Source organism: Rhizobium acaciae, from assembly GCF_025941625.1.
Classification (GTDB): domain Bacteria; phylum Pseudomonadota; class Alphaproteobacteria; order Rhizobiales; family Rhizobiaceae; genus Rhizobium; species Rhizobium acaciae.
This window is the reverse complement of sequence record NZ_JAPCZO010000008.1, coordinates 55651-110987: the sequence shown is the minus strand read 5'-3', so window position 1 is coordinate 110987 and position 55337 is coordinate 55651. Positions and strand designations below refer to the sequence as shown.

Sequence of the window (55337 nt, the reverse complement as noted above, 5' to 3'; positions counted from 1 at the left end):
CGGCGGCAAGCTTTCCGATCGCCGGCCCTTCCGCACCCCGCATCATTCCGCCACCATGGCAGCCCTTGTCGGCGGCGGCTTGCGCGCCCGTCCGGGCGAAGCCTCGCTGGCCCATCACGGCGTGCTCTTTCTCGATGAATTTCCCGAATTCACGCCGCAAGCGCTCGATGCGCTGCGCCAGCCGCTCGAAGGCGGCGAATGCGTCATTGCGCGTGCCAATCACCGCGTCTCCTATCCGGCCAAATTCCAGCTGATCGCGGCGATGAACCCCTGCCGCTGCGGCATGGCCGGCGAGCCGGGCCATACCTGCGCCCGCGGGCCACGCTGCATGAGCGATTACCAGGCCCGCATCTCCGGCCCGCTGATGGACCGCATCGATATCCGCATCGATGTGCCGGCCGTCTCCGCTGCCGATCTGATCCGGCCGATGGCGGCCGAATCCAGCGCAGACGTCGCCCGCCGCGTCGCCCGCGCCCGCGAGATCCAGCAGGAGCGCTTCGAAAGCACCGGCGCAAAGGGCATCGGCACCAATGCCCGCTGCTCCACCGCAATGATCGAGAAACTGGCCGAGCCCGATGCCAGCGGCCTGCAGCTGCTGCGCGACGCCGCCGAAAAGATGAAATTCTCCGCCCGCGGTTACCACCGCGTGCTGAAGGTCGCCCGCACCCTTGCCGATCTCGACGGCAAGCCGACAGTCGGCCGCATCCACCTCGCCGAAGCGATCTCCTACAGGATCGCTGGGGAGAGATTGACGGCCGCGGCGTGAGAAGAAGGAGTAATCATCGGCCGGCTTGGCAGGCAGGCAGGGAAAGCGGTGGGCGTATGCAAGCGTAACCTCTGATTGCTTGCCTCTCCCGGCGCATTGCCATCACACATAGTAATAAGCAGTTGAGAAACTGCACGTCATCTGTAATCTCTGCTTGCATTGGCGAGGCTGCAACTTGGCGACATTTATCAGCGACTACTTCGGTATAGATCAGGCTGTGTTCGAGGATTACGGCGCGGTGAACATATCGGTAGTCAATGACCTCCCGTTGTTCATTGATCCATTCCTGCTCTTCCATAGCCAAAAGCCCGAGTACGTGACTCTTCACGAGAGTATCATTGAATATCTCGTATTCCTGCGAGACCGTGCCGCTGCGGGGCGTGTGGACGACGGGCAATTGCGAAACTGGTACTGCTTTCCTGAAGTAAAGCAGAATTGGTTGGGCTTCTCGGAGACGGGCAATAACGGTGCTGGTCTCGGCATCGATTTCGCAAGAAACCTGCATGCCAACCTGCACATCATCTTTTCCGATTTTGGAGCGGAAAGGATCACAGAAAGCAGTCACCTCGAAAAGGTCTGCCTAGTGTCAGACGGAGTGGGTCGAGACAATATCAGCGACTTCACGACAAATCTGATCAAAGATTTCCTATGCCAATATACTGAGAAGTTTGCCGCTGACCATCTTTCGGTCGGAGCGGTGCGCGAGGTGTCGGTTGATCGCGCGAAATTTAACTACAAGACGCAGAGTTGGTCTCGGGGCCGCTACAAGTTGCCTTGGGTCAACGGTGACTACGTGATCCTGACACCGAAGGACATGCTAACCCGTGACGAAAACTGGATCAATCGTGCTGACCTGATTAGCGGCTTCGAAGAAATTCCCGAGGCGATACCCGACGCCCAGCTCAGGGCCTCCGTTTTCAACTACTTTGAGCTGGAATTGCATCGTAGGACAAAAGCCGAATCTCCCAATCTGGAAAAGAGGAAGCGGCAGAGGCGGGAAAAAGAGAGCAAACCTACTCAGAAGGAGCGCTCGGCCGCTGTTGTCGCGACCATGCAGAGATTTCCCCAGATCATTGACTACTACATCCGCTTAAAGGAAATGCGCGGCGACGAGGCGAAAGATGTCAGCGAGGAAAAGGTCCTCGCGATCGAATATCTGTTTATCGAGCAGTTGCAGGCGCTACAATCGGTTCTGCTGGCGGAAACAGATTTTTATAAGATCGGTAAGACTACCTATGAAGAGGCGCACGCCCGCCTTGCGTACCTAAAGGATGTCATCGAAAATAAAGGCGGCCACCGGTTTTTCTACGATGACAAGGGCGAGCCGATCGAGCGTGAAAAGGATTTACACGTTCTCTATCGCTTGGTGTGGTTTGGTACGCCTTCCGACGCCGGCGCTGAGGCTAATGATGGACGGGGACCAGTCGACTTCAAGATCAGCCGGGGTCGGGATAAGACCTTAGTTGAAATGAAACTCGCGAAAAATACCAAGCTTGAGCAGAACCTCGCTAAGCAGGCCGAGATTTACCAAGCGGCGAGCGATGCGAAGTATGCAATCAAGGCTATCATCTACTTCACCGCGCCCGAGCTGGTGAGGGTGAAGGGCATCCTCAACAGGCTTGGTTTGGAGGATAATAAGGATGTGGTTTTGATCGATGCACGGCGTGACAACAAGCCATCCGCCTCCAAGGCCGCATGACGAAGGCGATCTCCTACCGCATCGCAGGCGAGAGACTGACAGCTGCGGCGTAGCAAATAGGGGCGCCGAAGCGCCCCGAAATCTCCGAAGATGACAGCCGGGAAAGCCCCGGTCAAAGACAGCCTCAGCTGCCAAGCCCCTCAAACAGCGCCGTCGAAAGATAGCGTTCGGCGAAGGAGGGGATGATGATGACGATGTTCTTGCCGGCATTCTCGGGACGGATGCCGACCTTGATTGCGGCGGTCAGCGCAGCACCCGAGGAAATGCCGACCGGCACGCCTTCGAGCCGGGCGACCAGGCGCGCCTGTTCGAAGGCCTCGTCATTGGTCACGGTGACGACCTCGTCATAGATGCCGGTATCGAGGATCTTCGGCGCGAAGCCGGCGCCGATGCCCTGGATCTTGTGCGGGCCGGGATTGCCACCGGACAGGATCGGCGAATCGGCCGGTTCGACGGCGATGATCTTGATCTCGGGCTTGCGGCTTTTCAGCACCTGTCCGACACCGGTAATCGTGCCGCCGGTGCCTATGCCGGAGACGACGATATCGACCGTGCCGTCGGTATCGTTCCAGATTTCCTCGGCCGTCGTCTTGCGGTGGATCTCGGGATTATCAGGGTTTTCGAACTGCTGCGGAATGACGGCATCGGGAAGGGAGGACGCCAGTTCCTCGGCCTTGGCGATGGCGCCCTTCATGCCCTTTGGTCCCTCAGTCAGGACCAGCTCGGCGCCGAGCAGCGCCAGCATCTTGCGGCGCTCGACCGACATCGTCTCCGGCATGGTGAGGATCAGCCGATAGCCCTTGGCGGCGGCGGCAAAGGCGAGCGCGATGCCCGTGTTGCCGGAGGTCGGCTCGATCAGCACCGTCTTGCCGGGGGTGATCTTGCCCTGGGCTTCAAGGCCCTCGATCATCGCGACGCCGATGCGATCCTTCACGGAGGCGATCGGGTTGAAGAATTCGAGCTTGCCGATCAGGTTCGCCACGACGCCTTTTTCCCGTGCCAGCTTGTCGAAGCGCACGAGCGGCGTGTCGCCGATGGTCTCGGTGATCGAGGAATAGATGCGGCCGCGGCCGGGCTTGTGCGACATGGGTGCTCTCCCTTTGAAATCCTGCTCCTGAAATCGAGAAGGAGAATAGGGTCAAAGGCCGGTCTAGGCCAGACCGCGTTCATCCTGGGGAGGCGGTCCTTGGAGAAAATAACCTTTGAAAACCGGTTCTTGCCGAATGTTTATTTCAGGCGGCCCGCGTGGCGATGAACGCCGCCGTGCCCGCGAGGATGCCGGCGGCAATCCGGTTCAGCGCCTGCAAGGCCCGCGGCTCTCTCAGCATCGTGCGGGCCCGCGAGGCAAGCAGCATATAGGGCACCAGCACGACGATCAGCACCACGAAGGTGACGGCAAGCAGCATTGCATAGTCTGGCAAGCCGATATTGCCGATATCGATCAGCGTCGGCACCAGGGCGACATAGAACAGCATCGTCTTCGGATTGCCGAGCGTCACCAGCAGGCCTCAGAGGAAGGATAGGCCGATATTGGTGGATTTCCGTGCTGCGATATCCTGCGGCAGCAGCCCCGCCGTCCAGAGTTTCCAGGCGATGTAGCCGAGATAGAGGACGCCGGCGATCTTGATTGTTATGAACACCTCGGTGAAGGTTTGCGCCACGAAGGCAAGGCCGAGAATGACCGCAGTGAGATAGGTCATGTCGCCGAGCACCAGGCCGAGACCCATGAAGAAGGTCTCGCGGAAATTCGAGCCGAGCGCACGCGCAACGATCGCGGTAATCCCCGGTCCCGGAATGGCCGCGGCGATGAACAGCGCTCCGGCATAGGTGATCAGGACGGTGAGGCTCATCTTCTTAACCCTCAGGGCTTCCACCGCCCATCTATAGGCAAGCGCCGCTTCCTCATCAATGCTTTGGCGCTGATCGGTCCATAACCATAAGGAATAGGTCTGCTGGACCATGATCCACTTGGAAAGCGACCCGGCCTTGCTATTTCTCTCTCTGCAAATGCGCGATCAGCGCGGCCCGCCGCGTTTTCCCGGCCGGTGGCGCTAGAGATTTTCATCACCAAGGAGAGATTAAATGTCCCATACGCCAGCCGAAACCCGCAGGCTTTCGCCACTCAAGACGCCGTCCAGCCTGTCGACCAACGCCATTACCGATATTTCGGCGGCGCTGACCGCGCTGCTCGCCGATGTCCTTACGCTTTATGTGAAGACCAAGAATTTCCATTGGCACATGTCCGGCCCGCATTTTCGCGACTATCATCTGCTGCTCGACGAACAGGCGGAACAGATCTTCGCGATGACCGACGACATTGCCGAGCGTGCCCGCAAGATCGGCGGCACGACGCTGCGCTCCATCGGCCAGATCGCTCGTCAGCAGCGCCTTTTGGACAATGACGCGGATTTCGTCACGCCCGAGGACATGTTGTCGGAACTGCGCGAGGATAACGTTCAGCTCGTTTCGCTGCTGCGCGAGGTGCATGGCCTCTGCGACGAGCATAATGATGTCGCGACCGCCAGCCTGATCGAGAACTGGATCGACGAGGGCGAGCGCCGCACCTGGTTCCTGTTCGAAACGACGCGCCCGCAGAGGTAATGTCGGCAACCGGGCGTCTCAGCATCCCGATCGGGACGCCCGGTTCTCAGCCCTCCAGCGCCCGCGGCCGCAGCCAGCGCGGCGTCCAGCCGAGATTCATGCCGGCGGCGGCAAGCAGGATGATCGCCGCGCCTGCGATCTGCATCGGCTGCAGTGCGTGGCCGAAGGCCAGCCGGTCGACGAGGATCGCCGCGATCGGATAGATGAACGACAGGGCGCCGGTGAGATGCGTCGGCAGCCTCTGGATCGCGCCGTAGAGCAGCACATACATCAGCCCGGTATGGACGACGCCGACGGTCACCAGGATCGCCCAGGACCTGACATCGCCGGGCGGATGGGAAAAATCCGTCATCGGTGCCAGCGTCAGCATGCCGGTTGCGACCTGGATGAGCGCGATCAGATGCGGCGGCGTGCCTTTCAGCCATTTCGCGGCAAGGGCGGCGAGCGCATAGAAAAAGGCCGCACCGAGCGCCATCAGGATACCGAGGCCGTAACCGTCAGATGTCGCCCCGCCAGTCTCCGGTTTTGCCTCGACGATGGCAATCATGCCGGCGAAGGCGAGCGCCAGCCAGAACAGCTTGGTCGCGGTGATCTTCTCGCCGAGAAAGAGCGCGCCGAGCACGAGCAGCATGAAAGGCTGGGTGTTATAGACGGTCGTCGCGATCGAGATCGTCGCATGCGAGTAGGAGGCAAACAGCAGCAGCCAGTTCAAGACGATGGCGATGCCGCCGAAAATGGCGATGCCGAAGGCGCGCAGCGTGATGATGCCGGGCCGCAGCAGCCCGAGAGCGCCGCAGATGACGAGCAAAGTCAGCGCGCCGAACAGGCAGCGCCAGAAGACCACGCCGCTGACGGGTTGACCCGACATGACGACGAACCAGCCGATCGTCCCCGAGATCAGCATCGCTGCCGTCATTTCCACCGTGCCTCTTTTGATGTCGCTGCCCATGATTGCCTCCATTTCGGTGGCATAAGAATATTGCGGCGAGAGGCATTTTTATATAAGGATAAGAAGGAAAATGATCGGTATCACCTAATCATGTGAGGGGAATATCTCGCCGTGGCTAATGATGTGCAGTCGCTCGACGAAGTCGATCAGGCCATTCTGGAGGCGCTGACCGGCAATGCGCGGATCTCGCTGAAAGAGCTGGCCCAGCAGGCCGGCCTGTCTTCGCCGAGTGCCGCCGAGCGTCTGCGCCGGCTGGAGGAACGCGGCGTCATCAAGGCCTTCACCATCGATCTCGATCCCGCCGCCGTCGGTTATCCCCTGCAGGCGATCGTGCGCGTGCGTCCGCTGCCAGGACAGCTGCACATCGTCGAGCGCATCATCCAGGAAATTCCCGAAATCATCGAATGCGATAAGGTGACGGGTGATGACTGTTTTATCGCCCGCCTGGTCATCCGCTCCATGGCGGATCTCGACGGCATTCTCGACCGGGTTGCCGAAAGGGCGGAGACCAACACCGCGATGATCAAAGCCTCGCCCGTCAAGCGCCGCCTGCCGCCGCTTTCACGGAAAAAGTAGGTATTGCCCTAAGCAGGAGCCCTAGAAATTTGCCATCGACGGCGTCTCGCGCGGGGACTCGAGGCGGCATCGGCCAATTCGCGGTCCTTAGTTCCCTTCCTTGAGAACGCCTCTCAGGCATTTCTCAAGCTGATCTTCTTTATTGACGACAGATCGGCACTCACGAATGGCATATGCTGCCGCCATTTCAGCGTTGATCCTGAAGCCGGGAATTCTCCCGGGACTGAAAGTCGCGGCGGCTCGGCCAAAAGCATCCGTAAGTCCGATTGATTGTAGTAGAACCCCATAAACGCAGCCTACCGGATTGATGTCGCGGTCGACGATAACATTGATAACCGGGTTTCCTATTTGGCTCTCGTGATAGCATGTCGAGGTGTCTGGCTTGCCTCGAAGCGTGTCTATGTCGTGAACTGCTATTTGGCCCAACTTTGCCAATTTAAGCGCATCACGATCGATGAACACGTCGAGAGTCTGGGTGTTTGGCGGCTGGTTCTGATCGCCGAAAGGTGCATACGGCGCTGCAGGCGAGTAATCGATGGATCGGCTAGCATCGAAATTGATACTGATTTCTGCGTAAGCCCCGATCGCAGAAAACACGCGCAAAAGCTCGATCTGCAAAGATTGAATATCGCGCTTCTCCATGCCCTTCACGTTGAGGACGATGTTCATTTCGATTGTTTTGTCGATATCGAGAATGGGCGCTGTCGATTTGGAAACCGCAAACGCAACTATTTCTTCCAAAGACAAAGATGAGCGAATCGACTGAAGTTTTGCTGACTCGATCGCGAGCGTCGGTGTCGCGATCAGCGCTGTGGCTAGTCCCGCAATCAAACGCCATGGCGCTTTCCTAAATGACATAAGCGCCTCCAACAAACACCGCTCCCGCCGTTCATCAACCGAACTGCTCTAGAATTCCGCCATCGGTGACAACATCGCCGGAAAATCCGGGGTGGCATCGCCGAGCCCGCGCAGCATCAGCCTCGTGCCGCTTTCCAACGATTGTGGAACACCCTCCCAGCCGAGTTTGTCGGGACGGAAAAGCACCTCGACGGAGGCGGGCACGATCTCCAGTCCGCCAAGGATCGCGGCAAGCGAGGGCATCTCCGCGGCCACCACGTCGAGGAGGCTGAAGCGGCCCGCCTCGTCGATCTTCCAGGCGATGGCCGCCTGCCGCTCTGCCAGAAAGCTGATGCGGACATCGGGATCGAGCTGGGTGTTGATCAGAAACATCGCCGCATTGACCGTGACCGCCAGCGACGTCGAAACCGGGCTTCGGCCTTTCAGCAGCGATTGCAGCAGGACAAGATCATCCGCTTTGGTCGGCGAAAGCGACCGGGCGGGTGCGGCAGAAGCAGAAGGTGCGGGTGCCGCTCCCTCGTATCGGTGCAGCGGTATCGGGTGAAACCCATAGGGTTCGTAGAGCGACGGCTTGTCGGTATAGAGGATGACGGCTTCAAAGCCCTGCTTCTCGCACCAGTCGAGCGCTTTTACCGTCACGTCGCGATAGAGCCCGCGGCCGCGCCATGCTGGCCGCACGGCGCCGGATTGCAGCCCGGCGGCATGGACGATCCTGTCGTTGAGGACGAAGGGCAGCGCAAAGGCCGAGATATTGGCCGCAAGCCCACCGTCGGCATCAAACCAGCCGAAGGGCATGCTCGTCGGATCGGGTCCGCCGAGCTGCTGCAGCGGTCCGATATCGATGCCGAAAATATCCCTGAGCAGGCAGACCAGCGCCGCCCAGCCGGCAGGGTCGCCGAAATAGTCCTGCCGGAAGGTCAGGCCAGCGCTGTCGAGGCGTTGTGCCATCAGACGCCGGTGGAGCCGAAGCCGCCTGCGCCGCGCATCGTTTCGCTTGCCTCGGTAATCTCCGCCACCCGCGCCTGGGTTACCGGCGCGATCACCATCTGGGCGATACGCATGCCGCGCGAGATGACAAAGGCTTCCTCGCCGAGATTGGCGAGCAGTACCTTCACTTCGCCGCGATAGTCGCTGTCGACGGTGCCCGGCGAATTCAGGCAGGTGATACCGTTTTTGAAGGCCAGGCCGGAACGCGGCCGAACCTGTCCCTCGAAACCTTCGGGGATCTCGAAGATGAAGCCGGTCGGCACCAGCGCCCGCTTGCCGGGCAGAAGCGTCAGTGGTGCTGCCTCGTCGACGGCAGCGCGCAGGTCCATGCCGGCCGCTCCCTTGCTTTCATAGGCGGGCAGGTCGAGGCCTTCGCCATTGGCTAAGCGGATCAGGTTCAGCGTCGGGCGCGTATCGTGATGAATGGTCATGGCCCATTACTTTGCGCCCGAGGGCCTCAGGTCAATTGCATTGCCGGGCTTTAATCGCTAGATACGCGGCAATTCCACAGGATTCACAAGTATGGCCGAAAGTCTCGCCGAGGCGGTCTCCCGCCGCCGCACATTCGCTATTATCGCCCACCCGGACGCGGGTAAGACGACGCTCACCGAAAAGCTGCTGCTGTTCGGCGGCGCCATTCAGCTTGCCGGCGAAGTCAAGGCGAAGAAGGATCGCATGCAGACGCGCTCCGACTGGATGAAGATCGAGCGCGAGCGCGGCATCTCCGTCGTCACCTCGGTGATGACCTTCGAATATAACGACAATGTCTTCAACATCCTCGACACGCCGGGTCACGAAGACTTCGCCGACGACACCTATCGCACGCTGACCGCCGTCGACGCCGCCGTCATGGTCATCGATGCCGCCAAGGGCATCGAGCCGCGCACGCTGAAGCTTTTCGAAGTCTGCCGCATGCGCGATATCCCGATCATCACCTTCATCAACAAGATGGACCGCGAAAGCCGCGATCCCTTCGAGATTCTCGACGAGGTGGAAGAGAAGCTGGCGCTCGATACGGCGCCGATCACCTGGCCGATCGGCCGCTCCAAGACCTTCTGCGGCTCGTATAATATCGCCGCCAACACGGTGCGCGGTTCGGATACCGAAATCGAGGGAACGCCGGTCAACGGCCCGCAAAGCGTGGCCGGCAGGCTGCCGGAAAACGAGCGCCAGGTCTTCGTCGAGGAGACCGAGCTGGCGATCGAGGCCTGCCGTCCGTTCGACCGCCAGGCCTTCCTGGAAGGCCATATGACGCCGGTCTTTTTCGGCTCGGCGCTGCGCAACTACGGCGTTCGCGACCTCATCAACGCGCTCGGCGATTTTGCGCCGCCGCCGCGTGACCAGGTTGCCGATACCAGGACCGTGCACGCGACCGACGACAAGATGACGGCCTTCGTCTTCAAGATCCAGGCGAACATGGACCCCAACCACCGCGACCGCATCGCCTTTGCCCGCATCTGCTCCGGCAAGCTCGAACGCGGCATGAAGGCAAGGCTTGCCCGCACCGGCAAACAGCTCGGCCTGACGGCGCCGCAATTCTTCTTCGCCTCGCAGCGCCAGCTCGCCGACACCGCCTATGCCGGCGACGTCGTCGGTATTCCCAACCACGGCACGCTCCGGATCGGCGACACGCTGACCGAGGGTGAATCGCTGGTCTTCCAGGGTGTGCCGAACTTCTCGCCGGAGATCCTGCGCCGCGTGCGTCTGGAAGATGCGATGAAGGCGAAGAAGCTGAAGGAAGCCCTGCAGCAGATGGCCGAAGAAGGCGTCGTCCAGCTGTTTTCGCCGGAAGACGGCTCGCCGGCGATCGTCGGCGTCGTCGGCGCCCTGCAGCTCGACGTCTTGAAGGAGCGGCTGATGGCCGAATACGGCCTGCCGGTCTCCTTCGAAATGTCGCGTTTCTCCGTCTGCCGCTGGATCTCGGCCGAGCAGCCGGCGGATCTGGAGAAATTCCTCACTGTCAAACGCGGCGATATCGCCCGCGATCTCGACGGTGATCCGGTCTTCCTCGCCCAGGACGGTTTTTCGCTGCGTTACGAATCCGAGCGCCATCCGGCGATCAAGATGGTCGCCATCAAGGAATATCACGCCGCCAAGGCGGCGTGATCGCTAAACTCCAGGAAGTACGAAGCGGCTCTCACCGGCAAGCCGTTCCGCCAGGAAATCGACGACGGCGCGCACCGCCGGCAGCTGGCCACGCCGATGCGGCATGAGGATGGTCGTCTCGATGCTGCCGGCCGTCCATTCCGGCAACACCCGCACCAGCCGCCCGTCTGCCAGCGCCTTGCGGCAGACGGATGTCGGCAGGCAGGTGATGCCGAGCCCCGCCATGGCCATTTCCATCAAGACATAGGGCTCATCCGCGGCCATGACGGAATGCAGCGTGACGAGAACCTCGTCGCCGCCCGAATAAAGCCGCCACTGGTCCTCCGTCAGGCTGGTCATGATCGTCGCATGCTGTGCCAGCTCCTCCGGCCGGCGCGGTTGGCCATGGGCACTCACATAGTCCGGCGAGGCGAGGATGAAGAAGGGGTGACTGGCGAGCTTCCTCTGCACGAGCGCCGAATCCGGCAGTGGCCCGCGGTGGCTGCGCAGCGCGATATCGAAGCCTTCCTGGACGATATCGACGAAGCGGTCCGTCACGTGCACGCAGAGCCGGAGCTTCGGATAGCGCACCGCCAGCGCCGGCAGATGCTCCGTCAAGGTAAACTGCGCCGTCGGTACCGAGGCGGTGAGGCGAACGCTGCCGGCGGGTTCGGCCAGATGCCGCCGCACGATGCCTTCGGCCATCTCCGCCTCGATGATCGAGGCCTGGGCATGCTGAAAGAATCCCCGGCCGAGCTCGGTCAGCGCGAAGCTTCGCGACGTGCGCTGGATCAGCCGCACGCCAAGCCGTGCCTCCAGCTCCGCAACCCGCTTGCTCACCGTCGATTTCGGAATGCCGAGATGCCTTGCGGCGGCGGTAAAGCTGCCGCTGTCGACGGCCTGCACGAAAAGATGGAGGTCGTTGAGGTTAAAAAGCGCCATCGTCAGCTTCCAGATTTGTGGACATTGCGATGCATTTATAGCCTCTACCGCAAGATCGTCCACATCCTCACATTGATCGTGTCCAAACGGGTTCAATTCTGAAAGGAACGATTGATGTCACCCATATTGTTTTACGGCGTGCCGGAAGGCTGCTCCTTCGGCTCGATCGTCGCGCTGGAATGGTCCGGCCTGCCTTATCGGCTCTGCCGCGTCGAGATGCCGGAAATAGTCTCCAGTGAAGAATACAAGCGGATCAACATGGTCGGCGAAACGCCGTCATTGCTGCTCGAAGATGGCAGGGCGATCAGCGAAAGCATGGCGATCCTGCACCATATCGGCGCCAGCTCGATCGGCAACGGTCTTGGTTTTACGCAGGGCTCGGCGGATTTCGATCGGCTGAACCAGATGCTCGCCTTTCTCAACACCACCTTCTTCCAGGCCTTCGGCCCGCTCTGGTATGCGATCGAGCATCCGCTGGAGCCGCAGCAGAAGCAGGCCCTCACGGCCTATGGCATCACCGCGGTCGAAAAGGCGCATCAGACGCTGGAGCGCCTGCTCGAAGGCCGCGAATGGCTTCTCGGCAATGGGCCAAGCCTGGCGGACGCCTATTTCGTCGGCATCGCCCGCTGGAACGATTTTCACAAGGTCGTCGACCGCCGGCAGTTTCCCGGCCTGCATCGCCTCTATGAACGCATGCAGCAGGAGCCGGCCGTGCGTTTTGCCCATGCGATCGAGCATCGGCAGGAGGCAAAAAGCAGCGGCGGTTTCCGCGGCGAGGTCGATCTGGCCGAGGCACTCGGCCTATTGAGACAGGCGGCCTGATCGTCCCAGCCGTCGCACCTTTGCGGTGCGACGGCCGATCTGCCGTCAGCCAGCGGCGATGATCTCGATCTCGACGAGCCAGTCGTCGCGCAGCGTTTCGACGATGATCGCCGTGGTCGGCACGGCGCGGCCGCCAAGCGCCTGAAGACGGGCATTCTGGTTCGCCTCCACAAAGGCGCCGTCGCGGAGATAGCTCGTCAGCCGCACGATATTGTCCACCGTCATATCAGCGGACGTGAGGATGGCGCGCAGATTGGACCAGATGAGCTCCAACTGGCCGTCCAGATCGGCCGCCGCCATTCCCTGTTGATCGAGACCCATCGTACCGCTGACGAAGAGCAGCCGGGACGTCTGCCTGACCTCCAGCGCATGGATGTAATCAGGGCTCGCTGCATAGATCCCGTTTGCTGGATTGCGCGCGATCATCTCCATGAATTTCCTCCTCTTCCGAATATTCTGTTGAAGAATGCCAGTATCGGCGATTATTCTTCGGCAGAAAGGGGAGTTTGCGGAATGGCGAAAAATACAGACGATCTTCGGCAAAGACGCCCACAGCAGCCGGTCATCGATGCATTCGACCGAAGAATATTAGCCGCGCTCGCCGCCGACAGCAGCCAGAGCTATGCCAGGCTTGGCGAAGCGGTGGGCCTGTCGGCGCCGGCCGTGCATGAGCGTGTGCGCCGCCTGAGACAATCCGGCGCCATCAAGGGCGTGCATGCCGCACTGGATGGCGCAGCGCTTGGCAAACCGCTGCTTGCCTTCGTGCATGTGGAGGCGGCCGGCTGGGGCAAGAGCGAGCGGCTGATGCAGGTCCTGCAGTTTCCCGAGGTCGAGGAGATGCATTCGGTCGCGGGCGACGCCAGCGTTCTCTTCAAGGTCCGCACCGCCAGCCCGCAGGCCTTGGAAGCTTTTCTCGCCCAGATCCATGCCGTCCCCGGCGTCACCGGCACCCGCAGCTATATTGCGCTTTCCACCTATCTGGAGCGTCCGGTACAGGCCGGCGTCACCGATCGCTGGCCGGAGATGCCTCTGCCGGAATAAGGCTGCAAGCACCACGGACGAGATATTTCAGGGGGCACAAGGCCATGGCGCGGCCGAGACAAACCGCTGATGTGTGGACGACGTTGCCGCTAGCCGATGCCATGCTTTCTGAGAAGCGCCTGTTCATCGCCTGACACCCAGCCGAAAACTTTCGCCTCGCCGTTCAGCTTCTGCACGAGGTAGTGAACATCGAAATCTATGACCGTGTCCGGCCGATCCTCTCGGGCATAGGTCGCCGTCCAGGCGACATGCGTCAAACAATGATGGTCATCTATCGGGGAGATGCGGACATCGCGTATGCGCATCTCCTTGGTCCCTATTGCCCGATAGCGGGCGTATCCTTGCTTCATGACTTGCTTGAGTTGATCGTCGTTTTTCCCGGTCATAACGCCGGCCGGCGAGGCCGCGATGAAATCCGAGGCATACAGCGATGCAACCTCATCCATATCCCCGTCATCACCGAGGGATCTGTTGAAAAAACCTTCGTATCGCTCGAATAGCGTCCTTACGGCATTCTCCATCAGCCGCTCTCCCGTTGCATTTTGGTGGGATCGATATGATTGCGCCGGGCCGCAGCCAACGGTTTGTGGCTCTAACCGTCACGCTGCCCCGAATTTAATAGGTCCTCATCCTAATCCTCGCCATCGAAGCGCGGCAGCGGTTCGATATTCTCCACCCAGGGCAGGGCAGAGCCACACCATATCTGCTTGCTCGGCTGCAACACTTGCCGTTGGTCGATGCTGCCGACGCGGATGCCGATCGCGCCGCCTTCGCCGTCCGTGCGGTAGAGCGGCGATCCGCAATTCGGGCAGAAGAATTGCCGGCTGAGACCACCGCTGTCGCCATATTTTGCGTAGCCTCTCGGCTCGCCTGAAGTGAGCGTGAGACTTTCCGGCTGCGCCGGTGCGGTGATGCGATAGGCCGAGCCCGTCAACCGCTGGCAATCGGTGCAATGGCAGATCGAGACCCGCTCCGGGTCGATCTCCGCCTGATAGCGGATCGCGCCGCAGTGGCATCCTCCGGTAATATGCATCGGCAAATCCCCAAAGCATGTCGCGCAAAACTGTACGGCGGTTTAGCGACAAAGACATCGCCACGCTTTAGTCCGCCGGCTGAGCGGCCGGATGTGTGGCGTAGAAGGCCTTTGCATCCGCCGTGAAGGCGGCCCGCTGATCAGCTCTTGTATAGAACATATGGCCGCCGCGATAAAGCTTCAGTCCGACGCGGCCACTGGCGAGCGAGGGCGGCAGATGGTCGACCACGTAGCGGCTGACGCCATAAGGCGTCACCAGATCGCTGTAGCCATGTGCGATCAGCAGATGGAAGGCCGGGTTCGCGGCGAGCAGCTGCCTGATGTCGTCGGTGGCGCTGGCCTGGAAGCGCGATCCGCCGCCGCGCCCCCCGCCCCATTCCCAGCGCCGGCTGATATCGCCGTCGAGCAGCGAATAGGTCATCTCGGTCTTAAAGCCGAGTTCGTTGCGGGCATAGTCGGCGAAAGCCCCGCCATAGGCGCGGGTGAAACCGTCGAGGATGGCGTCGCCGCCGCGATCGTAATCCGATTCCGGATAGGGATCGGGTGCTGCAAAGGAGGCGTCGTAAGAGCTCATCACCTCGCCGCTGCCGGCGCCGGAGTGTTTGACGAAGGAACTGCCGAGGAAGCCGTGGTTGCGGGTGACGATATCCTCGGGAATGCCCGTCAGGCGAGCGATCCTGCCATAGAAGGCGGCGGCATCGGCACCCGTCGGCGGCGGCCCGGCCAGCGTCGTCAGATAGTCCCCGAGCGCGAAGGTCTCGGCTGCCTTCTGCTTCTCTTCGTCAAAGGCTTTATGCCGGTCGAGTTCGGCGGCCGCCAACGACGGCAGTTCGAGGGCCGCGCCGAGCGCGAACTGATCGGCATTGAACATCAGCTGGCCCTCGAGCAAGGGAGAAAGCATCACCGCACCGGCGACGATGATGCCCTGGCTTTCCTGAAGCGCCGAGGCGACCTTGGCGGCGCGAAAGCCGCCATAACTTTCGCCGAGAAGATATTTCGGCGAGTTGGAACGGTTGTTGTGCGCGACATAGAGCGCGATCGCCTTGGCGATGCTCTGGGCGTCGGCACTGACGTTGTAATAGTTGGAGGCGTCGTCCGCCTTTGCCGTCCGGCTCCAGCCGGTGCCGATCGGATCGATCAGCACGAGGTCGGTGAAATCGAGCCAGCTTTGCGGGTTGTCGACGAGTTTCGCATTGGCGCCGTCGCGTCCGTCCGGCCCGAAATCGAGCACCTTCGGCCCGACGAGCCCGAGATGCAGGAAGGCGGAAGCCGCACCCGGCCCGCCGTTGAAGGCAAAGGTCAGAGGCCGGTTCGCCCCGCTATCCCCTGCGACATAGGCGGTGTAGAAGATCGCGCCGGTCTGGGCCCCGTCCTGGCCGAAGAGATCCAGCGTGCCGGCAGTGGCGGTATAGGCAAACTTCCGGCCGCCGATCGTCAGCGCGTGCTCGGTGACGGAATCGGCCGGCAGCAATTTCAGCACGCCCTCGCGCGCGCCGCTCTGGGCGGTTGCCTTCGGTGTACCGCTTTCCTGTGCATGGGAAAGGGCAGGTGCCAGCGACGCCATAAACACGGCAAGCAGAAACAGTGTTCGTATGCGCAAGATGTTTCCTCCGGCGTTCGGGATGAGAGGCTGAGATAGCGTAGCATCCGCGGCCGACGACCGGCATCAAGAGATGGTGATGGACAGGTGAGCGAGCGGCTCAGCCGTCCTTTTCAATAGCATGGACATTGATCTCCACCGCCCGCCCGGCCTTCCAGCCGTTGATCGCGGCGCCCAGTCCGAGCGCAACGAAGAGGGCCGCGCACCAGGAAAAGCTGCCGGTCCAGCCGCGGATGAGGCCGACGATGAGCGGGCCGATGGCGGCCAGCAGATAACCGACGCATTGCGCCATGCCGGAAAGATGGGCGGCGACATCGGGATCGCGCGAGCGCAGCACGATCGTCGTCATGGCTGCCGCGATCAGCCCGCCCTGGCCGATGCCCTGCAGCACCGCCCACAGCCAGACTGTCGAAAGCGGCGCGAAGACCAGGCCGAGCAGGGCAATGACGGCGATGCCGCAAAGGCTCGCATTGATCAGCCGCTGGTCCCGGCCGCGCACCGCGATATGCGGCACGATCAGGCAGGAGGCCGCCTGCACCATCACCGACAGCGAGACGATTGCCCCGGCGGTGACGCCGTCGAGCCCGCGTTCGCGCAGGATCGGTACCAGCCAGCCGAAGACGCAATAGGCAAGCGCCGATTGCAGCCCCATGAACAGCGTCACCTGCCAGGCGAGCCGGTCGCGCCAGAGGCCTTTGACGTGGAAGCCGTTCCGTCTTGCCTGCCTGCCGCTGCGAAGAACCTCAGGCAGCCAGAGCAGGCTGACGATGAGGGCGGGCAGCGCCCAGACGGCGAGGGCGCCCTCGAGAGAGCCGCCGAGTGCGTGCTCGATCGGCAGCGTCAGCCCGGCGGCACTTGCCGCCCCGGCGCAGAGCGCCATCGTGTAGAAACCGGTCATCAGCGCGGCGCCCCCGGCAAAATCCCGCTTCACCAGCCCCGGCAGCAGCACGTTGCCGACGGCGATGCAGGCGCCGGCAAGGGCCGTGCCGATGAAGAGCAGCGGTATGGAGGAAAGCCCGCGCAATGCGGTGCCGAGCGCCAGAAGCAGGAGAACGTCGAGCAGCGTGCGTTCCGTTCCGAAGCGCTGGGCAAGACGGGGCGCAAGCGGCGAGAAGGCGCCGAGGCAGACCACCGGCAGCGTCGTCAGCAGGCTGGCGCCCAGCGCGCTGAGGCCGAGCTCCGAGCGGATTTCCGGCAGCAGCGCCGAGGCGCTGGAGAAGACCGGGCGCAGGTTGAAGGCGATCAGCACCAGGCTTGCGCCCAGCAGAAAACGACCCGCAGCTCCCCGCACCGGCGTGGCCTGCGGCGGCGGAAGGCTGCCGGCCTCGGCATCGATCAGCAATTCGTCGGCGGCGTCGAGCGCGCTGGCGGCATGGTTGGCAGGCGTGTTCATGACAGGATCATCCGCTCGAGCGCGGCAAGAACCGGCGCGATGAAGCGGCGCACCGCCGCATCCGCCTTGTCGGGATCGCCGGTTTCGATGGCGTCGACGATCTCGGCATGCGCCTGCATATCGGGTTCCGGAATATCCTTGCCGAGCGTCGCCGCGATGGTGTCGGCGATCGAGGCCGAAAAGAAATCGTAGATCTCGATCATCGCGCGGTTGCCCGAAGCGGCGATGACGGCCTTGTGGAAGGCGAGGTCGCGTCCGATGAAGGCGGCCTGGTTGCCGCCGTCGTAATTGCCGCGTTCGGCAAGCAGCCTGCGAAGCCCGGTAACAATCTCCGGCGTCTTGCGGATCGCTGTCAGCCGGGCGGCCTCGACGTCGAGCGCCAGGCGCGCCTCGAACTGGTCACGCAGGCTGGCGCGCCGCGCCATCGTCAGCGGTCGGCCGGCATCGCTGGTGGCGCGGACATAGGTGCCCGAACCCTGCCTTGTCTCGAGATAACCCTGGGAGACGAGAACGCGCACCGCCTCGCGCACCGTGCCGCGGCTGACGGACAGCATGGCCGACAGGGAGGCCTCATTCGGCAATTTCTCGCCGACCGCCCAGCGTTTGCCGAGAATGTCGCCGCGGATCGCCTCGATCGCCTCATCGGCGAGATTGGTCTTGCTGAGCGCTCTCATCCCACTACTCATAAAGTCATCTGATGACTTTATGAGTAGTGGGATTTCGATCTTTCGTCAACGCCCGGCATCGAGACAATAAAGGCATCAAGACAATAAAAAGGGCCGCCTCAGCGACCCTTTCCATGAGTTTGGCCTCAAACTGGCCTGGACTGTCTATGCAGCCCCAGGAAGGCGGGGATTAGAGCGAGGGCTGCCTCGCCTTCGTCACCTCTTCCATGCCCGTTACGAGGTCCGAAATCTCATTAGACATTGGATCACCTTCCTTTCGTTCTGTTGCTGATGACTTAAAAGTAGGCCGATTCTTCGCAGATGCAAGAGAGAAATGCGTTCAGTGCGCAGCTTTGATGAAGGTGCCGTTCTGCAGTTCGCGCATTGCCTGCATGATTTCCTCGCGCGAATTCATCACGATCGGGCCGTGCCAGGCAACCGGCTCCTCGATCGGCTTGCCGGAGACAAGCAGGAAACGGATGCCCTGGTCGCCTGCCTGCACCGTCACTTCGTCGCCGCTGTCGAAGACCACGAGCGTGCGGTTGCCGGACATGTCGCGGATATTCAATTCCTCTCCGTCGACTTCCTTCTCGACGCGCACGCCGAAGGGTTTCGATGCATCGCGGAAGGTGCCGGAGCCGGCGAAGATATAGGCGAAGGCATTGCGGTAGGTATCGACCGGCAGGCGCTTCTTCCGGCCGGGCGGCACCGAAACGTCGAGATAGATCGGCTCGGCGGCGACGCCATCGACCGGACCGGCCTTGCCCCAGAAATCGCCGCAGATCACCCGCACCGCCGTGCCGTCATCATCAACAACGACAGGAATATCGGTGGATTTGACGTCCTGGTAGCGCGGCGCCGTCATCTTCAGCGAGGAGGGCAAGTTCGCCCAGAGCTGGAAGCCGTGCATACGGCCGGCAAAATCGCCCTTCGGCATTTCCTGGTGCATGATGCCGCTGCCGGCCGTCATCCACTGGATGTCGCCGGCGCCGAGCAGGCCGCTATTGCCCAAGCTGTCGCCGTGCTCGACGGTGCCGGCGAGCACATAGGTGATCGTCTCGATGCCGCGATGCGGATGCCAGGGAAAACCGCGGATATATTCCGCCGGATTGTCGTTGCGGAAATCATCCATCATCAGGAAGGGATCGGTCATCGCGGGATCGCCGAAGCCGAAGACGCGGTGCAGCTTGACGCCGGCGCCTTCCATGGTCGGTGTGGCAATACTTTCATGCTTGACGGGGCGGATCGACATGGCGTCCTCCTAGGGGTTCAACTTGGCGGCGACTATAGCCGCCCGGCTGCCGGGCGCGAAGTCTGCGGGACAGACAACGCAGTGTTCACAAAAGAACACAGCGTTTCGCCGAATTTGAAGAGGTCAGGCGTCAAGAAATCGTCATGTTTCACTTGCAAACCGGCAGGGCGTTAAGCTGTTATTAGCGACGACATTCGACAATTCAGTTGTCGTTTCAGCATTTCCCGCCGATGCGGCGGGTTCCGGAGCAAAGAGCCATGTGTCGCTGGGCAGCCTATCGCGGAGACCCCCTCTATCTCGAGGAGTTGGTATCCTCGCCCGCCCATTCCCTGATCGAGCAGTCGCATTGCGCCACCCGCGCCAAGACCGCGACGAACGGCGATGGCTTCGGCATTGCCTGGTATGGCGATAGACCCGAGCCCGGCCGCTACCGCGATACCCTGCCCGCCTGGTCGGATTGCAATCTGAAGAGCCTGGCGCGGCAGATCCGTTCGCCGCTCTTCCTCGCCCATGTCCGCGCTGCCACAGGCGGCGGCACGCGCCGCGACAACTGCCACCCCTTCACCCATGGCACCTGGTCCTTCATGCACAACGGCCAGATCGCAGGCTTCGAGCGCCTGCGCCGGCCGATGGAGGCGATGCTCGACGACGAGTTGTTCAATGCCCGCGGTGGCACCACCGATTCCGAATTGATGTTCCTGCTGGCGCTGCAGTTCGGCCTGCGCGAAGCGCCGATCGCCGCGATGGCGGAAATGATCGGCTTCATCGAGGATCTGGCGGAAAACACCATCGGCTCGGTGCTGCTGCGCTTTACCGCTGCCTTCTCCGACGGCAAGGCGCTTTATGCCATCCGCTATGCGACCGATCGCAAGGCGCCGACTCTTTATGCCTCGCCGGTCGGCAAGGGCTATTGCCTCGTCTCGGAGCCGCTGAACGACGATGGCGATGCCTGGGCCGAGATCCCGAACGGCAGCGCCGTCACGGTCGGCGAAGGAGGAATCGACGTCGCGGATTTTCGACCGGGCAAACGGGCGGCCGTCAAATCGCAGTGCGTCGTCGTTCCAGCCTGATCCCCCGGCGTTAACTGAACTGCTTGGCGATCAGTGCCGCGAGTCGTTCGGCGACCTCTTCCTTCGCCAGGTCAGGCCATTGCTCGACGCCGTCGCGGCGAACGAGTTTGACGCGGTTGCGGCTGCCGCCCATGATGCCGGTCGCCGGAGAAACGTCATTGGCGACGATTATGTCGGCGCCCTTCCTCTCGAGTTTCGCCTTCGCATTGATTTCGACGTCCTGCGTCTCGGCGGCAAAGCCGATCACCAGCTTCGGCCGCATCGTATGATGGCCGACGGTTTTCAGGATGTCCGGGTTCTCGGTCAGCGCCAGCGTCGGGATGGATTCACCGGGATGTTTCTTCAGCTTCTGGTCGGCGGCCGAGGCCACGCGCCAGTCCGCCACGGCTGCGACCATCACCGCGATGTCGGCCGGCAGCGCCGCAAGCACGGCATCACGCATTTCCTCCGCCCGCTCGACATGCACGACGTTGACGCCGACGGGATCGGCGATCGTCACCGGCCCCGATACGAGCGTCACCTCCGCCCCGAGCTTAGCCAGGGCGGCGGCGATCGCATGTCCCTGCCGGCCGGAGGAGCGGTTGGCGATGTAGCGCACCGGATCGATCGGTTCGTGGGTCGGTCCTGAGGTGACAATTGCCTTGCGCCCCTTGAGCGGCTTTTCTCCGTCGTCGAGCATGGTTTCGGCAGCCGCGACGATCTCCAGCGGCTCCGCCATCCGGCCGAGCCCGGCCTCCCGGCTTTCCGCCATCTCGCCGGCCATCGGCCCGACGAAGCGGATGCCGTCGGCTCTGAGCATCGCCGCATTCCGCCGCGTCGCCGGATGCGCCCACATGGCGGGGTTCATCGCCGGTGCGGCCAGCACCGGCCTGTTGGTCGCCAGAAGCACGGTCGAGGCGAGATCGTCGGCAAGCCCGTTCGCCATCTTCGCCATCAGATCGGCCGTGGCAGGGGCGATCAGCACGAGGTCGCAGTCGCGCGCCAGGCGGATATGGCCGATATCCTGTTCGTCCTGCCGCGAAAACAGATCGAGGAAGACATGGTCCGCCGCCAGTGCACCGACGGCAAGCGGCGTGACGAATTCCTGCGCGCCCTTGGTCATGACAGGGCGCACGCTCGCGCCGCGCTCGCGCAGCCGGCGGATCAGATCCAGGCTCTTATAGGCCGCGATGCCGCCGGAGATGATGAGGAGGATGCGTTTGCCGCTGAGAGCCATGGCCTTCTACCCGTTGCCTTTTCTGACCGTCCTCGACCCTAAGCCTTTGGCGGAGAACATGCAATCGCCCGTGCGACACGCATAGGATCTGCTCGGGCAGCCTTAGCATGACGATCGCGATCGCCATGCTAAGGCGGCAAGCTGCGGCAGCTGGTCTCCGCCGCGCTTGTGAGTCAGAGGTTGCTCATCCCGCCGTCGATGATGAGTTCGCTGCCGACGATATAGGCCGCCTCATCGGAGGCGAGGAAGACGATCGTCTTGGCGACTTCGCCGGGGGTTCCGAAGCGGCCGACGGGGATCTGAGCCTGGATCTGCGCGGTCATCGCCTTGGAATCCGCTTCCGACGCCCCGAGCTTGCTGTAGAGCGGCGTGGCGATCGGGCCGGGGCTGACGGCGTTGACGCGAATGCCGCGGCCGATCAGTTCGCCCGACAATGTCTTGGCAAGCGTCAGCAGCGCGCCCTTCGTCAGCGAATAGACGCTGGAGTTCGGCATGCCGATATGGGCGTTGATCGAGGTGTTGAGCACGATCGCGGCCTGCTTCGAAAAAATCGGCAGCAGTGACTGAATCAGGAAGAACGGTCCTTTGACGTTGATATCAACCGACTTGTCGAAGGCGGCTTCGCTCCACTGTTCCAGCGGCCCGAATTCGGCGACCCCGGCGTTGACGAAGAGGATGTCGAGCGTGCCGAAAGCCTCTCTCACGCTATCGGCGACGGCCTTCTGGCCGACCGCATTGCCGGCATCGGCCTGGATGACGGTGGCTTTGCCGCCAAGTTCGGCGCGGGCCGCCTGGACGCTTGCCGCGCTGCTGCCGGTAACGACGACGCGGGCGCCCTCGGCGATGAATTGGCGGGCGGTCTCGAGACCGATGCCGCTGGTGCCGCCGGTGATGAGGGCTGTCTTGTTCTGGAGGCGTGACATGATGACGTTCCTTTGATCGAATTTTGGGCCGCGGCCCGTTGTTGTTGGATGGGAGAATGCTCTGAAAAAAGCGGCGCGATAAGCCGGCGTGTTGAAGGATCACCAACCCGCAGCGGATAATCGCGCCCTGCCGTCTCAGCTGCGGGTGATCGAGGCGCCGCCGTCGACCAGCGATGCCGTGCCGGTGACGAAGCTCGCATCGTCGGAGGCGAGATAGAGAACCGAGCGGGCGAGTTCTTCGGGTGTCGCGACACGCTTCAGCGCATGCAGATTGGTGACGAAGGCCTGCTTCTCAGGCGTGTCGTTCATGTCCCGATACATGTCGGTATCAACAGCACCCGGCAGGATGGCATTGACGCGCACGCTCTGCTGGCCGAATTCGGCGGCAAGCGCCTGTGTCAGGCCGATCAGGCCGGATTTGCTGGCGGCATAGGCGGCAACGCCCGGAAAGGCGAAGCTGTAGCCGACGAAGGTCGAGGTGAAGATCACCGAGCCGCCGCCATTTTCCACCATTGCGCCGATCTGGTGCTTGGCGGCGAGGAAGGAGGCCGTCAGATTGATCGCCAGCGCCTCGCTGAAGCCTGCTTCCGAAACACCGGTGCTCGCACCGGCTTCGCCGAGCGTGCCGGCATTGTTGAAGGCGATGTCGAGCTTGCCGTATTTCGTCACGGCGGCGGCGACCAGCGCCTTGTGATAGTCTTCCGAGCGCACGTCGCCGGCAATGGCCATGGCGTCGCCGCCCTCTGCCTTGATCTCGGCGACGAGACTGTCGAGTTCGCCCTGGCGGCGGGCGCCGACGACGACCTTGGCGCCTTCGGCGGCGAAGAGCTTTGCCGTGGCGCGGCCGATGCCGGAGCTTGCGCCGGTGACGATCGCGACCTTGTTGTTCAAGCGGTTCATGGTTCCATCTCCTGGGTTTAAGGTGAGGCGGCCCCTGCCGTCCCTTTCGATGAAGGGAAGATGGCATTTTCCTTTCGTTCGGATTAGTCTTCAGATTGGGGAATTCGAATTCGGAAAAGCCGAACGATGATCAGGATCGAAGGTATTGCGGCTTTCGTCGCCGTGGTTGAGGCGGGCTCGGTCAGCGAGGCGGCCCGGCGCCTGCGGCTATCCAAATCCGTCGTCAGCGAAAGGCTGGCGGAACTGGAGAAATCGCTGGGCGGCATCCTGCTGCACCGAACGACGCGCAAGCTCACCTTGACGGAGGATGGCACGGTCTTCCTTGGGCGCGCCGCGCGCATCGTGCGCGAGATCGAGGAAGCCGCGGCAGATATGGCGGAGCGGCGCGGAACGCTGTCCGGCCCGATCCGTATCGCCGCCCCCGTCACCTTCGGCCGCATGCATCTCGGCCCGGCGCTCTATCCTTTTCTTGCCGAACATCCCGAGATCGAATTGACCCTCGATATCGATGACCGGCGCGTCGATGCCGCCTCGGACGGTTATGATGCCATCATCCGCAACGGCCCGATCGCCGATAGCCGGCTGGTCGCCTGGAAGCTCGCTCATAGCCGCCGCCTTCTCTGCGCCTCACCGGATTATCTCGCCCGCCAGGGAATTCCGTCGTCGCTGGCTGATCTCAACAGCCATCGCGGCATCTTCTACACCAATCGCGGCGTTGCCGACTGGCGGTTCCAGACGTTCGACGGTGCGATCGTCGTGCGCGCGAAATTGGCGCTCGGCATCAACAATGGCGATATGCTCCGCGACGCCGCGATTGCCGGGCTCGGCATCGCGCTGCTGCCAGCCTTCATCGCCGGCCCGGCCATCCGCGAGGGCCGGCTTGCCGAAATCGATGTCGGCCATAGGCCGGAGGCCGAATTCATCTACATGGCCCATCCCGAAGGCCGAAATCCCTCCGCCAAGCTTCGCGCCATCGCCGACCACCTGAAGAAGAGCTTCGGCGATCCGCCCTATTGGGATCCGGTGGGTTAACTCATGTACTCAGCAGGCTGATCAGGTTCTCGGTGACCGGCGAACGATGTGTTTTCAGGATTGCCAGCGCCAGGCGCGCCACGGCCGGCGGCCCCTCGATCGGCCGGTAGGCCACACCTTCGAGCTTGATCTGCGAAATCGAGGCCGGCACGATCGAGACGCCGAGATCGGCCGCCACCAGATTGACGACCGATGAAATCTGCGGCGCCTCCTGTGCCACGGTCAGCTCGAATCCCGCCTTGCGGCAGGCAAGCACGACATCGTCGTAGAGGCTCAAGCCCACGAGCCGCGGAAAGAGGATGAAGGGTTCGTCCGCCAGCGCCGCAAGCGGTAGCTCGCTGCGCCGTGCCATGGGATGGCTGGCGGGCAGGGCGATCACCATCGGCTCATCCGGCAGCCGCCGCAGCCGGATACCGGCGGGATCGTCGAGGCTGGGGCGCATGAAGGTGGCGTCCAGCTCGCCGCGTTCCAGCTTCTGCATCAGCGCCAGCGTATTCATTTCCGTCAGCGATAGCTGCACCTCCGGCCAGCACGCGCGAAAGCGGCGGATCGTCGTGCTGACCACGGGATTGAAGGCGGAGGAGGCGGTGAAACCGAGCGATAGTCGGCCGGTCTCGCCGCGATTGGCGCTTTGCGCCGCAAGCTTCGCCTTTTCCGCGGCCGCGAGCGACGCCTTTGCCTCGCCGAGGAAGGCCGTACCCGCTGCCGTCAATTCGGCGCCGTGCGGCACGCGGTGAAACAGCGCCGCACCCACTTCCCTCTCCAGATCGCGGATCTGCTGGCTGAGCGGCGGCTGCCCGATGCCGAGCTTGCCGGCGGCACGGGTGAAATTGCCTTCTTCTGCCACTGCCAGGAAATATCTCAGGTGCCGCAACTCCATCGCCATCTCCAAAACCTATCGAAATCGCCGGTTTCATATATTGGACAAATGGAGTGGCGTTGGCTAGATCGGAGGGCGGAAGGATGAAGATATGCCGACGTCAGTGCATGCCGTGAAGACCGCCGAGACAGCCGCAATCCCAGGGCAGAAGCAATACCTGACCCGTGGCACCGGCGCCTATCACCGCGCCAGCCTGGCGCTCTTCCTTTCCGGCTTCTCCACCTTCTCGCTGCTCTATTGCGTCCAGCCGCTGCTGCCGATCTTCTCGCAGCAATTCTCCGTCAGCCCGGCCGAAAGCTCGCTGTCGCTCTCGCTCTCCACCGGTTCCCTCGCAGTCGCGATCGTCTGTGCCGCCGCCGTCTCGGAAGGCCTTGGCCGCCGCAGCCTGATGTCGATATCGCTGGTCGGCGCGGCATTGCTGACCATCGCCACGGCCTTTGCCCCGAATTGGCACCTGCTGCTCGTCATCCGCGCCCTGCAAGGCCTCGTTCTCGGCGGCGTGCCGGCCGTCGCCATGGCCTATCTCGCCGAGGAAATCGATCCGCGCGGTCTTGGCGCCACCATGGGCCTCTATGTCGGCGGCACGGCCTTCGGCGGCATGTCCGGCCGCGTATTGACAGGCATCTTCGCCGAATATCTCACCTGGCGTCCGGCGCTTTTCATCATCGGCGCCATCGGCCTTGCCGCCGCGATCGGTTTCATCGCCCTCCTGCCGCCGTCACGCAATTTTGTCCGCCGGCCGGGCTTCGATCCGCGCTTTCATGCAAAAGCCTGGCTCGGCCATCTCAGCAATCCGGCGCTGCCCTTCATCTTCGCCATCGCCTTCCTGGCGATGGGTTCCTTCGTGACCATCTACAATTATGCCGGTTTCCGCCTGGTGGCGCCGCCCTACGGCCTCAACCAGACCGAACTCGGCCTGATCTTCACCGTCTATCTCTTCGGCATCGGCGCCTCCTCGATCGGCGGCCTGCTCGGGGACAGGATCGGGCACTTTTCCGTGCTTCTCTTCGGTCTGGCACTCACCGCCGCCGGCAGCGCGCTGACGCTCTTTGCCTCTCTCCCGACCATCATCCTCGGCATCATCGTGCTGACGACCGGCTTCTTCATGAGCCATTCCATCGCCAGTGGCCTTGTCGGCAAGCTGGCACATGGCACCAAGGGCCACGCTTCTTCGCTCTATATGCTCGCCTATTATGTCGGCTCCAGCCTCATGGGTTCGGCGGGCGGCTGGTTCTTCGCGGTTGAAGGCTGGACCGCCGTCGTTATCTTCACGCTTGCCATGCTGGCGCTGGCCTTTGTCTCCGCCTGTCTTGCCCAGCAATTCGCAAGGAGAAAAGCATGATCCGCATAGACCGCCTCGACCATCTCGTGCTGACTGTCGCCGATATCGCTATCACCTGCGATTTCTATTCCCGCATCCTCGGCATGTCGGTCGACACCTTTGCAGAGGGCCGCAAGGCGCTGAAATTCGGCGGGCAGAAGATCAACCTGCACCAGGCCGGCCACGAATTCGATCCCAAGGCGAGACACCCCACACCCGGCTCCGGCGACCTCTGCTTCATCGCCGAGACACCGCTTGCCGATGTCATTGCTGATCTACAGGCCGCGGGCGTTCTGATCGAAGAGGGCCCGGTCGAACGCACCGGTGCGACCGGACGTCTGCGCTCGGTCTATTTCAGGGACCCCGACGGCAATCTCATCGAAGTCTCCAATCTGATCGCCTGACGCGCTGCCCGGCTCCAGCCGATCCGTCGAAGACTTGCGGGTGTTTGCCCAGTTTTGCGACGAGACGATCATTGCTCTTCATCGTTGGAAATGACGGCACTCACGTCAACCAGCTACTTCATTTTGAAGAAGTCGAGTTCGGATCACTCCTGCCCAGCAGGCTGTTCTTCCACCGCTGTTGCAAAATCGGCATCGACCGGACCGGCCACGTCTGCAAGCCAGTCCCAATCATCGGAAATCGGCTCGATAATGATCGCACGCCCCTGCCGCCGAATGGCGACGCTGTCGCCGTCGAAACGGAATTCCTTGGGCAGCAGGACGGCTTGAGAGCGCCCCGACCAGAAGATCTTTGCTGTCTCCATGTCATGGCTCCCGATGAGATGTGACAACGATATACAGCAATTTTTGATCAACCAAGCCGGATATAGGGCACGTCCTTCTTCGCCACCTCATCCAGCGCCTCCTCGTAACCCGCATCGGCGTAACGCATGACGCCAAGCGCCGTATCGTTGGTCAGCGCATGGTTGAGCCGTTCATCGGCGGCATCCGTGCCGTCGGCGACGACGGTGACGCCGCAGCTCGTCATGTAGCCGGCATAGCCGCCGCCGCCGGAATGGATGACGACCAGATCGGCCATCGATGAGCAGAGCATCATCGCATCGATCAGCGGCCAGTCGGCGATCGCGTCGGACCCGTCCTTCATCCGCTCGGTCATGATATTTGGATGCGCCATGGCGCCGGCGTCGAGATGGTCGCGGGAGAAGGCGACCGGGCCCTCCAGTTCGCCGCTTGCCACCAGCGCATTGACGCGCCTTGCGAGTGCCGTGCGTTCGCCATGGCCGAGCCAGGCGATGCGGGCCGGAAGTCCTTCAAAGGGCACATACTCGCGCGCCAGCCGGATCCAGTTGGTGATGATCTTGTTATCAGGGAACATTTCCAGCAGCAGATCGTCGATCCGGGCGATGTCGCTCTCCTCGCCTGACAGAGCCATCCAGCGAAACGGGCCGATCGCCCGGGCAAACAGCGGCCTCAGATAGGCTTCGGTGAAAATCGGAATGTCGAAGGCATTGGCAACGCCGCCCTCTTTGGCCTGCGTGCGGATCAGATTGCCATTGTCGAAGACTTCCGAGCCCTTTTTCTGGAACTCCAGCATTGCCGTCACATGCTCGACGATCGAGGCGCGGCTTGCCGCCATCAACTGGCCCTGCCCATCGTCGCGCAGACCCTTGACCTGCTCGAGGTTCATACCCTTCGGCACATAGCCGTAGACGAGGTCATGCGCCGAGGTCTGATCGGTGACGATATCAGGCACGATGCCGCGGCGGGCGATTTCCGGATAGACCTCCGCCGCATTGCCGACGAGGCCGACGGACAGCGCCCGCTTGTCCTTTACCGCCGCATCGATCATCTGAATCGCGGTATCGAGATCGGGTGCGATTTCCTGGAGATAACCGATCTGCTGACGCTTGCGGGCGCGCTCCGGATCGATGTCGATACAGAGGATCGCAGCGCCTGCCATGCGGCCGGCGAGCGGCTGCGCTCCGCCCATGCCGCCGAGGCCGGCCGTCAGCACGAACCGGCCGAGAAGGTCTCCGCCGAAGCGCCGCTCGGCGATACGCATGAAGATTTCGTAGGTACCCTGGATGACGCCCTGGCTGCCGATATATTGCCAGGCACCGGCCGTCAGCCCGCCCCAGCAGATCAGCCCCTTGCGCTGCAGCTCGTAGAACACTTCGGCCTTTGCCCATTGCCCGACGATATTGCAGTTCGCCATGATGACGAGCGGCGCCTTGGCATGCGTTCGAACGAGGCCGATCGGCTTGCCGGACTGGATGAGTAGCGTCTGGTCCTCCTCCATCTCGGTCAGCGCGTTGACGATGCCCCTGTGCGCCGCCCAGTTGCGGGCCGCCTTGCCGAGCGCGGCATAGACGATCAGGTTATCGGGATCCTCGCCGACGGAGAGCACGTTTTCGAGCAGCCGCAGCAGCGCCTCCTGCCGCCAGCCCTTGGCGCGCAGCTCCGGCCCGCCGGGAATCGGAAATTTCGGATGACGTGGATTGGCCTTCGGCATCGTGGGTTCCTCGTTTTGCTCTCTGCTTTTCCCTTCTCCCCGCTGGGGAGAAGGGGGAATGGCATCGTTCGTTATTTGCTGGGCAGCGATCCCACATAGGCGAGCGCCGCATCAAGCAAACGCCGTCTCAGGGCATCGTCGCCGTAAACCTCGGCACCACCTCGCACCCAGCCATGCATCACCCGCTCGCCCGACAGCATCTGGATCACGCCCGGCAGCGCCAGCGCCCAGCCGTCATTGCCCTTGCCGAGACGGATCAGCATGCCGTCATGGCGCGCGCAGCAGAGAAGATTGCCGTTCAGCATGAAGGCCCAGCCGCCGAACATGGACTTTTCGGCAAGGCCCGGCTGACCGCCGAGCTCCTCGCGCATCAGTTCTTCGAGACCGGGATCGCGCGCCATGGCTCAGGCCTTCGTCGCCAATGCATAACGTGCGATCTCGATCCCCATCGCCTTTTCGACGACGGGATAGACGGTCGGATCGAGCACGCTTGCCGACAGCGGAATGATATCCATCGGCACATGCAGGATGAACACCCGCATGCCCTCCTTGAGCTGGCCGACGCTGAGCGGCTCGCCCTCCGGTGAAAGCGTGGTGATGACGGCGGGAAAGGTCGCAAGCCGTCCGCCATCCGCATCATCCACCGCCATATATTCGTTCATCACATGCAGCGTTACCGATGTTCCGCCCGAGCCGACAGTGATCGTGCCGATGTCGAAGGCTTCCTTGGTGTAGACGACGTCCTTGCGGGTGATGACGCCTTCGGCAAGGATATGTCCGCCCGTCGTCTTGCAGATCGCATCGATGACATCAGATCCGCCGCGCTTCTCCGCCGCGATGATTGCCTCGCCGAGCGCAAGCGCCATCGAGATGCCGCCGAGCGCCGCATGGGTGCGGACATAGGAGGCCCGGAGCGGATTGCGGCAGCTGGCGATGAAGCCGCCGGATTGGTCGGCGGCGGCCCGCAGCACCGGCGAGATCTTCGCCGTCGCGCCCTTCACGACGAGTTCGATATAACGGTTCTCGGCGCGATTGCCGCCGACGGCGGTCTGAATCATCGGCTCGGGCGATCCGGCCATGCCGATGGAGCCCATGTCGCCCGTCGGATGCGCGCGGATATCGCCGACCGCGTCGACCACCTTGGTGCCGAGGATTGCTGAGGGCAGCCAGCCGTTCAGCGTCGAGGATTTGCCGTTCTGGCCGATGATCAGCCCGGAAAGCTTTTCGCCGAGCGCCTCCTGCAGCAGCTGCACGGCCTTCACATAATCGATGCCCTGCATTTCCCAGGGGGTGGTGGAGGCCGGCGCGCCGATCGCAGCCGCAGTCGCAATCCAGTCCTCGTCCTTCAGCTCGTCGATCGAGACCAGCTCCGGCTTGCCGACATTGACGGCGGCATAACCGAGCACCCGTCCGTGATCGGCCCAGCCGCCGCCGCCGGCGGCATAGACGGAGCCGCCCTTGACGGCAGCTTCCACGTCCTTCTCAACGAGTATGCGTCCCATTCGCCTTCTCCTGATTCAAGCGCGTGTCCATCTCGCGCACCGCCTCGAAAAGCACGGCGGCGCCGAGCGCGATATCGTCATTCTCAGCCCATTCATCGGCCGAATGGCTGCGGCCTTCCCGGCAAGGCACGAAGATCATCGCCGCCGGCGCCACCTTGGCGATCCAGGCCGTATCGTGCCCTGCTCCGGAGGCCATGCGCCGGTGTTTCGCGCCGACGCGCTCGCAGGCAGCCTCCAAGGTCGACAGCAGCCCGGCATCGCCAGGCGTCGGCTGATTGTCGGAAACCCGGTTCGGCGTCTTGATCGTCACGGCATAGGCGCCCGCCAGCTTTTCGACATGGCCCTCGAGCCAGCGGCAGAAAGCCTCCATGTCGGCACGGATTTCGGCACGGCCATCGATCAGCAGCACCACCTTCGACGGCACGACATTGGCGGCATTCGGCTCGATCCGGAATTCGCCGACCGTCGCCGCGAAATGCCCCGGCGACTTGGCAAGTTCGGCGGCGGCATTGCGGATGTCGAGCACCAGCTGTGATGCCGCCACCAGCGCATCTGCCCGCCGGTCCATCGGCGTCGTGCCGGCATGGTCGGCCCGCCCTTCGACGGTGATCTCGATCCGGGTGATGCCCGAGATCGCGGTGACGATGCCGACATCCTCCTTTTCGGCTTCGAGCACCGGGCCTTGCTCGATATGAAGTTCCAGAAAGCCGGATATATCGGCCCTGTTCTGCTGCATCAGCACATCGGGTCTGCCGCCGACCTCGGCGATCCCCCCGGCCAGGTCGCGCCCGTCGCTGACGCGCGAAAGCCAGGCCTCCGGCAGTTGGCCGGTCATGCCGCGGCTGCCGACGCAGGACACACCGAAGATGCTGACCTCCTCGGCAAGAAAATCGACGATTTCCAGATCGTGATCGAGTTCGATATTCTGATCGCGCAACGCCCGCGCCACCTCCAGCGCCGAGATCACGCCGGCGATGCCGTCGAAGCGGCCGCCGTCCGGCACCGTGTCGGAATGCGAGCCGATCATGATCGTGCCGAGCCATGGTTTCCGGCCTGTCCGCCGGCCGATCAGATTGCCGGCGGCATCGATCCGCGTTTCCAGTCCCGCCGCCTTCATCCGTGCTTCGATATAGGCCCGGCCATCGAAGAAGAGCGGCGAGAAGGCTCGCCGCGTCCAGGGATGCCCCGGCTCGGTAATCCCGGCCAGCGCCTCGATATCTTCAGCGATCCGGCCGGCATTGACGGGTAGATTGCGGCTCATGCTTCAGCTCCCGCAATGACCTGGCGCGGCAGCGGCCGCACGAACCGGCCGGTGCCGGGCTCGGCCAGCACCTTCGCGCCCTCGGCGATCTTTTCACCGCGCAGATAGGTGGCCGAGACGGTCCAGGGCAGGCGGATGCCGTTATAGGGGCTCCAGCCGACGACATTGTTGCCGCTCGCGGCGGCGTCATAGACGCTGTCGCGCGGCTCCAGCACGACGATATCGGCATCCTTGCCAGGCGTCAGCGCACCCTTGATATGGTCGAGCCGGAAATGCTTCGCCGGGTTCTCCGCCATCAGCCTGGCGGCCCATGTCAGCGGAATGCCGCGTTCGATGGCACCTTTGACGAAAAGCGGCACCATCACCTCGAGACCGGGAACGCCGGAGGCATTGGCGAGCATGTCGGGATTGGTCTTGCGGTTTTCCGACCAGCTGACGTGATCGGTCGAGACCAGCCAGACATCGCCCTCGGCCACCTTCCGCCAGAGCCTCTCCACCTCGGCGCGCGGCCGCACGGGCGGATTGATCTTCGCCTTGCCGCCGAGGCGCTTCACGTCGTTTTCCTCGTCGAGCGTCAGGTAGTGGATGCAGCATTCGACTGTTGCCGCAAAGCCGTCGCGGCGATAGGCGCGCGCGATATCGTAGCCGCGCCCGAGCGAGCAGTGCACCACATGCGCCGGGCAGCCGGTATTGGCACCGGTCTCGAAGATCGTGTGCATCGCCAGCAGTTCGGTGATCGGCGGCCGCGACAGGCCGTGCGCCCGCCAATCGGTGATGCCGCTTGCCTTCACTTGCTCCATGTAAGTGCGCACCGCCTCGTCGTCTTCATTGTGCACGCCCGCCGTCAGCCCCGTCGGCGCGATTGCCGCAAAGCAGGCGTCGAGCAGGGCCGGCGGAATGCGCGGAAAGCGCTTGGGATCGGTGCCGAAGGTCGAGAATTTGAAAGCCGCGACGCCTGCCTCCACCATTTCGCGGATCCGCGCCGGCCCTTCTTCGGGATCGACGGTGCCGTAAAGCGCGAAATCGACGCGCGCCTGCGGACCGGCATGGTCGATCTTCCGCTTCACCGCCGCCGCCGAGCAGACGAGATTGCCTTCGTCATAGGGCATGTCGACAATGACAGTCACGCCGCCGGCCGCCGCCGAGCGTGTCGACCAGAGGAAATCCTCCTGGTCTTTCTGGGAAAGCGAATGCACTTGCGCGTCGATCGCCCCGGGTAGGATCAGCGATTTTCCGAGCAGATGCCGTTCGCGGCCCGCCGGCGGCACGCCGAGGCCGACCTCGGCGATTTTGCCGTCGCGCACGGCGACATAGCCCTCGTCGAGAATGCGGTCCGGCAGCACCACCGTGCCCTGCAGAACGAGATCGAAATCCATGGCGCTTCCTTCCTAAGCTGAAATCAGACTGCTGCCGGCTCGTGATGGGTTAGCCGTTCCTCGATGCGCTCCAGCGAGCCGAGGGCGAAGAAATCGTCGAAGGAGGCGATCGGAACCTGCTCGGTTAGCTTGGTCACGAATTCGTCCGAACCAAGTTCCTCCTCGATCGCCTCCACTTCAGCCGAAAGCGGCCGGTCGACCGTATAGAAATCCGCATGTTTGCGCACGACCTCGTAGAGCATGGCGGCGACACCCTTCGGTTCATCGCCGAGAATGTCGATCGCCTGGGCAGACAGCAGCGCCTCGAGGGCTGCGAGACGCTTCAGCGCCCGCATCTGCCGGTCGAAGCGCTCGATGACCAGCGGCAGGAAGGCCGCCTCGTCCTCCAGCCCGGCCGCAACCACCAGCGACTGCGCCGACACGGGATTGGACATCGACAGCACGCGTGAGAAGATCTCGCCGGCAAGTTTGATGATCGGCCCGAAACCGGTGGCGATCCGCCCCGGCGGCACGAGATTGACCGGCAGGTCGCGCCGCTGGCCGTTGCCGAGAATGACGCAGCGGTTGAAGGCGTTGCGCGCCGCATGCGCCATGCAGAGTGCTGCCGATTCGAGCAGGATCGTCACATCGAGGGGAAGCGAACCGCCCGACGTCATCACCCGGCCCTCGACCACGACGGGATTGTCGTCCGAGCGCCCGGTGGCGGCAAGGATCTTATGGCCGGTCGATAAGAGGTTCTCGATCACCGCGCCGAACACCTGCGCGATCATCCGCAGGCTGAGCGGATCCTGCACATGCGTTGCCACGGGCCAGTTCCATTCGTCGGAGGCATTGCAGAGCCAGGCGCCGATCAGCGCTTCGCGCGCCGTTCCGACATGCCGGACCGCCTTCCAGGGATCGCGGGAGGCGCCAAGCGCGCCGGCCGCCATCATCGCCGTCGCCAGCAGGACGCGGATCGAGGCCGCGGCGTTGCGCGTCGTTTCCGCTGCCGAGGCAAAGCTCACCGCATTGATGCTGAGTGAAGCGAGGCTGTCGCGCGGCGCCATCCGCATCGGTTCCAGCCCGGCCGCCTGGAAAGCCTCGGCCGCCTGCATCCGGTTGCCGCGATAGATTGCTTCCCCGACGCCGGTCAGCACCGCGCCGATCTGTCCCATCAACCCGATATCCGCACAGCCGATCGAGCCGGTACGGCGCACGACCGGGATGAGATCGGCCTCGAGCATCCTGATATAGGCTTGGATCAACTCCGGCGTGCACCCGACCTGGCCGGTCAGCGCCGTGTTGATTCGGATCGCCATGGCATTGCGCACGATATTGCAGGAAAAGGGGGTGCCGGTGCCGAAATGATGGGCGCGCACCAGGCCGAGATTGAAGGTGTCGAGTTCGTCGGCCGACCACTCCACATCCTTCATGGCGCCGACGCCTGTCGTCGAGCCGTAGACGGGCATGCCGGAGGCAATCGCATCCTCGACGACCTCGCGGGCGATCGCGATGCGGGCCATGCCTGTCGCCGAAGCCGAAACCGCCGCCTTGCCCGCCCCGATCGTCACCATCTCGGCAAAACCGAGCGGTCGTCCGGAAAGTTCGATGCCAGGGCGTTCGTGCTTCATGTGCCATATCTCCCTAGAATGGGATGATTTTAGGCCGATCGGCCCAAAATCTGAATCCCGTTCTAAATTAAAGAGTCAGAGCATGATGTCGCTCACACTTTCGGCATCATGCTTTGAAGACGAGACTAAGCGAGCCCTCCGTCACATGGGATATCCCAAATGCCGAACACAGCATGTTTTTGGCAGGCGGATCAGCTCAGCATCCAGGCAATATAGACAAGCGTCAATGCGATGATCCACAGGGCAATCTTGGCCGAACGGTTGTGCCGCGCTTCGGCCTTGCCGATCGCCTCCGCCGTCTCAGCGTCGAAACGTAAGCCGTGCTCGCTCATATGCAGCAGCTGATGGTGGAATTTTTCGGTCTTCGCTGCGATTTCCGGCACGGCTTCGGCGAGCTTGACCGCCGCCTTCAACCCGTCCTTGAGATCGGTGGCGATCCGTTTCGGTCCGAGATTGGTACGGATCCAGTCACCGACGACGGGCTCGGAGGCCTTCCACATGTTGAAGCGCGGATTGAGCATGCGCGATACGCCTTCGACCACGACCATGGTCTTCTGCAGCATCACCAGCTCCGGCCGCGTCTCCATGTCGAAGAGCTCGGTCACTTCGAAAAGCAGCGTCAGCAGCTTGCCCATCGAGATCGTCTCGGCCGGTTGCCCGTGGATCGGCTCGCCGATTGCCCGGATCGCCTGGGCGAAGCTTTCGACATTGTGGTGGCCGGGCACATAGCCGGCCTCGAAATGCACCTCGGCGACGCGGATATAGTCGCGGGTGATGAAGCCGTAGAGGATTTCGGCGAGGAACCGCCGTTCCTTCTTGCCCAGCCGCCCGACGATGCCCATGTCGACGGCGACGATCATGCCATCAGCATCGACGAAGAGATTGCCCGGATGCATGTCGGCATGGAAGAAGCCGTCGCGCAGCGTGTGGCGCAGGAACGACTGGATCAGCGTATCGGCAAGCAGGTTGAGGTCGTGGCCCGCCGCGCGCAGGCCCTCGACATCGGACATTCTCGTGCCGTCGATCCACTCCATGGTGATGACGTCGCGCCCGGTGCGCTCCCAGTCGACCTTCGGCACGCGGAAACCCGGGTCTTTTTCGGTATTTTCGGCGATCTCGGAAAGAGCCGCCGCCTCCAGGCGAAGATCCATCTCCACCTTGGTCGTCTGCTCCAGCGTCTTCGTCACCTCGACTGGCCGCAGCCGCCGGCTGGACGGCAGGAAACGCTCCTGCATATGGGCAACGAGATACATCGCCTCGATGTCATGGGCAAAGCGCTGGCGCACGCCGGGCCGCACGATCTTGACGGCGACCTTCTTCCGGCCTTCGGCGCTCTCGACCTCGGCCGGATGCACCTGCGCGATCGAGGCGGCGGCGATCGGATCGCCGAAGCTCGCATAGAGCTCGCCGATCGGCCGCCCGAGCGAGCCTTCGATATTGGCCTTGGCGGCCGCCGAGGGAAAGAAGGCCATCCGGTCCTGAAGCTGCGACAGGTCGTTGGCGAATTCGACGCCGACGACATCCGGCCGCGTTGCCAGGAACTGCCCGATCTTCACATAGGAGGGACCGAGCCGCTCGACAGCCTGGGCCAACCGGTCGCTGCGCTTCTGATGCCGCGCCTTGCTTCGCTCGAAAATCGTGACGAAGGATTTGGCGAGCGCGACCGGAGGCGGCAGCCCCTCGGAAGGAAGGGCGGACACGACACCCTCACGCACGAGCACCCAGCCGACGCGCCAAAGGCGGAAATATGCGCCGAATGTACTCATGTTCTGTTTGATTCTCGCGCGACGCTATTCGAAAACCGCTCTACACTTTTCGGCGTCATGCGTCAGAGCTTCCAGCCGGAATGGAGTGCGGCGATGCCGCCGGTATAATTGGTGAAGGTGACGCGCGAAAAGCCGGCCTGGCGGATCATTGCCGCGAAATTCTCCTGGTTCGGGAACTTGCGGATCGATTCCACCAGATATTGGTAGGGTTCGGCGTCGCCGGTGATCGCCTTGCCGAATTGCGGAATGGCGTTGAACGACCAGGCGTCGTAGATCTTGTCGAGAAGCGGCATATCGACTTCGGAAAATTCCAGCACCAGCAGCCGTCCGCCGCGCTTCAAGACGCGATAGGCCTCAGACAGCGCCGCATCGATCCTCGGCACGTTGCGGATGCCGAAGGCGATCGTATAGGCGTCGAAGCTGCCTGCCTCGAAAGGCAGTTCCTCGGCATTTGCCTCGACGAAGGTGAGATTGCCGGAAAGCTTCTTCTTTTCCGCCCGCTCGGCGCCGACGCCGAGCATCGAACCGTTGATGTCGAGCACGGTGGCATGCGCCTGTCTGCCCGACGCCTCGACGATGCGGAAGGCGATATCACCAGTGCCGCCGGCAACGTCGAGTACCTTGTAGCCCGGCTCCTTGCGCGGGTTCAGCGCCGAGATCATCGCATCCTTCCAGGCGCGGTGCATGCCCATCGACATGACGTCGTTCATGATGTCGTAGCGCTTGGCGACCTTGTGGAACACCTGGTTGACCAGGCCCTGCTTCTCGCCGTCAGCTACTTGGCGGAAGCCGTAGGAGGTCTCCATGCCGCCATCGGCGGAAGTGCGGCTTTCTGACATCAGACTGCTCCGTTCCTGAAGATTCGGGCGCGACGGCCATAGCGAAAGACCGCGCGCGACGTTATCTATGGGCCGCGTTTTCCGCGGCACACTGGCGCTATAGCGCACATCGTCGTCGGTTGAAACACGTTAGAGATAGATGGGTTAAGATGCCGGAATTGCCAGAAGTCGAAACGGTGAAACGCGGCCTGACGCCGGCGATGGAGGGCACGCGCGTCACCAGGCTGGAGCTGCGCCGCGGCGATCTGCGCTTCCCCTTTCCCGACGCTTTCGCAGACAGGGTTTCCGGCCGCACCATCGTCAGCCTTGGCCGCCGCGCCAAATATCTGCTGGTCGATCTCGACGACGGCAACACGCTGATCTCGCATCTCGGCATGTCCGGTTCGTTTCGCATCGAGGAGGGTGCGACCTCCGCCGCGCCGGGCGAATTCCACTATGCCCGCTCGAAGGACGAGAAGCACGATCACGTCGTCTTCCATCTGCAAGCGGCAAGCGGCCCCCGCCGTGTCGTCTATAACGATCCTCGCCGTTTCGGCTTCATGGATATGGTGGGACGCGCCGATCTCGCCGCCCACCCCTTCTTCCGCGATCTCGGCCCGGAGCCGACGGGAAACGAGCTCAGCGCCGCCTATCTGGCCGAACGCTTTCGGGACAAGGCGCAGCCGCTGAAGCGTGCGCTGCTTGACCAGAAGAACATTGCCGGTCTCGGCAATATATATGTCTGCGAAGCATTGTGGCGCTCGCATCTTTCGCCGATCCGCGCCGCCGGCACGCTGGTGACGGCGACCGGCCGGCCGAAGGCACGGCTCGACCTGCTCGTCGCCTCGATCCGCGACGTCATCGCCGACGCGATCGCCGCCGGCGGATCATCGCTGCGCGACCACATCCAGACCGACGGATCGCTCGGCTATTTCCAGCATTCCTTCTCCGTCTATGATCGCGAAAGTCAGGCTTGCCGCACGCCCGGCTGCGGCGGTACGGTCGCCCGCATCGTCCAGGCGGGTCGCTCCACCTTCTATTGCGCCACCTGCCAGAAGTAAGCCTGCCAGAAGTAAGAGCGAGAAACCGGGAGAACAGCATGGCCTATGAGACCCTGATCGTCGAAACCCGAGGCAATGTCGGCCTCGTCACGCTGAACCGCCCGCAGGCGCTGAACGCGCTGAATTCCACCGTCCTGAAGGAGCTGAAAGAGGCCTATGCCGCCTTCCACGCCGACGAGACGGTCGGGGCGATCGTGCTGACCGGTTCCGAGCGCGCCTTTGCCGCCGGCGCAGATATCAAGGAGATGCAGCCGCTTGAGTTTGCCGATATCTATAAGAGTGATTTCATCAGCGGCTGGGATGAGGTCGCCAAGGCGCGCAAGCCGGTGATCGCCGCCGTCAGCGGTTTTGCGCTCGGCGGCGGCTGCGAGCTCGCCATGATGTGCGATTTCATCATCGCCTCGGAGACGGCGAAGTTCGGCCAGCCGGAAATCACCCTCGGCGTCATTCCCGGCATGGGCGGCTCGCAGCGGCTGACGCGCGCCGTCGGCAAGGCGAAGGCGATGGACCTTGTCCTGACCGGACGCATGATGGATGCGGCGGAAGCCGAACGATCGGGACTCGTTTCGCGTGTGGTCGCGCCCGAACGTCTGCTCGACGAGGCTTTTGCCGCAGCCGAAAAGATCGCTTCGCTGTCGCGCCCCTCGGTGATGATGGCCAAGGAGGCGGTCAACCGCGCATTCGAGACCACGCTGGAGGAGGGCTTGCGTTTCGAGCGCCGGCTGTTTCACAGTCTCTTTGCCACGGACGACCAGAAAGAAGGCATGGCCGCCTTCGTCGAGAAGCGCAAACCTGCTTTTACGCACCGTTGAATGCTTTTAGGCGCTTGCCGGTGGTAAAGCTTGAAAATCCGCGTTGACGTGGGCCGGCTTTAGAGTTATATGCCCGCCCACGGTTCGGAAAGCCGGTTTGGTTTTCCGCGATTGGTCCCGCATTGCTGGATTTTGTGGCCGCAGGGCCCGCGGTAATGGCGGAGTTTGTTCGAATTCTTGAGAGAGGCATCCATGGCCAATACAACTTCGGCGAAAAAAGCGACCCGCAAGATCGCCCGCCGTACCGACGTCAATAAGGCTCGTCGCTCGCGCGTTCGTACTTTCGTTCGCCAGGTCGAAGAGGCCATCGCATCCGGTGACGCCGCCAAGGCGAAGGAAGCTTTCCTGGCTGCTCAGCCCGAGCTTGCCCGCGCCGCCAGCAAGGGCGTGCTGCATTCCAACACGGCATCGCGCAAGGTCTCGCGTCTGGCTGCTCGTGTGAAGGCTCTTTCGGTCACCACGACCGCGTAATCTTCCGTTAAGGACTTCTTCTTTATGATTAGCCCGGTAATTTTACCGGGCTTTTTCGATTCCGCCGATCAGACCCTGCATGGTTAATCTCACGACTGTTTCGTGTCAGCGCCATGACAGGAAAAATTGTTCAAAAACAATGACTTGCGCAAGGATGCTTTTGCACTGCGCGACTCCGCCCCAAGCTTCCGGGACCACAGGCGAGTCAAGAGGATTTTATTTTTTTTCTTTCAATGCGTGTCAAAATAGCCCGAACGGGGGAATCTCTTTGATTCAACTGCGATTCTTTTTTGACGCTGGTGTGACGCCCGAAAACGGCAGGCGGAGTCAATGGCCGCTTGTTAATTTTGCGTAAAATTCATCGTTGATATTGCCGTTTGATCCTGCCTAAATGGCTTCCAACAGAGGGCGCGGACATCACCTGCAGAGGCTCGGTTTTAACTGCCACGTCGGCAGGGCGATGAGTTTGTGCCTTTTGTTACGGAGCCTTGCGCTTTCGTTTTTTCAAGCACTCGACGGATTTGGGCCGTAACGTGGCTGTTACGGAGCGGGGATGTTTTGTGCCTTCAGTGGCCACACGTTTAAGGCGAGGCCGCCGGAGAAGGTAAAGTAATATTGCGTTCGGGCTGGTCGGCCGAAAACGAGGTTCGACCGACAGCCTGACACGGAAAGCCGATGAAGGTTGCCGCATGAATGCGGCCCCTGCAACGGAGTTCTGTGTCGGTCCCATTGAGGGGCCAGTGTTTTGAGTGAACCGGCAGGCGAGCGGCTCATGAGGATCCGTCAGCCCGCCAAAGCGGGGATTGATCGGGCGGCTGTTTTAGCGGATGCCGCCCGGTGGAATTGAAAGGCGGCATTATGCAGATGAATACGATGACGACGGGCGGGCTCGACAATGGGGATGCGGCACCGCAAGCGTTCGGCTCCATTCGCCTCGAAGCGGGCGAAGCAAAGGCGGAAATGAAGCAGAACGTATTGTTTGAGCGCGTCAGCGCGCGCTTGAAGGCCCAGGTCGGTCCTGACGTCTATGCCAGCTGGTTTGCCAGGCTGAAGCTGCATTCGGTATCGAAGAGCGTGGTTCGCCTTTCGGTTCCCACGACCTTCCTGAAGTCGTGGATCAACAATCGTTATCTCGATCTCATCACCGGTCTGTTCCAGGCCGAGGATCCGGAAATTCTGAAAATCGAAGTCCTGGTGCGTACGGCAACGCGCCACGGCACCAAGGCGCTAGATGAGGCGGTCGCGCCGGAACCAGCCGCCCCCACGCAGATGCGCCGCCCGACAAGCGCGCAGCCGGCCGGTCAGGCCGTCCAGCAGGCGGTTTCGGCTGTTGCCGCCGCAAGGCCAGCAAGCTTCGGCTCGCCGCTCTTCGGTTCGCCGCTCGATAGCCGCTTTACCTTCGACACCTTCGTCGAAGGCAGCTCGAACCGGGTCGCACTTGCGGCGGCAAAGACCATCGCGGAAGCCGGTCAGGGCGCCGTGCGCTTCAACCCGCTCTTCATCCATTCGACCGTCGGCCTCGGCAAGACCCACCTGCTGCAGGCTGTCGCCAATGCGGCAGTGCAGAACCCGCGGGCTCTGCGCGTCGTCTATCTGACGGCCGAATATTTCATGTGGCGTTTCGCCACCGCGATCCGCGACAATGATGCGCTGACGCTGAAGGATTCGCTGCGCAACATCGATCTCCTGATCATCGACGACATGCAGTTCCTGCAGGGCAAGATGATCCAGCATGAATTCTGCCATCTCCTGAACATGCTGCTCGACAGCGCCAAGCAGGTCGTCGTTGCCGCCGACCGTGCGCCCTGGGAGCTGGAGTCGCTCGACCCCCGCGTTCGCTCGCGGCTGCAGGGCGGTGTCGCGATCGAATTCGACGCGCCGGATTACGAGATGCGTCTCGAAATCCTCAAGCGTCGCCTGGCTGTCGCCCGGCTCGAAGATCCGTCGCTCGAAATTCCGGCCGAACTGCTCCAGCACGTCGCCCGCAACGTCACGGCCAGCGGCCGCGAACTCGAAGGCGCCTTCAACCAGCTGGTCTTCCGCCGCTCCTTCGAGCCGAACCTGTCGATCGAACGCGTCGACGAACTGCTCGCCCATCTGGTCGGCTCCGGCGAGCCCCGTCGTGTGCGCATCGAGGATATCCAGCGCATCGTCGCAAGGCATTACAATGTCTCGCGCCAGGAACTGGTGTCGAACCGCCGCACCCGCGTCATCGTCAAGCCGCGCCAGATCGCCATGTATCTGTCGAAGACGCTGACGCCGCGCTCCTTCCCGGAGATCGGCCGCCGGTTCGGCGGGCGCGATCATACGACCGTGCTGCATGCTGTGCGCAAGATCGAAGAGCTGATTTCGGGAGACACCAAGCTTTCGCACGAAGTCGAGCTTCTGAAGCGCCTGATCAACGAATAATCGACGGGTTCTTCCGAAAAATCCACGGCTGGAAGCGATTCCGGCCGTTTTCCTTTATAAGTTTTTTATTCTATACCTCCCGCGCATTACGTGCATGTCAAGACTGAAGCGCCAAAACGGCGCGTGGGAGGAATGAATGAGTTTCGAAAAGATCGCCGTTCTCGGCCTGGGCAAGGTCGGACGGCTGGCGGCGACGCTGTTGCATGAAGGCGGCTTCGAGGTCATCGGCGTCGACGCGCAATTGCCGCTGAGCGACGTTCCCTTCAAGTGCCGCACCGGCGATATCTCCGAACCGGAAGTGATCGGCGAACTGCTCTCGAATGTCGAGGCGGTGCTCTCCTGCCTGCCTTATCATTTGAACATCGAATTGGCGCGCGCCGCCCATCTTGCCGGCATCCATTATTTCGATCTGACCGAAGACGTTCCGACCACCAATTTCATCATCGAGCTGTCGAAGACGGCGCGCGGCCTGATGGCGCCGCAATGCGGCCTGGCGCCGGGTTTCGTCGGCATCGTCGGCGCAAGCCTGGCCGACGGCTTCGATCGCTGCCGGTCGATCCGCATGCGCGTCGGCGCCCTGCCGCAGCATCCGACCGGGCTGCTCGGCTACGCCTTCAACTGGTCGCCCGAGGGCGTCGTCAACGAATATCTGAACGACTGCGAGGTCATCGAGGGCGGTGTGCGCAAGCTCGTCTCGCCGATGGAATGGCACGAGACCGTCTATGTCGGCGGCGTCAAGCTGGAAGCCTTCACGACGTCTGGCGGCCTTGGCACCATGTGCGATACGATGCTCGGCAAGATCGACAATCTCGATTACAAGACCATGCGTTATCCCGGCCATATGGAGCTGATGAACTTCTTCTTCCACGAGCTGTTGATGCGCGACAAGCGCAAGCTCGCCGGCGAGATCCTGACCAATGCCAAGCCGCCGGTTGAAGACGATGTCGTCTATGTCCATGTCGCCGCCGAAGGCACCGAGAATGGGAGCTTGCGCCGCAAGGAGTTCGTGCGCGCCTACTACCCGATCGAGATTGCCGGCGCGCGCCGCACGGCGATCGCCTGGACGACGTCGGCCTCCGTCGTCGCCGTCATCGAGATGGTCCGCGACGGCCTGCTGCCGACGACCGGCTTCCTGCACCAGGAGCATATTCCGCTGGAGATGTTTTTGAAGACGCCGACCGGCAACCTCTTCAAGACGGGCGCGACAAGCCACGGCTGAGACATGCCTTCTTGCGCGGCGGTGATGTCAATGCCGCCGCGCTGCAAATCCACACATCGTATGGGTGTCAGCAGGCGAGATCGGCGACGACGGAATCGAGGATCAGCATGCCTGATGGCGTGCAGCGCAGGCGTGAATTGCCGATCCGCTCGATGAATTTGTGTTCGAGCAGGAATTCCTCGCGTTTCGGGTCGAGGTCGCGGCCCGAAAGCTGCTGCCAGCGGGCAAGATCGACGCCTTCTCTCAGCCGCAGCCCCATCAGCAGCAGCTCGTCGGACTGTTCCTCGAAGCCGAGCCGCTCCTCGTCGAGAATTCCGTGCCCATCACGCTCGACCATATCGAGCCAGGTTTCCGGCTTGCGCTCGGTCGCCGTCGCGAGCTTCTCCGGGCCACGCGTCAGCCGGCCATGGGCGCCCGGGCCGATGCCGGCATAATCGCCGTAGCGCCAGTAGGTCAGGTTATGCCGGCTTTCGGCCCCCGGCCGGGCATGATTGGAAACCTCATAGGCCGGCATGCCCTCGCGCGCGGTGATCTCCTGCGTCGCCTCGTAGAGCAATGCCGATTGCTCGCCATCCGGCACGATCAGCTTGCCGGCCTTGTGCAGGCCGTAGAAGGGCGTGCCTTCCTCGATGGTCAGCTGATAAAGCGAAAGATGGTCAACCGCATAGGAGATCGCCTCTTTCAGTTCCTTTTCCCATTCCTCGACCGTCTGCTCCGGCCGGGCATAGATCAGGTCGAAGGACATGCGCGGGAAGATGTCGCGCGCCAGCCTTATCGCCTTCAGCGCGTCGGCGACATCATGCAGCCGGCCGAGGAATTTCAGGTCCCGGTCATTCAGCGCCTGCACGCCGAGCGAGACGCGATTGACGCCGGCCGCCCGATAGCCGCGGAACCGTTCGGCCTCGACGCTCGAAGGATTGGCCTCCATGGTGATCTCGATGCCATCGGGCACATGCCAGTGCCGCGCAATGCCGTCGAGAATGGCGGAAACCGTTTCCGGCTTCATCAGCGAGGGCGTGCCGCCGCCGAGAAAGATGCTCGTCACCGTCTTCGGGCCGCTGATCGCCCGGACTGCCGCCATCTCCTTCAGGAAGGCTGCTGTAAAGCGCTCCTGATCCACCGGCTGGTGGCGCACATGGCTGTTGAAGTCGCAATAGGGACACTTCGCCGCGCAGAAGGGCCAATGCACATAGACGCCGAAGCCCGGCTCGCCGGTATCTGGCAGCAGAGCCGCGTCGCGCGAGGTGCTTGGCGTGTCGAAATTGACCACGGACCGTCCCTATGCCTCCAGGCAGGTTTCGACAAAGAGTTTGAAGGCGCGGGCCCGGTGCGACAGCGCTTGCGGCTTGCCGACGTTCCAGCCGTGTTTTTCCTCGCCGCTCATTTCGCCGAAGGTGATGTCGTAGCCCTCGGGCTGGAAGACCGGATCGTAGCCGAAGCCCTGGGTGCCGCGCGGCGGCCAGACGACGCTGCCTTCCACCTCGCCACGAAACAGCTCCGTGTGCCCGTCCGGCCAGGCGAGGCAGAGCACGCTGATGAACCGCGCCCTGCGCTGTTCGGGCTTTGTCGCGCCGGCATCCTGCAGCGCCTTTTCCACCTTGGCCATCGCCATGTCGAAATCGCGCGTGCCGTCTGCCCTCTCCGCCCAATTGGCGGTGTAGACACCGGGATCGCCGCCGAGTGCATCGACCACCAGCCCGGAATCGTCCGACAGCGCCGGCATGCCTGACGCATTGGCCGAGGCGACCGCCTTGATCGTCGCATTCTCCTCGAAGCTCGTGCCCGTCTCATCCGGTTCGACGAAATTCAGCTCGGCGGCCGATTTGGCGGTGAAGCCGAGCGGCCCGATCAATTCCTGGATCTCACGGATCTTACCGGCATTGTGGCTGGCGACGACGATGGTCTTCGTTTCAAGCTTGCGCATTCAGATGTCCTGTTCGATGCCCCAGATTTTAGCTTCCGCGCATTCCAGGCTGTTGCCATCAGGATCGCGGAAATAGATCGAGCGGCCGCCGTTCGGCCAGCGCACTTCGGATTCGATCGCAACGCCCGCCGCCGTCAGCCGTTCGGCCATGGCATCGATATTGCGGCCGGACACCCGGAAACAGGCATGGCCCTGGCCGGTCGTGCCATGCGGCGGCACCTGCAGTGCTTCCGGCGCCGGCGGCTTCACCGTTTCCTTAGGGTTGAAGATCAGGAGAACGCCTGGCCCGCAGCGGAAGAAGACATGCCTGTTGGCGGCGCGGGCAATCTTTTCAAGCCCGAGAACGTCTTCGTAGAACGTCTCGGCCTTATCGAGATCCCGCGCATAGAGCGCCGTTTCCAACATGCCTTCCAGCATGGGGTTCATCCTTCGACGGCTTGCTTCTGTAGCGCCACGAGTTCGCCGATGCCGTTTCTGGCAAGCTGCATCAGCGAGGTGAATTCGCCCTCGCTGAACGGCGTGCCTTCGGCCGTGCCCTGGATCTCGACGATGCCGCCGGTGCCCGTCATGACGAAGTTCGCATCGGTCTCGGCCGAGGAGTCCTCGAGGTAATCGAGATCGATCACCGGCTGGCTGGCGAAGATACCGCAGGAGATGGCGGCGACATGATCCTTCAGGACCCGATCGACCTTGATCATGTTGCGGCTTTCCATCCATTTCAGGCAGTCGTAAAGCGCGATCCAGCCGCCGGTGATCGAGGCGGTCCGCGTGCCGCCATCGGCCTGGATGACGTCGCAATCCAGCGTGATCTGCCGTTCACCGAGCGCCTGCAGGTCGACGACGGCGCGCAGCGACCGGCCGATCAGCCGCTGGATTTCCTGGGTGCGGCCGCCCTGCTTGCCGGCGGCGGCTTCGCGCTTCATGCGTTCGCCGGTCGCCCGCGGCAGCATGCCGTATTCGGCCGTGACCCAGCCCTTGCCGGTATTGCGCAGCCATGGCGGCGTCTTTTCTTCGAGGCTCGCCGTGCAGAGCACATGCGTATCGCCGAACTTCACCAGGCAGGAGCCTTCCGCATGCTTGGAAAAATTGCGCTCGAACGAGACCTTGCGCATCTGGTCGATTTTTCTGCCTGAAGGCCGCATTCTTATCTCCTGGGGTTTATTTGACCGCTTCTACGATTGGCGGCGCTCATTTGCAAATTCCCTTTTGCCACGGGTGTTAGTTTGACTTACTTTTCAGGAAGTATCATCAGCACGGGTTCGAAAGCTTCATGGGCATCAGGTCGACGACGGTTTCGGATGCCGTAGCTGCGCTGGACGAGCGCTCCAGGGAAATTTTTCGTCGCATCGTCGAAGGTTATCTGGAAAGCGGCGAGCCGCTCGGTTCGCGCAACCTGTCCCGTATCCTGCCGATGTCGCTGTCGCCGGCCTCGGTGCGCAACGTCATGAGCGATCTCGAAGAGCTGGGCCTGATCTATTCGCCGCATGTCAGCGCCGGCCGGTTGCCGACCCAGATCGGCCTGCGCTTCTTCGTCGATGCCTTCATGCAGGTCGGTGACCTCTCGGCCGAGGAGCGCGCCAACATCGACCGCCAGGTGCGGGTCGAAAGCGGCGGCAATCCTGTCGAATCGATGATGAACGAGGCCAGCCGCATGTTATCCGGCATTTCGCGCGGCGCCGGACTCGTCATCACCTCGAAAAGCGATCCGGTGCTGAAACATGTCGAGTTCATCCGGCTCGAACCGACAAAGGCGCTGGCCGTGCTCGTCGGCGATCATGATCAGGTGGAAAACCGCATCATCGAGCTGCCGGCGGGCGTCACCTCCTCGCAACTGACGGAAGCAGCGAATTTCCTCAATGCCCATATGTCCGGCCAGACCCTGCCGGAGCTTCGCAAACAATTAAGCCGGCTGAAAGACGACGTCCGTCACGAACTCGATGCCCTGTCGCGCGATCTCGTCGAGCGCGGCATTGCTGTCTGGGCCGGCAGCCCGGACGAGGGAAAGCCGACGCAGCTGATCATCCGCGGCCGCGCCAACCTGCTCGAAGGCCTCGCCGGCGCCGAGGATCTCGACCGGCTGCGCCTGCTGTTCGACGATCTCGAGAAGAAGGACAGCCTGATCGAGATCCTCAATCTCGCCGAAAGCGGTTCGGGCGTGCGCATCTTCATCGGTTCGGAGAACAAGCTCTTCTCGCTGTCCGGCTCGTCGCTCATCGTCGCGCCCTATCGTGACGACGATGATCGCATCGTCGGTGCCGTCGGCGTCATCGGCCCGACGCGGCTCAATTATTCGCGCATCGTGCCGATGGTGGACTATACAGCCCAGCTCGTCTCCCGCCTTTCGCGCAATCAGCTTTGACGCGCAGCTATCAGTCACGCGGAATTTTCGCTTCTTTGTCACGCAGACTTGATTTTTTTCGGTCAAACCTCGATATCGGGCGCATCTGAAGACACCAACCGGAGACCGTCATGACCGATGACACGACGAAAAACGGACCTGACGCAACTGCGGCCGATGCCGCAGCCGACGCTGCCGCCTACGTCGAGAACGAAACTGCGCAGCAAGAGCCCGCCCAGCCGGACCCGATCGAGCTTCTGAAAGCCGAAAACGGCGAACTGCGCGACCGCTATCTGCGCCTTGCTGCCGAGATGGACAATCTGCGCCGGCGCACCGAGCGCGAGGTGAAGGATGCCAAGTCCTATTCCGTCGCGGGTTTCGCGCGCGACATGCTCGCCGTCTCGGATAATCTGCGCCGCGCGCTCGATGCCATCCCTCCGGAGACCAAGGCCGCGGCCGATGCCGGCCTGAGCACGCTGATCGAGGGTGTCGAGATGACCGAGCGCGCCATGCTGTCGGCTCTCGAGCGCCACGGCGTTCGCAAGCTGGAGCCGGTTGGCCAGAAGTTCGATCCGAATTTCCATCAGGCAATGTTCGAGGTGCCGAACCCCGACGTGCCCAACAACACGGTCGTCCAGGTCGTGCAGGCAGGCTTCACCATTGGCGAGCGCGTGCTGCGCCCGGCCATGGTCGGTGTCGCCAAGGGCGGCCCGAAGCCGACCGAAGCCGAAACCAACTCCGTCTTCGACGAAAAAGACGCCTGAGATCGTTTCCTTCCTCCTCGCGAGGAGGGAAACCGAAGTTTAGATGCGGGCGAAGCGTTCGATCAGCAGATCGAAGAAGCCGTCCGCATCGACATGGCGCATGACCCTGGCATTGCGCTTGCGCTCGGTCACATGCCACCAGTCGACGACCGTCATGCCGACGGTCAGTTCGGACTGGACCTCGATCTCGACATTGCAGTCCCGGCCCTTGAAAAGCTCCGGCTTCAGCAGGTAGGCGACAACGGTCGGGTCGTGCAGCGGCCCGCCGTCGGAACCGTATTTCTCGATATCGAAGCGTTCGAAGAATTCCAGCATCTCGACCATGGCCTTTGCCGGCGCCGTGCCGATCTCGGCCATACGTTTCACCCGGTCCTTGCGGGTCAGCAATTGATGCGTCACGTCAAGCGGCATCATCACGATCGGAACGCCTGAGCGGAAGACGACATCGGCGGCTTCGGGGTCGACATAGATATTGAATTCGGCCGACGGCGTGATGTTGCCGCCCTCGAAGAAGCCGCCGCCCATCATCACCAGCTCGCGGATGCGGGGGACGATGTCGGGCGCCTTCTGGAAGGCCATGCCGATATTGGTGAGCGGCCCGAGCGTGCACAGCGTCACTGTGCCTTCCGGCTCGCGGCGCAGCGTCTCGATGATGAAGTCGACGGCATGGCCGACATGCAGCGCCATCGTCGGTTCGCTGAGTTCCGGACCGTCGAGGCCGGTCTTGCCATGCACATGTTCGGCGGTCACCAGCTTGCGGGCGATCGGCGCGTCGGCGCCGGCGAAAACCTTCGTCTCCGTCCGGCCGCAGAGCTCGCAGACGATGCGCGCATTGCGGCTGGTGAGCGAAAGCGGCACATTGCCGGCGACCGTCGTGATCCCCAGCACCTCAAGCTCATCGGGACTGCCGAAGGCAAGCATGATGGCGGCCGCGTCGTCCTGGCCGGGATCCGTGTCGATGATGATCTTTCTTGCGCTTGCCATTCCGATCGTTCCATCCTCGCACTGCGTGTTATCGGGTATGCACCGATTTCTTCACGTCCCGTCACAAATCAGCACATTCCGCGCGGGCACGTTTTGATGCGAGGCAGCGGACGCTTTGTCAAGGAAAGAGCCGGGCCGCCACCACCTCAAAATTGAGAGGGGCGCCGACACGTCGCGTCCCATGCCTTGCAGCGCCGGGCTCCTCTCCCCATATTAGCGGCATCCGGATGCTGCCCGTTAAGGTCCGGGATGGTCGCTTGCATCAAGGACTTGAAACGAGATGAGCCGCATTACCCCTTTCGCCAGCCCGCTGCTTCTGGGCTTCGATGCCATGGAAAAGACGCTGGAGCGCATTTCCAAAGCGAGTGACGGATATCCGCCTTATAATATCGAACGCATCGCCGCCGACACCGGCGCGCCGGAACGTCTGCGCATTACCCTTGCCGTGGCCGGCTTCAGCGAGGAGGAGCTCGATGTCTCCATTGAGGAGAACCAGCTAGTGATCCGCGGCCGCCAGGTCGAACAGGGTGAACGGGACTATCTTTATCGCGGTATCGCCGCCCGTCAGTTCCAGCGGACTTTCGTTCTTGCCGACGGCATGCAGGTGCTCGGCGCCGGCCTGAAGAACGGTCTGCTCTCCGTCGATCTAATTCGTCCGGAACCGGCGCGAATGGTCAAGAAAATTAACATTTCGGTCTCACAGTAGCACAACGGTTTGTCGAACCGTTGGTCCCTTCTCCCGGAGGAACAGGAATGTTGATGAAAGAAGCCACGTCTCACTTGACCAAATCCGAGCTTGCCCACATCGGCAACGGCGAGGTCGCCTATATCAGAAAAATGCGGACCGATGAGGTCGCCAAGTGCTTTCCAGAGGCGCCGGATATCGATCCGAACGTCGATCTCTGGGCACTCTTTGGCGCCGACGGCACGCCGATCCTTTTGACGGACAACCGCTCCAGCACTTTTTTCAAGGCTGCCGAGGACGAATTGAAGACGGTCAGCCTGCACTGACCGTCAAGGCCATTTGAGCCTTGATTGAGATCTCTGCGTGACAGGGTTTTCTTAAGCGAACCGGACCGCGGTTCTCGCGCGCGCCTTTGCCGCTACCTCCTCGCGATCACGAGGAGGTTGAGACGTTTCCAGCGAATCGAGCAGCTCGCGGGCGCATGCCGCGATCGAACTGACCGCGTGCTCGAATGCGGCTTCATTGCGCTTCGATGGTTTGGTCGTTCCGCTCACCTTGCGTACGAACTGGAGCGCGGCGTCATGGATCTCGTCGTCCGTCGCTGGCGGATCGAAATTGAACAGGGGTTTTATATTTCGGCACATGACTTGCTCCCGGTCATTGTCTCTCTTCATTTGAGAGGAGGGTGGCCAGCACAGAAAATAGTCGCGTGAGCGCTAATGGCAACCGGTCGACGGCGGAACTATACGCGCCGCAAGTGAGAGCGTAGCTCGTTCAGTCCGGTTTGTTGTCGTTGTCGGCTTTAGAGCCGGATGCCGGAAATTCGTTAGGCAAGCGTCCGACGCGACCATTCGCGCCGAAGAACATCACGGGCGCGTTCGCCGACTTGCCTATTGCCTCTTCCTGAATGTCAGGTAGGCCGAAGACCGGCCCTCGCGCCGCGCCTTGGCCTCGTAACGGGTGCTCGGCCAGCCCTCATAAGGGTTCAGCCAATCCGCTGCATTGTTGGCTATCCAGTCGAAGCCGCCATGGTCGCGGCATTTGATCAGCGTCCAGTTCACATAGGTGTCGATGTCGGAGGCGAAGCAGAACAGGCCGCCGGGCTTGAGCACGCGATGAAAGCGGTCGAGATTGGTTTTCGAGACGAAACGCCGCTTCCAGTGCTTCCGCTTCGGCCAGGGGTCGGGATAGAGCAGGTCGATCTGATCGAGTGCGCCGTCCGGCAGCCAGTCGAGCAGCTGCGTCGCGTCGTCATTATAGACGCGGATATTGGAGGCACCCGTCTCGCCGATGCGCGACAGCAGCTTCTGCATGGAATTGACGAAGGGTTCGACACCGATGAAGCCGGTCGAAGGTGTCTCCAGCGCGCGGTGGATCAGATGCTCGCCGCCGCCGAAACCAATTTCCAGCCGCAATCTTTCGACTGGAACCGGGAAAAGGGAAGTCAGCGGCTCCGGGGGAGCCGCTGACAGATCGATCAGGAATGCCGGCAGCAGACTGTTCAGCGTCTCGGCCTGCTGTTCGCGCAGGGCCTTGCCCTTGCGGCGACCGAAGAAGGCTTCGGTCGCCCGGCCGCGGCGTTCCATATCCGTCATGCTTTATCTCAGGCCTTCACGCTTTCCTTGAGCGCCTTCACGAGGTCGGTGCGCTCCCAGGAGAACGAGCCGTCGCGGCCGGCCTTGCGGCCGAAATGGCCGTAAGCGGAGGTCTTGGCATAGATCGGCTTGTTGAGGTCGAGATGGCGGCGGATACCGGTCGGCGAAAGGTCCATGTTCTTGCGGATAGCCGCTTCGATCTGATCCTCGGTGACCTTGCCGGTGCCATGCAGGTCGACATAGATCGACAGCGGCTGGGCGACGCCGATCGCGTAGGAGATCTGGATCGTGCAGCGGTCGGCAAGACCGGCGGCGACGACGTTCTTGGCAAGATAGCGGGCGGCATAAGCGGCCGAACGGTCGACCTTCGTCGTGTCCTTGCCGGAGAATGCGCCGCCGCCATGCGGAGCGGCACCGCCGTAGGTGTCGACGATGATCTTGCGGCCGGTGAGGCCCGCATCGCCGTCCGGTCCGCCGATGACGAACTTGCCGGTCGGGTTGATATACCACTTGCAATCGTCGGCGATCTTCAGCTCGCCGAGCGCTTCGCGGATATAGGGCTCGACGACGGCGCGGACCTTCTTCGAATCCCAGCTCTCGTCGAGATGCTGGGTCGAAAGCACGATCGAGGTTGCTTCCGACGGCTTGCCGTCGACGTAACGCACGGTCACCTGGCTCTTGGCGTCGGGGCCGAGCTTGGCGACTTCACCGTCGCCCTTCTTGCGCGCAACTGCCAGCAACTGCAGGATCTTGTGGGAATAATAGATCGGGGCCGGCATCAGGTCCGGCGTTTCGCGGCAGGCATAACCGAACATGATGCCCTGGTCGCCGGCGCCCTCGTCGCCCTGCTGGTCGGCGGCGCTGTCGACGCCCTGCGCGATGTCGGCCGACTGCGAGTGCAAGAGCACGTCGATCTTTGCCTTCTTCCAGTGGAAGCCATCCTGCTCGTAGCCGATATCCTTGATGGCGCGGCGGGCGGCGGCCTTGAACTTCGAAGGATTGATGACGTCCTTGCCATCCTTGTCCTTCTTCATCAGGCTCGGCGGCAGGCGGACCTCGCCGGCGATGACGACGCGGTTGGTCGTCGCCAGCGTTTCGCAGGCAATGCGCACGCCCCACGGATTGACGCCGGTCTTGGCCGCTTCGCGGTAGACCAGATCGACGATCTCGTCGGAGATGCGGTCACAGACCTTGTCCGGATGACCTTCGGCAACAGACTCGCTGGTAAAGAGATAATTCGCGCGCATTTCGGGATTCCCCTCAAAGAATAAAAGCCAGCTAGTAGGTACTCAGTTCGAGGGCCGATGACAAGCGCAGAAGGACATAAATATATCTTTATATCTGCGGCAAAGTGACAAATTTTGCCCCAAAAACGCAAAAAAGGCGGCCTTTCGACCGCCTTTCGAATTCTGCGCTGGTCTTGGTTCAGTCGGCGTCGGCTTCAGCGGCCAGGGCTTTCACCAGCTCCACGACCTTGCGGCGAACCTTGGGATCGGAAATCTTGACGAAGGCGCGATTGAGCTGCAGTCCTTCCGAGGACGACAGGAAATCGACGACGTAATTCGAGCTGGAGGCTTCCATGCCGCCGCCGGCACTGGAATGTTCGCCGGGCGCGTCCTCGAAGAAAAACGACACCGGAACATTGAGGATGTTCGAGATGTTCTGCAGGCGGCTTGCGCCGACGCGGTTGGTGCCCTTTTCGTATTTCTGGATCTGCTGGAAGGTGATGCCAAGGCTTTCGCCAAGCTTTTCCTGGCTCATGCCCAGCATTGTACGGCGGAGGCGAATACGGCTGCCAACATGGATGTCGATCGGATTCGGCTTCTTCTTGTTTTCAATCATGGTCGTGCCCTAGCTAAGAATTTCAACCTGTTTCTAACCGGCATGCCCCTGATCCATCCCAAAACGCCACGTTGCAAGCGGTGAGGAACCCACCTTCAAACATACGTTAAGAACGCCGATTGACATCACTATGCAATTTTAGGGGTTTTTGGTCAATTCAACCCGGAAATAAAACCTCTGCGAGAAATTAGCGCAATCAAAATCAGCAGCGCCTCGGTCAACCAGAAGTATGTTTGCCGGGGAAATGTCGTTCCGACTCCATCGCTGATGCTATCGAGCGTTGCATCGACGAAGCCGGTTTCTCCAAGACCGAGGCCCGCAATAATTTCCCCATGCGCATTCACCAGCGCTGAAATGCCGCTATTGGCGTCGCGAATCAGCGGCAGGCCGGTTTCAACAGCCCGTACCCGCGCCTGCTGGAAATGCTGGTAGGGGCCGGGCGTCGTGCCGAACCAGGCATCATTGGTGATATTGAGGATCGCGTTGGCGTCTTTTATGTCACCGGTCATTTCGCCGGGAAAAATGATCTCGTAACAGATCAGCGGATAGAGATTGAGTCCCCCGGGCAGCGTCAGCAAGTGCCGGCTTGCCGCGGCCGAAAAGCCGCCCGGAATCTCGACGACGTTCTGGATGCCGAATTCGGTGAGCACGTCCTCGAAGGGCAGATATTCGCCGAAGGGCACCAGATGCACCTTGTCGGAGGCGGCGATGATCTGGCCGCGGCCGTCGATCACGTAGATGGAATTATAGTAGCGCGGCGGCGTGCCTGGTCCCATCTCCTCGGCGCGTACGGCGCCGGCGATGAGGATCTGATTGTCGTCGAGCGTATCGGCAATCCGCGTCAGCGCATCCTGATTGTCGGTCAGGATGAAGGGGATCGAGGTTTCCGGCCAGACGATGATATCGGGCTTGCGCCCGCCATTCTTCGGCGCTTCGGCCGAGAGTTTCAGATGCGTCTCGAAGATCGCGGCGCGGTCGACGTCGTTATCCATTTTCTCTGTCTGGTCGATCGCCGGCTGCACCAGCCGCACCACCGGCCGCTTGTCCTCAGGCAATGTGTCCGGCCGCGGCGCAAGATGGAGAGCGTAAGCGCCGTAACCCAGATGGGCAGCAAATAGCAGGACGGCGAGCGCGATGCCCGGTCGCGCGCCCTGCCGCGTCCCGGCAAGGGCAGGCGCAGAAAAGACGAAGACGGCAAGGGCCGTCACGCCCATCGCCCCGATCACATGCGCCGACTGCATCATCAATGGAACCGGCATGATGCCGTAACCGATGGCGTTCCAGGGAAAGCCGGTGAGGATCACGCTTCGAAGCCATTCCATCAGCCCGAAGCCTGCCGCAAGCGCGGCGATCCGCCCCATGCCATCAGACCAGACGATGCGGGCAAGGGCGGCCGCCAGCCCGTAGAAGATCGCAAGACAGGCCGGCAGCCCGAGGATTGCCAGCGGCAGCGCCCAGGCGAATTCCTCCTGATCGACCAGCAGCGCATGGCCGAGCCACCAGAGGCCGGCGACGAAATAGCCGAAGCCGAACAGCCAGCCGGTGGCAAACGCCGGCCATAACCTGCCGATCAGGCCGCTTTCAGGCGAAGCCGCCGCCCCGTCGATCAGCCAGACGAGCAGCGTGAAGGAAACGAACATCGCCGCGAAAAAGCCGATGGGCGGCAGCGCCAGAACCGCGAATGCCCCGGCGGCGATGGCCAGCAGCGACCGTTTGAAACCCCAGACGAGGATAACCCTGTCCGCAAGCCGCTCCATGCGCACTCCCATCAAAACCGCGAATCAACCCATTCGCAGTCTTTCAAAAAAGCGGCT

General features: G+C 62.3%; 56 protein-coding genes and 1 pseudogene (1 of these 57 running past the window's edge). 20 read left to right on the top strand and 37 right to left on the bottom strand.

The features are described 5' to 3' along the window. A protein-coding gene (locus tag OLZ32_RS14655; RefSeq protein ID WP_130817010.1) for a YifB family Mg chelatase-like AAA ATPase crosses the window boundary here: on the top strand, nucleotides 1-766 show its end. It extends 767 nt beyond the left edge of the window; 766 of the gene's 1533 nt are visible here — the last part of the coding sequence; the start codon falls outside the window, past its left edge; its stop codon occupies nucleotides 764-766. A 175-nt stretch (nucleotides 767-941) separates the two neighbouring features. After that, nucleotides 942-2465 carry a hypothetical protein gene (locus OLZ32_RS14650; protein WP_017990047.1) on the top strand — a complete coding sequence of 508 codons (1524 nt, stop codon included), beginning with the start codon at nucleotides 942-944 and terminating at the stop codon, nucleotides 2463-2465. 124 nt (nucleotides 2466-2589) lie between these two features. Here the strand turns inward: OLZ32_RS14650 and cysK are convergent, their stop codons facing one another. Then, nucleotides 2590-3552 carry a cysteine synthase A gene (gene cysK, locus OLZ32_RS14645; protein ID WP_003544751.1) on the bottom strand — a complete coding sequence of 321 codons (963 nt, stop codon included), beginning with the start codon at nucleotides 3550-3552 and terminating at the stop codon, nucleotides 2590-2592. A 145-nt stretch (nucleotides 3553-3697) separates the two neighbouring features. After that, nucleotides 3698-4315, bottom strand: a pseudogene (locus tag OLZ32_RS14640) (LysE family translocator). Nucleotides 4316-4547: 232 nt separating this feature from the next. On the opposite strand from OLZ32_RS14640, the gene OLZ32_RS14635 reads away from it, so the two are divergent. After that, on the top strand, nucleotides 4548-5066 hold the full coding sequence (locus OLZ32_RS14635; protein ID WP_264421538.1) for a Dps family protein: 519 nt from the start codon (nucleotides 4548-4550) through the stop codon (nucleotides 5064-5066). Nucleotides 5067-5112: 46 nt separating this feature from the next. Here OLZ32_RS14635 and OLZ32_RS14630 read toward each other — a convergent pair whose 3' ends face one another. Continuing rightward, a complete protein-coding gene (locus OLZ32_RS14630) occupies nucleotides 5113-6027 on the bottom strand; it encodes a DMT family transporter (protein ID WP_264421537.1) in 915 nt (304 codons plus the stop codon). Nucleotides 6028-6126: 99 nt separating this feature from the next. Here OLZ32_RS14630 and OLZ32_RS14625 point away from each other — a divergent pair, with 99 nt between their 5' ends. Continuing rightward, complete coding sequence (locus OLZ32_RS14625; RefSeq protein WP_264421535.1) at nucleotides 6127-6591, top strand: Lrp/AsnC family transcriptional regulator; 465 nt, start codon at nucleotides 6127-6129, stop codon at nucleotides 6589-6591. Between the two features lie 87 nt (nucleotides 6592-6678). Here OLZ32_RS14625 and OLZ32_RS14620 read toward each other — a convergent pair whose 3' ends face one another. From OLZ32_RS14620 to dut, 3 genes are read right to left on the bottom strand one after another with little or no spacing between them, the layout of a single operon-like run. Continuing rightward, nucleotides 6679-7449 (bottom strand): hypothetical protein, encoded by a 771-nt coding sequence (locus OLZ32_RS14620; protein ID WP_264421533.1) that lies wholly within the window; start codon nucleotides 7447-7449, stop codon nucleotides 6679-6681. Between the two features lie 48 nt (nucleotides 7450-7497). Beyond that, on the bottom strand, nucleotides 7498-8397 hold the full coding sequence (locus OLZ32_RS14615; protein ID WP_264421531.1) for a GNAT family N-acetyltransferase: 900 nt from the start codon (nucleotides 8395-8397) through the stop codon (nucleotides 7498-7500). After that, entirely contained in the window at nucleotides 8397-8867 is a 471-nt protein-coding gene (gene dut, locus OLZ32_RS14610; RefSeq protein WP_130684296.1) for a dUTP diphosphatase, read from the bottom strand. The genes OLZ32_RS14615 and dut overlap by 1 nt, the downstream gene beginning before the upstream one ends. A gap of 91 nt (nucleotides 8868-8958) precedes the next feature. Between dut and OLZ32_RS14605 the strand changes: the two genes are divergently transcribed. Continuing rightward, nucleotides 8959-10542 carry a peptide chain release factor 3 gene (locus OLZ32_RS14605; RefSeq protein ID WP_011650148.1) on the top strand — a complete coding sequence of 528 codons (1584 nt, stop codon included), beginning with the start codon at nucleotides 8959-8961 and terminating at the stop codon, nucleotides 10540-10542. A gap of 3 nt (nucleotides 10543-10545) precedes the next feature. On the opposite strand, the gene OLZ32_RS14600 is transcribed toward OLZ32_RS14605, so the two are convergent. Beyond that, a complete protein-coding gene (locus tag OLZ32_RS14600) occupies nucleotides 10546-11463 on the bottom strand; it encodes a LysR substrate-binding domain-containing protein (protein ID WP_264421526.1) in 918 nt (305 codons plus the stop codon). A gap of 114 nt (nucleotides 11464-11577) precedes the next feature. Between OLZ32_RS14600 and OLZ32_RS14595 the strand changes: the two genes are divergently transcribed. After that, complete coding sequence (locus OLZ32_RS14595) at nucleotides 11578-12285, top strand: glutathione S-transferase family protein (RefSeq protein ID WP_264421524.1); 708 nt, start codon at nucleotides 11578-11580, stop codon at nucleotides 12283-12285. Nucleotides 12286-12330: 45 nt separating this feature from the next. Here OLZ32_RS14595 and OLZ32_RS14590 read toward each other — a convergent pair whose 3' ends face one another. Beyond that, nucleotides 12331-12717 (bottom strand): RidA family protein, encoded by a 387-nt coding sequence (locus OLZ32_RS14590; protein ID WP_264421521.1) that lies wholly within the window; start codon nucleotides 12715-12717, stop codon nucleotides 12331-12333. A 27-nt stretch (nucleotides 12718-12744) separates the two neighbouring features. Here OLZ32_RS14590 and OLZ32_RS14585 point away from each other — a divergent pair, with 27 nt between their 5' ends. Then, nucleotides 12745-13326 carry an Lrp/AsnC family transcriptional regulator gene (locus OLZ32_RS14585; protein WP_017990059.1) on the top strand — a complete coding sequence of 194 codons (582 nt, stop codon included), beginning with the start codon at nucleotides 12745-12747 and terminating at the stop codon, nucleotides 13324-13326. Nucleotides 13327-13415: 89 nt separating this feature from the next. On the opposite strand, the gene OLZ32_RS14580 is transcribed toward OLZ32_RS14585, so the two are convergent. The 6 genes from OLZ32_RS14580 to OLZ32_RS14555 all read right to left on the bottom strand — a co-directional run bounded on the left by OLZ32_RS14580 (nucleotide 13416) and on the right by OLZ32_RS14555 (nucleotide 19269). Beyond that, on the bottom strand, nucleotides 13416-13847 hold the full coding sequence (locus tag OLZ32_RS14580) for a nuclear transport factor 2 family protein (protein WP_264421519.1): 432 nt from the start codon (nucleotides 13845-13847) through the stop codon (nucleotides 13416-13418). Between the two features lie 110 nt (nucleotides 13848-13957). Next, complete coding sequence (locus OLZ32_RS14575) at nucleotides 13958-14359, bottom strand: GFA family protein (RefSeq protein ID WP_264421517.1); 402 nt, start codon at nucleotides 14357-14359, stop codon at nucleotides 13958-13960. 67 nt (nucleotides 14360-14426) lie between these two features. Then, a complete protein-coding gene (locus tag OLZ32_RS14570) occupies nucleotides 14427-15959 on the bottom strand; it encodes a S10 family peptidase (protein WP_264421516.1) in 1533 nt (510 codons plus the stop codon). A gap of 100 nt (nucleotides 15960-16059) precedes the next feature. Beyond that, a complete protein-coding gene (locus tag OLZ32_RS14565) occupies nucleotides 16060-17352 on the bottom strand; it encodes a CynX/NimT family MFS transporter (RefSeq protein ID WP_264421514.1) in 1293 nt (430 codons plus the stop codon). Then, entirely contained in the window at nucleotides 17349-18026 is a 678-nt protein-coding gene (locus OLZ32_RS14560; protein ID WP_264421512.1) for a FadR/GntR family transcriptional regulator, read from the bottom strand. The genes OLZ32_RS14565 and OLZ32_RS14560 overlap by 4 nt, the downstream gene beginning before the upstream one ends. Nucleotides 18027-18357: 331 nt before the next feature. Beyond that, nucleotides 18358-19269, bottom strand: coding sequence for a pirin family protein (locus tag OLZ32_RS14555; RefSeq protein ID WP_264421510.1), 912 nt, complete (start codon nucleotides 19267-19269; stop codon nucleotides 18358-18360). A 257-nt stretch (nucleotides 19270-19526) separates the two neighbouring features. Here OLZ32_RS14555 and OLZ32_RS14550 point away from each other — a divergent pair, with 257 nt between their 5' ends. Next, complete coding sequence (locus tag OLZ32_RS14550; RefSeq protein WP_264421509.1) at nucleotides 19527-20339, top strand: class II glutamine amidotransferase; 813 nt, start codon at nucleotides 19527-19529, stop codon at nucleotides 20337-20339. A gap of 10 nt (nucleotides 20340-20349) precedes the next feature. Here the strand turns inward: OLZ32_RS14550 and coaBC are convergent, their stop codons facing one another. From coaBC to OLZ32_RS14535, 3 genes are all read right to left on the bottom strand, one after another. Next, nucleotides 20350-21555, bottom strand: a complete 1206-nt coding sequence (gene coaBC, locus OLZ32_RS14545; protein WP_264421507.1) for a bifunctional phosphopantothenoylcysteine decarboxylase/phosphopantothenate--cysteine ligase CoaBC — start codon at nucleotides 21553-21555, stop codon at nucleotides 20350-20352. Between the two features lie 173 nt (nucleotides 21556-21728). After that, a complete protein-coding gene (locus OLZ32_RS14540) occupies nucleotides 21729-22478 on the bottom strand; it encodes an SDR family oxidoreductase (RefSeq protein ID WP_264421505.1) in 750 nt (249 codons plus the stop codon). Nucleotides 22479-22613: 135 nt separating this feature from the next. Beyond that, the gene (locus tag OLZ32_RS14535) at nucleotides 22614-23378 is read right to left on the bottom strand and encodes an SDR family oxidoreductase (RefSeq protein WP_003544786.1); all 765 of its coding nucleotides are present in this window, start codon (nucleotides 23376-23378) and stop codon (nucleotides 22614-22616) included. A 126-nt stretch (nucleotides 23379-23504) separates the two neighbouring features. Here OLZ32_RS14535 and OLZ32_RS14530 point away from each other — a divergent pair, with 126 nt between their 5' ends. Further along, nucleotides 23505-24410 carry a LysR family transcriptional regulator gene (locus OLZ32_RS14530; RefSeq protein WP_264421502.1) on the top strand — a complete coding sequence of 302 codons (906 nt, stop codon included), beginning with the start codon at nucleotides 23505-23507 and terminating at the stop codon, nucleotides 24408-24410. A gap of 1 nt (nucleotide 24411) precedes the next feature. Here OLZ32_RS14530 and OLZ32_RS14525 read toward each other — a convergent pair whose 3' ends face one another. Then, nucleotides 24412-25290, bottom strand: a complete 879-nt coding sequence (locus OLZ32_RS14525) for a LysR family transcriptional regulator (RefSeq protein WP_003544790.1) — start codon at nucleotides 25288-25290, stop codon at nucleotides 24412-24414. A gap of 91 nt (nucleotides 25291-25381) precedes the next feature. Here OLZ32_RS14525 and OLZ32_RS14520 point away from each other — a divergent pair, with 91 nt between their 5' ends. Together OLZ32_RS14520 and OLZ32_RS14515 are read left to right on the top strand one after the other, a co-directional pair. Next, the gene (locus tag OLZ32_RS14520) at nucleotides 25382-26632 is read left to right on the top strand and encodes an MFS transporter (protein ID WP_264421499.1); all 1251 of its coding nucleotides are present in this window, start codon (nucleotides 25382-25384) and stop codon (nucleotides 26630-26632) included. Then, on the top strand, nucleotides 26629-27015 hold the full coding sequence (locus tag OLZ32_RS14515) for a VOC family protein (RefSeq protein ID WP_264421497.1): 387 nt from the start codon (nucleotides 26629-26631) through the stop codon (nucleotides 27013-27015). The genes OLZ32_RS14520 and OLZ32_RS14515 overlap by 4 nt, the downstream gene beginning before the upstream one ends. 143 nt (nucleotides 27016-27158) lie before the next feature. Here the strand turns inward: OLZ32_RS14515 and OLZ32_RS14510 are convergent, their stop codons facing one another. The 9 genes from OLZ32_RS14510 to ubiE form a co-directional block, all read right to left on the bottom strand. After that, on the bottom strand, nucleotides 27159-27377 hold the full coding sequence (locus OLZ32_RS14510; RefSeq protein WP_003544795.1) for an AbrB/MazE/SpoVT family DNA-binding domain-containing protein: 219 nt from the start codon (nucleotides 27375-27377) through the stop codon (nucleotides 27159-27161). 47 nt (nucleotides 27378-27424) lie between these two features. Continuing rightward, entirely contained in the window at nucleotides 27425-29086 is a 1662-nt protein-coding gene (locus tag OLZ32_RS14505) for a urocanate hydratase (RefSeq protein WP_264421495.1), read from the bottom strand. A gap of 71 nt (nucleotides 29087-29157) precedes the next feature. Next, nucleotides 29158-29487, bottom strand: a complete 330-nt coding sequence (locus OLZ32_RS14500; RefSeq protein WP_130695753.1) for a TfoX/Sxy family protein — start codon at nucleotides 29485-29487, stop codon at nucleotides 29158-29160. Nucleotides 29488-29490: 3 nt separating this feature from the next. Continuing rightward, nucleotides 29491-30588 carry a DUF917 domain-containing protein gene (locus OLZ32_RS14495; protein ID WP_264421491.1) on the bottom strand — a complete coding sequence of 366 codons (1098 nt, stop codon included), beginning with the start codon at nucleotides 30586-30588 and terminating at the stop codon, nucleotides 29491-29493. Further along, the gene (locus OLZ32_RS14490; RefSeq protein ID WP_264421489.1) at nucleotides 30569-31849 is read right to left on the bottom strand and encodes a Zn-dependent hydrolase; all 1281 of its coding nucleotides are present in this window, start codon (nucleotides 31847-31849) and stop codon (nucleotides 30569-30571) included. The genes OLZ32_RS14495 and OLZ32_RS14490 overlap by 20 nt, the downstream gene beginning before the upstream one ends. Beyond that, entirely contained in the window at nucleotides 31846-33225 is a 1380-nt protein-coding gene (locus OLZ32_RS14485; RefSeq protein WP_264421486.1) for a dihydroorotase, read from the bottom strand. The genes OLZ32_RS14490 and OLZ32_RS14485 overlap by 4 nt, the downstream gene beginning before the upstream one ends. A gap of 23 nt (nucleotides 33226-33248) precedes the next feature. Next, on the bottom strand, nucleotides 33249-34835 hold the full coding sequence (locus OLZ32_RS14480) for an aromatic amino acid lyase (RefSeq protein WP_264421484.1): 1587 nt from the start codon (nucleotides 34833-34835) through the stop codon (nucleotides 33249-33251). Between the two features lie 191 nt (nucleotides 34836-35026). Then, nucleotides 35027-36601: a 2-polyprenylphenol 6-hydroxylase gene (ubiB, locus tag OLZ32_RS14475; protein WP_264421482.1), complete on the bottom strand. Its 1575-nt coding sequence runs from the start codon at nucleotides 36599-36601 to the stop codon at nucleotides 35027-35029. 62 nt (nucleotides 36602-36663) lie between these two features. Continuing rightward, nucleotides 36664-37440, bottom strand: coding sequence for a bifunctional demethylmenaquinone methyltransferase/2-methoxy-6-polyprenyl-1,4-benzoquinol methylase UbiE (ubiE, locus tag OLZ32_RS14470; RefSeq protein WP_003544815.1), 777 nt, complete (start codon nucleotides 37438-37440; stop codon nucleotides 36664-36666). A gap of 149 nt (nucleotides 37441-37589) precedes the next feature. Between ubiE and mutM the strand changes: the two genes are divergently transcribed. The 5 genes from mutM to OLZ32_RS14445 all read left to right on the top strand — a co-directional run bounded on the left by mutM (nucleotide 37590) and on the right by OLZ32_RS14445 (nucleotide 43391). Further along, nucleotides 37590-38480: a bifunctional DNA-formamidopyrimidine glycosylase/DNA-(apurinic or apyrimidinic site) lyase gene (mutM, locus tag OLZ32_RS14465; RefSeq protein WP_264421480.1), complete on the top strand. Its 891-nt coding sequence runs from the start codon at nucleotides 37590-37592 to the stop codon at nucleotides 38478-38480. Between the two features lie 38 nt (nucleotides 38481-38518). Continuing rightward, a complete protein-coding gene (locus OLZ32_RS14460; RefSeq protein WP_003544817.1) occupies nucleotides 38519-39292 on the top strand; it encodes an enoyl-CoA hydratase in 774 nt (257 codons plus the stop codon). A 192-nt stretch (nucleotides 39293-39484) separates the two neighbouring features. Then, a complete protein-coding gene (gene rpsT / locus OLZ32_RS14455; protein ID WP_003544819.1) occupies nucleotides 39485-39763 on the top strand; it encodes a 30S ribosomal protein S20 in 279 nt (92 codons plus the stop codon). An 858-nt stretch (nucleotides 39764-40621) separates the two neighbouring features. Beyond that, nucleotides 40622-42172 (top strand): chromosomal replication initiator protein DnaA, encoded by a 1551-nt coding sequence (dnaA, locus tag OLZ32_RS14450; RefSeq protein ID WP_017990080.1) that lies wholly within the window; start codon nucleotides 40622-40624, stop codon nucleotides 42170-42172. A gap of 136 nt (nucleotides 42173-42308) precedes the next feature. Further along, nucleotides 42309-43391: a saccharopine dehydrogenase family protein gene (locus OLZ32_RS14445; protein ID WP_017990081.1), complete on the top strand. Its 1083-nt coding sequence runs from the start codon at nucleotides 42309-42311 to the stop codon at nucleotides 43389-43391. Nucleotides 43392-43458: 67 nt separating this feature from the next. On the opposite strand, the gene hemW is transcribed toward OLZ32_RS14445, so the two are convergent. The 4 genes from hemW to rph are packed head-to-tail and all read right to left on the bottom strand — an operon-like array spanning nucleotide 43459 to nucleotide 46457. Then, the gene (gene hemW / locus OLZ32_RS14440; protein ID WP_264421477.1) at nucleotides 43459-44661 is read right to left on the bottom strand and encodes a radical SAM family heme chaperone HemW; all 1203 of its coding nucleotides are present in this window, start codon (nucleotides 44659-44661) and stop codon (nucleotides 43459-43461) included. Nucleotides 44662-44670: 9 nt separating this feature from the next. Beyond that, the gene (rdgB, locus tag OLZ32_RS14435) at nucleotides 44671-45315 is read right to left on the bottom strand and encodes an RdgB/HAM1 family non-canonical purine NTP pyrophosphatase (RefSeq protein WP_131719540.1); all 645 of its coding nucleotides are present in this window, start codon (nucleotides 45313-45315) and stop codon (nucleotides 44671-44673) included. Beyond that, nucleotides 45316-45741: a VOC family protein gene (locus OLZ32_RS14430; RefSeq protein ID WP_221940762.1), complete on the bottom strand. Its 426-nt coding sequence runs from the start codon at nucleotides 45739-45741 to the stop codon at nucleotides 45316-45318. Continuing rightward, the gene (gene rph / locus OLZ32_RS14425) at nucleotides 45738-46457 is read right to left on the bottom strand and encodes a ribonuclease PH (RefSeq protein WP_011650181.1); all 720 of its coding nucleotides are present in this window, start codon (nucleotides 46455-46457) and stop codon (nucleotides 45738-45740) included. Before rph ends, OLZ32_RS14430 begins: the two co-directional genes overlap by 4 nt. 128 nt (nucleotides 46458-46585) lie before the next feature. On the opposite strand from rph, the gene hrcA reads away from it, so the two are divergent. Then, on the top strand, nucleotides 46586-47674 hold the full coding sequence (hrcA, locus tag OLZ32_RS14420; protein WP_264421473.1) for a heat-inducible transcriptional repressor HrcA: 1089 nt from the start codon (nucleotides 46586-46588) through the stop codon (nucleotides 47672-47674). A gap of 110 nt (nucleotides 47675-47784) precedes the next feature. Then, nucleotides 47785-48417 carry a nucleotide exchange factor GrpE gene (grpE, locus tag OLZ32_RS14415; RefSeq protein ID WP_264421470.1) on the top strand — a complete coding sequence of 211 codons (633 nt, stop codon included), beginning with the start codon at nucleotides 47785-47787 and terminating at the stop codon, nucleotides 48415-48417. A gap of 39 nt (nucleotides 48418-48456) precedes the next feature. On the opposite strand, the gene OLZ32_RS14410 is transcribed toward grpE, so the two are convergent. After that, on the bottom strand, nucleotides 48457-49401 hold the full coding sequence (locus tag OLZ32_RS14410) for a nucleoside hydrolase (protein WP_264421468.1): 945 nt from the start codon (nucleotides 49399-49401) through the stop codon (nucleotides 48457-48459). Between the two features lie 280 nt (nucleotides 49402-49681). Here OLZ32_RS14410 and OLZ32_RS14405 point away from each other — a divergent pair, with 280 nt between their 5' ends. Both OLZ32_RS14405 and OLZ32_RS14400 read left to right on the top strand, forming a co-directional pair. Further along, the gene (locus OLZ32_RS14405) at nucleotides 49682-50107 is read left to right on the top strand and encodes an Hsp20 family protein (protein ID WP_003544836.1); all 426 of its coding nucleotides are present in this window, start codon (nucleotides 49682-49684) and stop codon (nucleotides 50105-50107) included. A gap of 47 nt (nucleotides 50108-50154) precedes the next feature. Further along, nucleotides 50155-50412, top strand: a complete 258-nt coding sequence (locus OLZ32_RS14400) for a BQ00720 family protein (protein ID WP_003544838.1) — start codon at nucleotides 50155-50157, stop codon at nucleotides 50410-50412. Nucleotides 50413-50463: 51 nt separating this feature from the next. On the opposite strand, the gene OLZ32_RS14395 is transcribed toward OLZ32_RS14400, so the two are convergent. The 5 genes from OLZ32_RS14395 to lnt all read right to left on the bottom strand — a co-directional run bounded on the left by OLZ32_RS14395 (nucleotide 50464) and on the right by lnt (nucleotide 55280). Continuing rightward, nucleotides 50464-50730, bottom strand: coding sequence for a DUF2277 domain-containing protein (locus tag OLZ32_RS14395; RefSeq protein WP_003544842.1), 267 nt, complete (start codon nucleotides 50728-50730; stop codon nucleotides 50464-50466). A gap of 246 nt (nucleotides 50731-50976) precedes the next feature. Then, complete coding sequence (gene trmB, locus OLZ32_RS14390; RefSeq protein ID WP_264421466.1) at nucleotides 50977-51681, bottom strand: tRNA (guanine(46)-N(7))-methyltransferase TrmB; 705 nt, start codon at nucleotides 51679-51681, stop codon at nucleotides 50977-50979. Nucleotides 51682-51689: 8 nt separating this feature from the next. Next, the gene (gene metK / locus OLZ32_RS14385) at nucleotides 51690-52928 is read right to left on the bottom strand and encodes a methionine adenosyltransferase (protein ID WP_003544852.1); all 1239 of its coding nucleotides are present in this window, start codon (nucleotides 52926-52928) and stop codon (nucleotides 51690-51692) included. A gap of 178 nt (nucleotides 52929-53106) precedes the next feature. Beyond that, entirely contained in the window at nucleotides 53107-53523 is a 417-nt protein-coding gene (locus OLZ32_RS14380; protein WP_003544853.1) for a helix-turn-helix domain-containing protein, read from the bottom strand. Between the two features lie 152 nt (nucleotides 53524-53675). After that, nucleotides 53676-55280: an apolipoprotein N-acyltransferase gene (lnt, locus tag OLZ32_RS14375; RefSeq protein ID WP_264421464.1), complete on the bottom strand. Its 1605-nt coding sequence runs from the start codon at nucleotides 55278-55280 to the stop codon at nucleotides 53676-53678. Nucleotides 55281-55337: the final 57 nt, after the last annotated feature.

Coding starts and splice junctions, on each gene's coding strand:
- cysK (WP_003544751.1), bottom strand. CDS start 3,552: ATGTCGCACAAGCCCGGCCGCGGCCGCATCTATTCCTCGATCACCGAG.
- OLZ32_RS14635 (WP_264421538.1), top strand. CDS start 4,548: ATGTCCCATACGCCAGCCGAAACCCGCAGGCTTTCGCCACTCAAGACG.
- OLZ32_RS14630 (WP_264421537.1), bottom strand. CDS start 6,027: ATGGAGGCAATCATGGGCAGCGACATCAAAAGAGGCACGGTGGAAATG.
- OLZ32_RS14620 (WP_264421533.1), bottom strand. CDS start 7,449: ATGTCATTTAGGAAAGCGCCATGGCGTTTGATTGCGGGACTAGCCACA.
- OLZ32_RS14615 (WP_264421531.1), bottom strand. CDS start 8,397: ATGGCACAACGCCTCGACAGCGCTGGCCTGACCTTCCGGCAGGACTAT.
- dut (WP_130684296.1), bottom strand. CDS start 8,867: ATGACCATTCATCACGATACGCGCCCGACGCTGAACCTGATCCGCTTA.
- OLZ32_RS14605 (WP_011650148.1), top strand. CDS start 8,959: ATGGCCGAAAGTCTCGCCGAGGCGGTCTCCCGCCGCCGCACATTCGCT.
- OLZ32_RS14600 (WP_264421526.1), bottom strand. CDS start 11,463: ATGGCGCTTTTTAACCTCAACGACCTCCATCTTTTCGTGCAGGCCGTC.
- OLZ32_RS14595 (WP_264421524.1), top strand. CDS start 11,578: ATGTCACCCATATTGTTTTACGGCGTGCCGGAAGGCTGCTCCTTCGGC.
- OLZ32_RS14590 (WP_264421521.1), bottom strand. CDS start 12,717: ATGGAGATGATCGCGCGCAATCCAGCAAACGGGATCTATGCAGCGAGC.
- OLZ32_RS14580 (WP_264421519.1), bottom strand. CDS start 13,847: ATGGAGAATGCCGTAAGGACGCTATTCGAGCGATACGAAGGTTTTTTC.
- OLZ32_RS14575 (WP_264421517.1), bottom strand. CDS start 14,359: ATGCATATTACCGGAGGATGCCACTGCGGCGCGATCCGCTATCAGGCG.
- OLZ32_RS14565 (WP_264421514.1), bottom strand. CDS start 17,352: ATGAACACGCCTGCCAACCATGCCGCCAGCGCGCTCGACGCCGCCGAC.
- OLZ32_RS14560 (WP_264421512.1), bottom strand. CDS start 18,026: ATGAGAGCGCTCAGCAAGACCAATCTCGCCGATGAGGCGATCGAGGCG.
- OLZ32_RS14555 (WP_264421510.1), bottom strand. CDS start 19,269: ATGTCGATCCGCCCCGTCAAGCATGAAAGTATTGCCACACCGACCATG.
- OLZ32_RS14550 (WP_264421509.1), top strand. CDS start 19,527: ATGTGTCGCTGGGCAGCCTATCGCGGAGACCCCCTCTATCTCGAGGAG.
- coaBC (WP_264421507.1), bottom strand. CDS start 21,555: ATGGCTCTCAGCGGCAAACGCATCCTCCTCATCATCTCCGGCGGCATC.
- OLZ32_RS14540 (WP_264421505.1), bottom strand. CDS start 22,478: ATGTCACGCCTCCAGAACAAGACAGCCCTCATCACCGGCGGCACCAGC.
- OLZ32_RS14535 (WP_003544786.1), bottom strand. CDS start 23,378: ATGAACCGCTTGAACAACAAGGTCGCGATCGTCACCGGCGCAAGCTCC.
- OLZ32_RS14530 (WP_264421502.1), top strand. CDS start 23,505: ATGATCAGGATCGAAGGTATTGCGGCTTTCGTCGCCGTGGTTGAGGCG.
- OLZ32_RS14525 (WP_003544790.1), bottom strand. CDS start 25,290: ATGGAGTTGCGGCACCTGAGATATTTCCTGGCAGTGGCAGAAGAAGGC.
- OLZ32_RS14520 (WP_264421499.1), top strand. CDS start 25,382: ATGCCGACGTCAGTGCATGCCGTGAAGACCGCCGAGACAGCCGCAATC.
- OLZ32_RS14515 (WP_264421497.1), top strand. CDS start 26,629: ATGATCCGCATAGACCGCCTCGACCATCTCGTGCTGACTGTCGCCGAT.
- OLZ32_RS14510 (WP_003544795.1), bottom strand. CDS start 27,377: ATGGAGACAGCAAAGATCTTCTGGTCGGGGCGCTCTCAAGCCGTCCTG.
- OLZ32_RS14505 (WP_264421495.1), bottom strand. CDS start 29,086: ATGCCGAAGGCCAATCCACGTCATCCGAAATTTCCGATTCCCGGCGGG.
- OLZ32_RS14500 (WP_130695753.1), bottom strand. CDS start 29,487: ATGGCGCGCGATCCCGGTCTCGAAGAACTGATGCGCGAGGAGCTCGGC.
- OLZ32_RS14495 (WP_264421491.1), bottom strand. CDS start 30,588: ATGGGACGCATACTCGTTGAGAAGGACGTGGAAGCTGCCGTCAAGGGC.
- OLZ32_RS14490 (WP_264421489.1), bottom strand. CDS start 31,849: ATGAGCCGCAATCTACCCGTCAATGCCGGCCGGATCGCTGAAGATATC.
- OLZ32_RS14485 (WP_264421486.1), bottom strand. CDS start 33,225: ATGGATTTCGATCTCGTTCTGCAGGGCACGGTGGTGCTGCCGGACCGC.
- OLZ32_RS14480 (WP_264421484.1), bottom strand. CDS start 34,835: ATGAAGCACGAACGCCCTGGCATCGAACTTTCCGGACGACCGCTCGGT.
- ubiB (WP_264421482.1), bottom strand. CDS start 36,601: ATGAGTACATTCGGCGCATATTTCCGCCTTTGGCGCGTCGGCTGGGTG.
- ubiE (WP_003544815.1), bottom strand. CDS start 37,440: ATGTCAGAAAGCCGCACTTCCGCCGATGGCGGCATGGAGACCTCCTAC.
- mutM (WP_264421480.1), top strand. CDS start 37,590: ATGCCGGAATTGCCAGAAGTCGAAACGGTGAAACGCGGCCTGACGCCG.
- OLZ32_RS14460 (WP_003544817.1), top strand. CDS start 38,519: ATGGCCTATGAGACCCTGATCGTCGAAACCCGAGGCAATGTCGGCCTC.
- rpsT (WP_003544819.1), top strand. CDS start 39,485: ATGGCCAATACAACTTCGGCGAAAAAAGCGACCCGCAAGATCGCCCGC.
- dnaA (WP_017990080.1), top strand. CDS start 40,622: ATGCAGATGAATACGATGACGACGGGCGGGCTCGACAATGGGGATGCG.
- OLZ32_RS14445 (WP_017990081.1), top strand. CDS start 42,309: ATGAGTTTCGAAAAGATCGCCGTTCTCGGCCTGGGCAAGGTCGGACGG.
- rdgB (WP_131719540.1), bottom strand. CDS start 45,315: ATGCGCAAGCTTGAAACGAAGACCATCGTCGTCGCCAGCCACAATGCC.
- OLZ32_RS14430 (WP_221940762.1), bottom strand. CDS start 45,741: ATGAACCCCATGCTGGAAGGCATGTTGGAAACGGCGCTCTATGCGCGG.
- rph (WP_011650181.1), bottom strand. CDS start 46,457: ATGCGGCCTTCAGGCAGAAAAATCGACCAGATGCGCAAGGTCTCGTTC.
- hrcA (WP_264421473.1), top strand. CDS start 46,586: ATGGGCATCAGGTCGACGACGGTTTCGGATGCCGTAGCTGCGCTGGAC.
- grpE (WP_264421470.1), top strand. CDS start 47,785: ATGACCGATGACACGACGAAAAACGGACCTGACGCAACTGCGGCCGAT.
- OLZ32_RS14410 (WP_264421468.1), bottom strand. CDS start 49,401: ATGGCAAGCGCAAGAAAGATCATCATCGACACGGATCCCGGCCAGGAC.
- OLZ32_RS14405 (WP_003544836.1), top strand. CDS start 49,682: ATGAGCCGCATTACCCCTTTCGCCAGCCCGCTGCTTCTGGGCTTCGAT.
- OLZ32_RS14400 (WP_003544838.1), top strand. CDS start 50,155: ATGTTGATGAAAGAAGCCACGTCTCACTTGACCAAATCCGAGCTTGCC.
- OLZ32_RS14395 (WP_003544842.1), bottom strand. CDS start 50,730: ATGTGCCGAAATATAAAACCCCTGTTCAATTTCGATCCGCCAGCGACG.
- trmB (WP_264421466.1), bottom strand. CDS start 51,681: ATGACGGATATGGAACGCCGCGGCCGGGCGACCGAAGCCTTCTTCGGT.
- metK (WP_003544852.1), bottom strand. CDS start 52,928: ATGCGCGCGAATTATCTCTTTACCAGCGAGTCTGTTGCCGAAGGTCAT.
- OLZ32_RS14380 (WP_003544853.1), bottom strand. CDS start 53,523: ATGATTGAAAACAAGAAGAAGCCGAATCCGATCGACATCCATGTTGGC.
- lnt (WP_264421464.1), bottom strand. CDS start 55,280: ATGGAGCGGCTTGCGGACAGGGTTATCCTCGTCTGGGGTTTCAAACGG.